Raw genomic sequence first — 55,160 nt, forward strand, 5'->3', positions numbered from 1 at the left:
CCGCCGGTGCGCATTCCTGCGCCGGCACCTCGACGATCGACTATGACGGCCAGTCCTTCAAGCTGGTGCCGAAGGGAAGCTGCGTCACCATGAAGACGCCAAAGGGCATGGGCTCGCTGACGCCGGTCAAGAGCTGATAGCGCCTAGCGCCAGGGGAGCCGCCGACTCGTCGCGGCGGTTCCCGCCTTCCCTCGGTTTCTCGGAGAGCGCCATGAACAATCCCGCCAGCACGAGACTGCCACTGCGCGCCGGCGCCGGGCTCAAGCCGGAGCATGTCGAGACCATTCTCGCCAGCCGGCCCGAAATCGGCTTCTTCGAGGTCCATGCCGAGAATTACATGGGAGCCGGCGGCCCGCCGCATGCACAGCTTCGGGCCATCTGTGAAAACTACGCGCTGTCGCTGCACGGCGTCGGTCTGTCCATCGGCGCGGCCCGGCCCCTCGACAAGGACCATCTCGCCCGGCTGAAGGCGCTCGAACAGCGCTACAGCCCGGCGAGTTTTTCCGAGCATCTGGCCTGGTCGAGCCATGAGGAGGTCTTTCTCAACGATCTCCTGCCCGTGCCCTATACGCCCGAGACCTTGCAGCGGGTCTGCGCGCATGTCGACGAGGTGCAGGAAGCGCTAGGACGGCGCATGCTGCTTGAGAATCCCTCGACCTATCTCCTGTTCGAGGAGAGCACCATCGAGGAGACCGATTTTCTGCGCGAGATCGCCCGGCGGACCGGCTGCGGCCTCTTGCTCGACATCAACAATGTCTTCGTCTCCGCCACCAATCACGCGACCTCGCCGGAAGCCTATCTCGATCGCTTCCCGCTCGACCTGGTGGGCGAGATCCATCTCGCAGGCCATGCCGAGACGGTTGACGACGCGGGCGCGCCGCTGCTGATCGACGCCCATGACCGGCCGGTCGCCGATCCGGTCTGGGCGCTGTATGAACGCGTGATTGCGCTGACAGGGCGGCTGCCGACCCTGATCGAATGGGACAATGACGTGCCGGACTGGCCGGTGCTGGCCCGCGAGGCGGCGCTCGCCGAGGCGGCGATGTCGCGCGTCATCAGGGCGAGGGCCGCCTGATGCTCGCCGACACCCAATCCTCGTTTCGCCTGGCCGTGCTCGATCCCGCAGCCGCGCTGCCCGCGGGGCTTGCCGCCCATAACGGGGTGTCGCCGCACCGGCGCTTCGCGGTCTATCGCGACAATGTCGCGTTCGGCCTCGCCGCGGCGCTGGAGAGCCGCTTTCCCGCTTCGATCGCCATCGTGGGTGCCGATTTCTTCCGCGCCCTGGCCATCGGCTTTGCGCGCCAGCATCCGCCGCGCTCACCGCTCCTTCTCGATTATGGCGATGACCTGCCGGCCTTCACCGAAACCTTCGAGCCGGCGCGGGCGGTTCCCTATCTTCCCGATGTGATGCGCCTGGAAATCGCCCGCGCCCAGGCCTATCACGCCGCCGATGCCGAGCCGGCCCCGCCATCGGCGCTCACCGCCCTCGATCCCGCGCGGTTGCACGAGGTGCGGATCGAGACCCATCCGGCCATGCGGCTCCTTCGTTCGCCCTTTCCGGTGGCGACGATCTGGCAGATGAATGCCGGCGGCGAGGCGCGGGAGATCACGGATTGGTCCGGCGAAGACGTGCTGGTGACCCGTCCCCACCTCGATGTGGAGGTACAGATCCTGCCGCCGGGCGGCCACGCCTTCCTGGCCACCCTGTTGGCCGGACATCCCCTGGAGGCGGCTGCGGAGGCCGCCTTCGCCGAAACCCCTGATTTCAACCTAGCCGCCGCCATTGCGGGGCTGGTTGCGGCCGGCATCGCCTGCCGCTTCCAGATCTGAACAGCCGGAGAGTGTTGCCATGACCCGCACGACATTCGCATCCCCCGATCCGGCCTCGGCAGGGCTGGTGGATCGCCTCATCGGTCTCTTCGCCCTCATCCCGCATTGGCTTATCGCCTTGATCGCCCGCATCGCCTTGTTCCGGGTGTTCTGGTGGTCGGCCCGCACCAAGGTGGCCGACGGCACGCTGTTCTCCCTGTCGGACAGCGCCGTCTATCTCTTCCAAGAGGAATACAAGCTGCCGCTGCTGCCGCCGGAGCTCGCCGCCCATCTGGCCCTGCTGGGCGAAAGCGTGTTCTCCATCCTGGTCCTCGTCGGGCTGGCGACGCGGCTCGGCGGGCTCGGCCTGTTCGGCATGGCGCTGGTGATCCAGCTCTTCGTCTATCCAGACCATTACAACGAGCATCTGCCCTGGATGGTCTGTGCCCTCTATCTTGCCAAGTTCGGCGGCGGCTTCTTCTCGCTCGATGCCCTGATCGCCCGCTGGACCGGCCGGAAGGTCTCGTTCGCCTGAGGCGATATCGCGTGGCCTACGCGCCGATGTCGCCTTGCCTGATCTTGGCGTAATGCCGGCGGGCCTTGGCGCGATTGCCGCAGGTGGCCATGTCGCACCAGCGACGGGTGCCATTCTTGCTCTCGTCGAGGAAGAGGAACCGGCATTCGGGATTGGCGCAACGCCGGATGCGGTGTCGGTCGGCGGCGGGAATGAGATCGCCGGCCGACCACAGGACCGATCCGAGAAGATAGGCGAGAGAGGGCTCGAACGGGCCGATCTCCCAGGCATAGCCCCCATGTGAGCGTACCAGCCGGCCGCGCGCCGGCGCCAGAGCGATCTTCTCCGCCACCAGGTTGAAATCCTGTTCGGCCACCGCCTGCTTCTCCGCTACCGCACAGAAGCTGCGATAGAGCACCTCCCGCAGCCCGATGGCTTCGTCGAAGAGCCGGTCCGCCGCCACGGGATGCTTCGTCGACCAGCGTGTCGCCTGTTCGGCCAATCGGGGCATCTCGCCGCCCTGCCGCGCCGTCCAGGCCAGCAGGTCCGCCATGCCGTTCAGGCGCTCGATGGGCCTCTCCCGGCCTCGCCAGGAGCGGGTATTGGCATAGTCGATGCAGAGATCGGCGCGCACCGGCGAAATCAGCATGGTCGCTTCCCTCCCCGCTCGTACCCGCCCGGCGCTGGCCGCCGCAGCGGGTCGCAGGAATGCGTTCTAACCCCCAAGGGGGTTGACGGTCAAGGCAAGGAGGCCGACACTGTAACCGTCATGACGGTTATAAACCGGCAACCAAAGCCAATGCGAGGAGAGCGCCATGCTGACCGAAGCTCGCAAAGCCCAGCCGATTGAACAGCCGCGATCCACGCGCCATCGCAGGGCGCACGCCACGATTCCCCTGTGGGCGATGCTCGCGGCCCTCTCGGCGGTGGCGGCCATGAGCCAGGCGTTCCGTACCGTCGCCACCCTGTTCGCCGGCGCGCTGCAGCGGGAGTTCGGCGCTTCCACCGAAGAGATCGGCCTGTTCGCCGGCGCCTTCCACCTGTCCTTTGCGATGGCGCAGATTCCGATCGGCGTCGCGCTCGATCTCTTCGGCCCGCGCCGTACGGTGAGCGCGGCCTTCCTGCTGGCCTGTGCCGGCTCCTTCCTGTCCGTCTTCGCGCCCAGCCTGCCTGTGCTCGTCGCCAGTCAGGTGCTGATCGGCATCGGCTGCGCGCCGGCCTTCCTCGGCGCCATCGTCTTCATCACGAGCCGCTATCCGGCCGGGCAATTCGCGCGGCTTTCCGGCCTGGTGCTGAGCTTCAGCGGCATCGGCATGCTGATCACCGGCACGCCGCTCGCCTTCGTCGTCGAAACCTGGTCCTGGCGGGCCGGCTTCCTGGTGCTGGCCATTTTGTCGGCAATCGTCCTCGCTGCGAATGTCCTGCTGGTTTCGGACCAAGAAACCAAACCGGAGCGCAGGCAGCCGGGGCTGCTCGCTGCCTTCGCCGAGATCGGGCCCCTGCTCGCACAGAGGCATACGATCGGCATCCTGCTGCTCGGCATCGTCGGCTATGCCGCCTTCCTGACCCTGCGCGGCCTGTGGGCCGTGCCGATGCTGATGGAGCGCCACGGTTACGGGCTGGTGGCCAGCGGCCACGTCATGCTGGCTGCGTCGGTCGCGGCTCTGCTCGGCCCGCCGGCCTTCGGGCTCTTGAAGACCGGCAATCGCGGGCGGCGGCTGTGGATCATCGCCGGCGCAGCCGCCTATGTCCTGGCCTTTGCTATCCTGGCCCTGTCCGGGTCGGGCGTCGTCGACGTCGCGCTGGTGGTCCTGCTCGGTTTCCTGACCGGCTATTTCATCCTGCAATATGCCGATATCCGCGCCGCCTATGCCGAGGAGGTCGCCGGCCGCGCCTTCGCGCTCTTCAACACGGCCGTGTTCCTCGGCGTAGCCCTGATGCAATGGTTGACCGGGCTGGCAGGAGTGCTGGCAGCGGCCCGGGGCGGCGATCCGCTGCTGCCTGCCTTCCTGGTGATATCGGCCCTGCTGGCGGCGGGCCTTGCGGGTTTCGTGCTGCTGCCTTGGCCGCGCGGCCGAGGCTGGGAACGCTAAAGCGTTTTGCGATGAGACGGAATTCTCTCGAATCGCAAAGACGCGTCGAACCAAAGAGCCGGAGCAAAACAGCGTTTTCGTCTAAACGCGCTTTGCTCTAGCCGCCGTCGAGCCTGCCGATTCCTGTTTGCCCTTGCGCATCAGGGCGGGAGCGCTCTACTTCAAGGCATGAATTTCGCCAGCGACAATTGGGCTGGAGCCAGCCCCAGAATCATCGAGGCGCTCGCACGTGGCGCCGATGGCATTGCCCCCGCCTATGGGCAGGACGATCTCACCCGCGAGTTGAAGGCGCGCCTGGCCGATCTGTTCGGCCGCGAGGTCGGGCTGCTCTTCGCCGCCACCGGCAGCGCCGCCAATTCCCTGGCCCTGAGCGCCCTCAGCCCGCCCTATGGCGCCATCTATGCCTATGAAGAGGCGCATATCGTCGGCGACGAGGCCGGCGCGCCCGAGTTCTTCACCCAGGGTGCGCGCCTGGTGCCGATCGCCGGCGCCGGCGGCAAGCTGACGCCGGCCGGGCTCACGGCCACGCTGGCGCGGGGCTCGGGCTCCGGTTCCGCCATACCCCGGCCCGCTGTGCTGTCGATCACCCAGGCGACGGAAAGCGGCACGGTCTATCGCCGGGACGAAATCTCCGCCCTGACCGACATCGCCAGGGCACGCGGTCTCAAGGTGCATATGGACGGCGCACGCTTCGCCAATGCCTTCGCCTTCCTCGAAAAGGCCGATGGCAACAGCGCCGCCGACATCACCTGGAAAGCGGGTGTCGATGCCCTCGCCTTCGGCCTCACCAAGAACGGCGCCCTGATGGCCGAAGCTGTCCTGCTGTTCGAACCAGAGAAGGCCGTCGAGATCGAATGGCTGCGAAAGCGCAGCGGCCATGTCGTCTCCAAGGCCTGGCCGATCGCCGCCCAGTTCCTGGCCATGCTGGAGAAGGATCACTGGCTCGATCTCGCCCGCCACGCCAATGCCATGGCGAGCGCCCTGTCGCAAGGCCTCGTCGCGGCGGGCCACCGGCTCGGCTACGAGACACAGGCCAACGAAGTCTTCGCCATCCTGCCCAAAACCGTGATCGCCAGGTTGAGACAGGCCGGCGCCCGCCTCTACGAATGGCCCGTCCACGGCCTCCCGGCCGACAGGCGGCCCGCCGCCGATGCCGACCTCGTGCGCCTGGTCACCTCCTTCGCGACAAAGGAGGAGGAGGTCGAAAGGTTCCTGGCGCTGGCGGGGTAGAAAAGCGGTGAGGTCGAGGAAGGAGATCCAATGCCTTCAATCCTCTGGAAGCGCCTGGACCTTGAAGGGCATGACGCTTGTCGAATTGTCGAATGCGACGATGGCTGGGACATCGCGGGAAACGCGGTTTTCGATCATCAAGGGGACGCTGCGAATCTGGCCTATCGCCTGAATTGCGATCGATCGTGGTTGAGCCGGAAAGCAACCATCGGTGGCTGGATAGGGTCGCGGGATATTCACATCCTGATCGACCGGGCAGAGGATGGGCACTGGTATGTCAATGGCGAAAAGAACGTGGATTTTCGCGGGCTGGTGGACATAGACCTTGGCTTCACCCCGGCCAGCAATACCAATGCGATCCGTCGAATGAATTTGGAAAAGGGCCGGCAGTCAGAATCAGTAGCAGTGTGGCTGGATACGGAAGACTGGAGCGTGAAGGCATTGCCGCAGGTCTACCGGCGGCTGGATGCCAATACCTATGACTACAGCTCCCCGCTGCACGAATATCATGCCGAGTTGAGCGTGAGCGAGTTCGGCCTTGTCGTCGAATATCCCGCGCTATGGCGCATGATCAATTGCCGCTCCGACTTGGAAGAAAAGGGGCGTGGAACAGGCCGTTAAGAGCGAACTCGCGCCGCTCTCCCGCCCGATCTCGCTGATCTCGTTCAGCGTGCACAAACTGTGCGCGCGGCCTCCCCGAAGCCGGGGAGGGGTAGTCGCGCTTCATTCGATGCAGTCGCGATAGGCCGCCGCCCTCACTTGTCCTTCAACACCAGCGAACTCGTCAGGTCGCCGAGAGGCTTCTGCTTGCGCGCTGCCATCGCCGTGTCGCGCACGGTGATGCCGTGCAGGGTCGGCAGTTCGAAGCGGCGCGTGATGAAACGCAGGATCGAGGTGGTGTCCATCGGGGTGTGGTCGACGAAGCCGCGGCGGGCATAGGGCGAGACGATGATCGCCGGGATACGCGAGCCCGGGCCCCAGCGATCGCCCTTGGGCGGCGCGACGTGGTCCCACAGGCCGCCATTCTCGTCATAGGTGACGACGACGAGCATATGCGGCCATTGCGGACTCTTCTCGAGATGGGCGATCACATCGGCGATATGGGCATCGCCGGCCTGGATGTCGGCATAGCCCGAATGCTCGTTGAGGTCGCCCTGCGGCTTGTAGAAGGACACCTGCGGCAGCTTGCCGGCGTCGATCGCCTTGATGAATTCCACGCCCGCCAGGCCGCCGTCACGCAGGTGCTCGGCCCGGGCCGCCGTGCCCGGTGCGAAGCTGGCATAATAGTTCAGGGGCTGGTGGTGATACTGGAAGTTCGGGATCGGCGTCTTGTTGCCGTGGTCGAGCACGTCCTGCCAGGCGCCGCCATACCAGGCCCAGCTTACATGCTTGAGGCTGAGGAGATCGCCGATGGTCGGTTCGATCTGTGGCGGCAGCGTCGTCGGCTTGCCGGGATCGGCAAACGCCTTGTCCCCATCTTTCGCCGGCTCGTTGCCGCTCGGCTGATAGGGCGGCTGCATGGTGTTCACGGCATAGAAATCGGGCGTGAGATTGCCGTCGCCGGCAAATTTCGGGATGCCGTCCATCGCCGATTTCGGCGAATTGGCGGCGGCCTTGAGCGTCACCCCGTCGGGTTCGACCACGGCGATCGAGGGCTTGGCGGGAGCGGTATCGGCATTGGGGTAATAGGGCGCGCAGGCGCACACCAGCCATTGATGGTTGAAGAAGGAGCCACCGAAGGCGCCCATGAAGAAATTGTCGGCCAGCACATATTTCTGGGCAATCTTCCACATGGCGGTTTTCGAGCCGTCCCACAAGCTGACCGAAAGGGCCCCCGAATCGGCATAGGCGACGAACTTGTCGTTGCGCCCGCCATTGATCTGCATCTGGTTCTGGTAATAGCGATGCCAGAGGTCGCGGGTGATGGTGCCGTAGCCGAGGTTGAAGCCCTTGGGGTCGTCCGCGTGGAAGGGGCGGTTGGGCAGGTGTTCGGTCTCGGCCTGGGTTACCGGCGGGGTCACGCCCTTGGCGGTCAGGCCTTCCCAGATCGGCGGCAATTCGCGGAAGGGCTTGCCGTCGCGATCGCGCTGGATGCGCGCGCTTGCCGGTGCCTTCGCCACGCCATTGGCACCCGGGAAGCTGCCATAGAGATTGTCGAAACTGCGGTTCTCGGCATAGATCACCACCACGGTATCGATCAGCTTCAGATCTGCGGACGCTTCGGGTGCTGGCTTGGCTTTCTGGCCGCCGGTGCTTTCGGCGGCAAATGCCGATCCGAGGGCGCCGATGGAAAGGCTCAACGCATACACGACCGCCGCCGATTTCATGCGCATCTGGGTCTCCTGCCTCGATTTGCTTGTTGCTATCGTCCCCCGCAGCCTCTCATCTTAGCCGGGCTGGCGGCGGACACCACCCCCCCCCCATCGCAATGAAGGAATGCAGCCATAAGCTTTCTTTGCAACAGACGTGTGAGGCGATTGGGCGGCGTTCTGGGGCTCGCCTTGCCAGTGCTGGCGATGAGTTCCGTCCAAGCCGGGCAGGAGATGTCTCGCGCCCAGGCGCGCCAGCAGGCGCAGGCGCTGAGCGTACTCGGCCGTACCCTGTTTTTCGATCCTTCCCTGTCGGGGTCGGGCAAGCTTGCCTGCTCCTCCTGCCACGATCCCGCCCATGCCTTCGGGCCGGCGAACGACCATGCGGTGCAGCTCGGCGGCGGCGACATGCACCAGCCGGGCGTGCGCGCCGTGCCGTCGCTGAAATATCTGCAGGTGGTGCCGCCCTTCACCGAGCATTTCTACGATTCCGAGGATGAGGCCGACGAGAGCGTCGACAATGGCCCCACGGGAGGCCTGACCTGGGACGGGCGCGTCGATCGCGGTGCGGATCAGGCCAAAATCCCGCTGCTCTCCGATTTCGAGATGGGCAATCGGGATGGCGCGGAGGTGGCCCGCCGCGTGCTCGCCGCCGGGCACGGCAAGGCCATCGCCGCCATTGCCGGGCCGAAGGCGGCCGGCGACCCGGACCTCGTCTACAAGACGGCCCTGAAGGCGCTGGAAGTGTTCCAGCAGGACTACCGGACCTTCTATCCCTATTCGAGCAAATATGACGCGGTGCTGGCCGGCAAGGCCGAACTCTCTCCCCAGGAAGCGCGGGGGCTCGACCTGTTCAACGCGGCGGACAAGGGTAATTGCGCCTCCTGCCACATCAGCCAGCGCGGCAATGACGGTACGCCGCCGCAATTCACCGATTACGGCCAGATCGCGCTCGCGGTGCCGCGCAACCCCGACATTCCCGCCAACAAGGATCCCAGCTATCGCGATCTGGGACTGTGCGGCCCGTTGCGCACCGACTTCCTGAAGCGCGAGGATTATTGCGGCCTGTTCCGCACCCCCACCCTGCGCAACGTCGCCTTGCGCAAGACCTTCTTCCACAACGGCGCCGTGCATTCCCTGCGCGATGCCGTGCGTTTCTATGTCGAGCGCGAGACCCGGCCTGAGCGCTGGTACCCGCGCAAGGCCGATGGCAGCATCGACAAATATGACGATCTGCCCGAGGCGGCGAAGGCGAACATCAACACGGATCCGCCCTTCGATCGCAAGGCCGGCGACGAACCGGCCCTGACGCCGGCCGAGATCGATGACGTCGTGGCCTTCCTCGGCACGCTCACCGACGGTTATGAGCCGGCAAAATGACGGCCTTCACATGAAACTGCAGCCGCCGTGGGACTTTGGCTAGCCCCCGGCGGGTTTTGCCTGCAGCCCCAGCAGACTCGCGACCGCCTCGGCGCCCTTGCCGGAGGCGGAAACCTTGCCATCGTCCCCGACCTCCAACGCGGCGCCGTTGGAGAAGCTGAGGGACCAGCCGTCATCGTTGCCGTTGCGGCGCCGATCGGTGAGTTCGATACCGGCCGCGGAAACCAATGCAATGGCCTTGTCGACGTCCATGGTCGTCACCTCGCGTGGGATGTCCCCCCGGTCAGTTGGATCGCGAAACCGGGACGAGTCAAGGAGAAAGGGCCGGCTGCCGGGGCAGGGGCGTGCTATCCTACCGTTACGGCATTCAAGCGTCGAAAGCTGCGCGATTTTCCGCCGGAGCCTATCGCCAGACGCCGATATTCGTGTCATGGCTGCGGCCATTGCCCTCATCGGGCATGATGCCCTTCTGCTGTGAGGAATCGATGCTGAAGACCAGCCTTAGTCTCGCTTTTGCCCTTCTGGTGAGTGCCGCGCAGGCCCAGACTCAGGCCCAGGACGCCGCGCCCGCCAAATCGCCGCTGCCCGGCGGGGCCTCTTCCATCCAGGAGAGCTATGAGGACTGGCGCGTGCTCTGCAATGTCGTCAACAACGCCAAGCAATGCGCGGTCCAGCAGGTGCAGAGCGATACCAAGACCGGCCAGCGCGTGTTGGCTGTCGAGCTGAACCCCACGGCTGATGGCGGCACCAGCGGTAATCTTGTGATGCCGTTCGGCCTGCAATTCGATGCTGGCGTGTCCCTCGCCCTGGATGCCGGGACCAGCGGCAAGCCGCTGAACTACAAGACCTGCATCCCCGCCGGCTGCCTGGTGCCGCTGGCGCTCGATGCCAACACCGTCACGGCGCTGAAGGCCGGCAAGCAGCTCAAGCTCACGGCCAAATCGGTCGACGACAGCGTGAAGCCGCTCGTCTTTACCGTCTCGCTCAAGGGCTTCGGCCCTGCCCTCGATCGGGCCGTCGCCATCTTGAAGTAACGCCGAGCGGCACTAGAGCAAAGCGCGTTCAAGCGTGAACGCTTATTTGCTCTAACTCATTGTTCTGACGCGTCTTTGCGATTCTAGGTGACCCCGTCTAATCGCAAAACGCTATAGCTCGCTCTTCCCGGGAGCGCGGACGTCCTCGTCCGCCCTCCCAGGGCGATCAGATCCAGCCCTGCAATTCGCGCGTGACCACATGTTCCAGCACGCGCTGGCCCTCGGGGCTGTCGTTGAGGCAGGGCAGATAGGCGAAATGCTCGCCGCCATTGTGCTGGAAGATCTCCTTGTTCTCCTCGCCGAGCTCTTCCAGCGTTTCCAGGCAGTCGGCCACGAAGCCAGGCGCCACGATGGCAAGGCGTTTCACGCCGGATTTGGCGAGCCCCTCCACGGTCTCGTCCGTATAGGGCTTGAGCCACTCCTCCTTGCCGAAACGGGACTGGAAGGTGATCTTGAAGCGATCCTCGCTGAAACCGAGCGCCTCGCGCAGCAGCCGCCCCGTCTTCATGGCAAAGCAGTAATAGGGATCGCCCTGGATCAGGTAGTTCTTGGGCACGCCGTGGAAGGAGGCGAGCAGCACTTCCGGCTCGAAATCGAGCCTGGCAAGGGATTGGCGCACCGAACTGGCGAGGGCCTCGATATAGACGGGATCGTCATGCCATTGCGGCGCGATGCGCACGGCCGGCTGCCAGCGCAGGGTCATCAGGTGCTCGAAGGCCTTGTCGCAGACCGTGGCGGTGGTCGCCGCCGCATATTGGGGATAGAGCGGCACGATCAGGATGCGGTCGCAGCCTTTGGCGCGCAGGGCGTCGATGCGCGAGGCGATGGAGGGCTTGCCGTAGCGCATGGCGAAATCCACCACGAGGCGCGGCTCGGCGGCGAAGGTCTGCGCCAGCTTTTCGGTCTGGCGCCGCGTGATGACGAGGAGCGGCGAGGCGTTCTCCGCCTTGTCCCAGATCGAGGCATATTTGGCGCCGCTCTTGCCTGGCCGGGTCGTCAGGATGATGCCGTTGAGCAGCGGCCACCACAGCAGGCGCGAGACCTCGATGACCCGCCGGTCGGACAGGAATTCCTTGAGATAGCGCCGCATCGGCCAGTAGGTCGGCGCGTCCGGTGTGCCGAGGTTGACCAGGAGAACGCCGATCTTCCCGCTGGCCGCCACGGGATGGTCCGACGGAACGGGAAGGGCGCTTGCGAGGTGAGAAGTCATGCCGGGTCCTTTCCAGGCCTTTCAACAGGCTGGGCGCCCGGCTTGCAACAGATTTGTGGGCCGTGACGGGGCGGCGCGACGCAATGGCGCTTTACGATCGCGGGATCGCCTGAATCACAAAGGCGTGTACAAACAAGGCACTGAAGGAAAATGGCATGGCCGCCGCAACCGGCATTGCTTCGGGAAGTGCTTTCCTACGAGCAATTCACTTGCAGGAACCGGCCACGCCCGCTTATCCTCCTTCCCATGAGCACCGACGCCATCGAAATCCGTTTGGCTCGCCCGGACGACGCCCACGCCATCGCCGATGTGCATGACGCCGCTTGGCGTTATGCCTATCGCGGCGTGATTCCCGGCCGGGAGCTCGAACGCCTGGTGGAGCGACGCGGTGCCAAATGGTGGCGCTACGCCATCGACCGCAAGACCCGCATCGTGGTGATGTCCTTTGGCGGCGTGATCGCGGGCTATGCCACCTATGGCCGCAACCGGGCCGTCGGTCTGCCCTATCAGGGCGAGATCTTCGAGCTCTATCTGCGTCCCGAATATCAGGGCATCGGCCTGGGCAAACGGCTGTTCAACGCGGTGCGCCGCGATCTCAACGGCCACGACGTCAGGGGCATGGTGGTGTGGGCACTGGCAGACAATGTGCGGGCCTGTGATTTCTACCGGCGCCTCGGCGGCGAATCCGTGGACAGCATGGTGGAGCGCTTCGGCGAAGTGAAGCTGCAGAAGATCGCCTTCGCCTGGGGCCCCTGAGCGAAACACCGCTTGTCCGCCTCGCTCGTTGGCCCGCCCCTGGCTCCTTCGATTCCCGCCATTCGAACTCCACGGCCACCGTTCGGCGACCCGCGGGTTGCCACCATTGGGGGACGGGCAGGCATGCCACGGCGTGACGCAAGCCGGCTTCGGGGCCGTCGCGCCCATTACCTATTTGTAATCCCGGATATGGCCACGTCGGCCGGTAGAAGACTCGATGTCTAGTTCGATGCATATCGGGCAGACGGAAGGTCTCTTCCCGTCATTCCCGAGAGGGAGAATGTTGTTCCTGCAGTAAACAATTCCTTCTCGTAGTTTTTAATAATTCCAATTCTAATCTAAAGAGTTTGACGGGAACTTCTCGGTGAGCCTAGAGATCGGGTGTTCAATCAATCCCTTGGCTGAAGCCAACCGATAGAGGTTCTGATGAAAGTTTTCCTGCCGCATCGCCGTGCAGCGCTTGCCGGGGCCGTGGCCCTCGCCGCCGCCCTGTTCGCTGCTCCCCTGGCCGTCCAGGCCGAGGATGCGGGCATCACGGTCTATAATGCGCAGCATGAAAGCCTGACCAAGGCCTGGGCCGAGGCTTTCACCAAGGAAACCGGCATCAAGATAACGCTGCGCAATGGCGGCGATACCGAGCTCGGCAACCAGCTGGTGCAGGAGGGCGACAAGTCGCCCGCCGACGTCTTCCTCACCGAGAATTCGCCGGCCATGGTGCTGGTCGACAACGCCAAGCTGTTCGCACCGCTCTCGGCAGAGACGCTGGCAGAAGTGCCCGAGGCCTTCAAGCCCTCGCATGGCCGCTGGATCGGCATTGCCGCCCGCACCACCGTGTTCGCCTACAACACGACCAAGCTGACCGAGGACAAGCTGCCGAAGTCCCTGCTCGATCTGGCCGATCCGGCCTGGAAGGGTCGCTGGGGCGCCGCGCCGGCGGGTGCCGATTTCCAGGCCATCGTCAGCGCCCTGCTGGCCCTGAAGGGCGAGGAAGCCACCGCCGCCTGGCTGAAAGGCATGAAGGCCAATGTCAAGCCGTTCAAGAAGAACGGCATCGCCATGAAGGGCGTGAATGACGGCGAGGTCGATGGCGCGATCATCTACCAGTATTACTGGTTCGGCGATCAGGCCAAGACCGGCGAGAACTCCAAGAACGTTGCACTGCATTATTTCCGCAATCAGGACCCGGGCGCTTTCGTCAGCATCTCGGGCGGCGGCGTGCTCGCTTCCAGCAAGCACAAGAAGGAAGCCGAGGCCTTCGTGAAGTGGATTGCCGGCAAGGGCGGTCAGGAGATTCTCAAGACCGGCAACTCCTTCGAATATGCCGTCGGCAAGGATGCCGCCTCCAATCCCAAGCTGGTGCCGCTGGCCGATCTCAACGCCCCCAAGCTCGATCCGGCGCAGCTCAACTCCAAGAAGGTCTCCGACCTGATGACGGCGGCCGGCCTGCTTTGAGCGACGGAACACCGCGCCGCACCGATATGGCGCGGCTGTCGCAAACTTGACATCATCGCGCCTCCGGCTCCGCGCCGGAGGCCTTCACTTTTCAGGACACCTCGTGTCATCGTCGTCACCCCAGCCCGAAATCGGCAGTATGCGCCTTGCCTCGCCCGGCTTCACCGGGCGCGATGCGGTTGGCGTGGCCGCGGTGCTGGTGTCCCTCGTCGCCCTGCTGCCGCTCGGCTTCGTGATCTTCATCACCATCCAGACCGGCTGGCAGACCGTCTATGAACTGGTGGTGCGTCCGCGCGTCGGCGAATTGCTGGTCAATACCGTCCTGCTCGAAGCCGTCACCATTCCCATCGCCATCCTATTGGCGGTGGCGCTGGCCTGGCTGACCGAACGCAGCGACCTGCCAGGCGCCCGGATCTGGTCATGGCTCGCGGTGGCGCCGCTCGGCGTACCGGCCTTCGTGCATTCCTATGCCTGGATCAGCCTCGTTCCCGGCATGCGCGGCCTGTGGAGTGGTGTCCTCGTTTCGATCATGGCCTATCTGCCCTTCCTCTATCTGCCGGTGGCGGCGCAGATGCGGCGGCTGGACCCGGCGCTCGAAGATGTGGCGGCGAGCCTGGGCCAATCGCCCCTGCGTGTGTTTTTCCGGGTGGTGCTGCCGCAATTGCGGCTGGCGATCTGCGGCGGCTCGCTGCTGGTCGGCCTGCATCTCCTCGCCGAATACGGCCTCTACGCCATGATCGAGTTCGACACCTTCTCGACCGCCATCGTCGATCAGTTCCAGTCGGCTTATAACGGCCCCGCCGCCAACATGCTGGCCGGTGTGCTGGTGCTCGCCTGCCTCGTGCTGTTGGGGCTCGAAAACCGGGTGCGCGGCCAGGAGCGCTATGCCCGCGTCGGGTCCGGCGCTGCCCGCCCGGCCGCCCGCGTGCGGCTCGGCCGCGGCACGCTGGTCTGGCTGGCGCTGCCGCTCGGCCTCGCCCTGCTGTCGCTCGGGGTGCCGTTGCTGACGCTCTCGCGCTGGCTCTATCTCGGCGGCGCGGCGGCCTGGTCTTCGGGCGATATCGGCACGGCCCTTGTCCAGACGCTCGGGCTCGCTCTGATCGGCGGGGCTGCGACCACGCTGGCCGCCCTGCCGATGGCCTGGCTGTCGGTGCGTGCTCCCGGCCGGCTGCAGAAGGTGCTGGAAGCCTGCCACTATTATGTCGGCTCGCTTCCCGGCGTGGTGGTGGCGCTGGCTCTGGTGACGATCACCGTGCGCGTCGCCCTGCCGCTTTATCAGACCATGACGACCCTGCTGCTGGCCTATGGCCTGATGTTCCTGCCGCGGGCGGTGGTCGGGCTGCGGGCCAGCCTGGCGCAGGCTCCCGTCGAGCTCGAGCGGGCCGCAATGGCGCTGGGGCGGCCGCCATTCAAGGCGATCTGGCAGGTCACCATGCGTCTGTCGGCACCGGGCGTCGCCGCCGGCATGGCGTTGGTCGCCCTCGGCATCACCACCGAACTGACCGCGACGCTGATGCTGGCGCCCAACGGCACGGTCACCCTGTCGACCCGGTTCTGGTCGCTGACCAATGACATAGACTATGTCGCCGCGGCGCCCTTCGCGCTCCTGATGGTGCTGCTGTCGCTGCCCCTCACCCTCCTGCTTCACTACCAGTCCAGGCGATCGATCGGCCAATGAGTTTCCTGAGTATAGACAAGGCCGGCAAGCGCTATGGCGCCATGGTGGCGCTCGATGGCGTCAGCCTGGAGGTCGCGTCCGGCAGCCGCACCGCCATCGTCGGTCCCTCCGGCTCCGGCAAGACCACGCTGCTCAGGCTGATCGCTGGTTTCGAGGGGCCGGATACAGGCCGCATCGCCTTGAACGGTACCATCCTGGCGGATGGCCCCGCCATCGTGCCGGCGCACCGGCGCGGCATCGGTTTCGTCACCCAGGACGGCGCACTCTTTCCCCACCTCACCATCGCCGACAATATCGGCTTCGGCCTGGAGCGGGGGACGACGAACCGGGAAGACCGCATCCGCGCGCTGATGCGCACCGTCGATCTCGATCCGCGCCTGCTCGAGCGCCGGCCGCACCAGCTCTCCGGCGGGCAGCAGCAGCGCGTGGCCCTGGCGCGGGCCCTGGCGCGCCAGCCCAAGCTGATGCTGCTGGACGAACCTTTCTCGGCTCTCGACACCGGCCTGCGCGAGGCGACCCGCAAGGCGGTGGCGGCCCTGCTGCAGGCGGCCGGCGTCACCACCATCCTGGTCACGCACGACCAGACCGAGGCGCTGTCCTTCGCCGATCAGGTCGCCGTGCTGCGCGAGGGCCGGCTGGTGCAGGCCGGCGCGCCGCACGATCTCTACCGCCGGCCGCGGGACCGCGAGACGGCGCTCTTCCTCGGCGAGGCCATCCTGCTGAAGGGACAGGCTGGGGTCGGCTGGGTCGATTGCGTGCTTGGGCGTCTTGCGGCCGGGACGCATGGCCAGCGCGGCGACATCGAACTGATGCTGCGCCCCGAGCAGGTCAAGTTCACGCCCAGCGCGGATGAGACCGCGCAGGGCTGCTTTGCCAGCGTGGTGGACGTCGAGTTCGGCGGTGCCCTGCGGGCGGTGACGGTGGAGTTGGCCGATGGCAATCGGCTCCGGATCAGCGGCACGGGCCTCGATCTGCCGCCGACCGGCACGCGCGTGCGCCTGAGCGTGGCCGGGCCGGCGCATGTCTTCGAAGCATAGAAGGATGCCGCCGCGCCAGCTTCCCTTGTGACCCTGCCGTGACGGGGCGGCCATTTACTGTGTTTCCCGAGAAACCAGCATCATATTCTTGTGATCTTCGGGTTGAAACCCATGCGCGTTCCGCCTAAGGCTGCTGTCTGATCGGGGTCTGGAGGCATCCTGCGCCAGAGCCGGCCTTACAGGATGTGATCTACGATGCGTATCGAAGCGATCTCGACCGGACGCAATCCGCCGCACGAGGTGAATGTCATCGTCGAAGTTCCCGTCGGTGGTGAGCCCATCAAATATGAGATGGACAAGGATTCCGGCGCGCTCGTGGTCGATCGCTTCCTCTACACGCCGATGCGCTATCCCGGCAATTACGGCTTCGTGCCGCACACCCTGTCGGATGACGGCGACCCCATCGACGTGCTGATCGCCAACCAGCGCGGCATCATTCCCGGCGCCGTGATCGCGGTGCGCCCGGTCGGCGTGCTGAAGATGCGCGACGAATCCGGCGGCGACGAGAAGATCATCGCCGTGCCCGTGCCGCGGCTGACCCGGCGCTATGAGAAGGTGAACAACTACACCGACCTGCCCGAGATCACCCTCAAGCAGATCGAGCACTTCTTCGAGCACTATAAGGACCTCGAGAAGAACAAGTGGGTCAAGGTCGAAGGCTGGGGCGACGCCAAGGAAGCCGAGACGATGATCCTCGAGGCGATCGAGCGCTACAAGGCCAACAGCAAGGGCTGAGGGTGGAGGCTCCCTCACGCCGCCGTCCCTTCCTCCTGCGCCATCACGGCCAGATAGGCCGCCTGCAATTCGGCGAGGACCGAGCGCGCGGGCGCGGGCGTGCCCAAATGCAGGGCACGCAATTCCTCCATGAAGGCCTCCCATAGGGGCGGGCCGCCTTCCTCCAGCAATTGCGCGCGGATCGACAAGGGGCGCGAAACCGGCGTGTACCGGCGGCCCCAGGCACCCATATGCGCCAGCAGAGGCACCAGCTGGATGGACGGCTCCGTCAGGCTGTAGATCGCCTTCTGCTTGTGGCTGGGATCGTCGCGCCGGCTGAGCAGGCCGGTCTGGACCAGCCGCTTGAGCCGGTCGGCCAGGATGTTGGAGGCGATCTTCTCCTCCGACTGGGTCAGGAGCTCGCGATAGTGCCGGCGATTGCCGAACATCACGTCGCGGATGACGATCAGGCTCCAGCGATCGCCCAGCATTTCCAGCGTCAGATTGATCGGACAACCCGACCGATGACCTGCATTCATCATCTCGCTCCTTGACCGCTTGCAAAATAGGATCAGTTGAGTTAGAAAGCAACTGATTGCTTATTGCAACTGGTATGCATGGGAGGAATGACGATGACCAAACTGGTGCTGGCGATGTTCACGAGTCTGGATGGTTATATCGAGGGCCCGAACGGCTTCGTGCCGCCGGCCTGGTCGGGTGACCTGGAAACCCACTGGTCCGGCTATGCCCTGGAGCGGGCCGGGCATCTCGTCTATGGCCGCGTCAACTTCCTGTTCAACAAGGACTTCTGGAGCCCGGCCGAAACCGATCCCTCCAGCCCCGCCGCCGGCATTGCCCATGCCGTGGTGATGAACCGCCTGCCCAAGACCGTGGTATCCTCCACGCTGTCGGGCGATCCTGGCTGGAACGCCACCCTGGCGGGGGCGGATCTCGCCGCCGCGATCGGCACGTTGAAGTCGAGCCTTCAGGGCAAGGACATCTACTGCTTCGGCGGCGCCGGCATCGCCAACAGTCTCGTCAGCCGCGATCTCGTCGATGAATATCGCCTGATGGTGACGCCGACGATCTTCGGTGACGGCAAGCGCCTGTTCGAGCCCGGCCTGCCCAAGCTCGGGCTGGACCTGATCGAGAACCGCCCGCTCGATACCGGCGCGGTGATCCTGCATTACCGGCGGACGCGCTGACGTTCCATGCCATCGAAGGAGACGGCAATGTCCCTGGTCCTGCACGCGCATCCCTTTTCCTCCAACTGCCAGAAGGTGCTGATCGCACTCTATGAGAACGACCTGCCGTTCGAGTTTCGCATGCTGGCCGATGCCGCCAGCATGGCAGCCCTCGAAAAGCTCTGGCCCCTGAAGAAGTTTCCCGTGCTGGAGGATGACGGGCATGTGGTGCTGGAGACCAGCATCATCATCGAATATCTGCAGCGCCATCACCCGGGGCCGGTGCGGCTGCTGCCGGATGATCCCGACGCGGCACTCGAAGTCCGGCTGATGGACCGCCTCTTCGACAACTATGTTTCGACCCCCCAGAGCAGGGTGGTCTACGACGCGCTGCGACCGCCGGAACATCGCGATCCCTATGGCGTGGAGGAGGCCAAGCGCCTGCTTCAAACCGCCTATGGCTGGCTCGAAAGCCGGCTGCAGGGCCGGAACTGGGCGGCTGGAGAGGCCTTCTCGATGGCGGATTGCGCAGCGGCGCCCTTCCTGTTCTACGCCGACTGGACGCATCCCATCAGCCAGGCTTTCCCGACCGTGCGGGCTTATCGCTCGCGTGTACTCGCCCGTCCTTCGGTCAGGCGCGCCGTCGACGAAGCTCGCCCCTATCGCAAGCTCTTTCCGCTCGGCGCGCCCGACAGGGACTGAACCGCCTACCCCGCGATCGTGGTCAGATCGACATTGGCGCCGCAGGCCAGCACACCGACGCGCTCGCCCTGTTCGGGCCGATAGACGCCGCCGACCAGGGCCGCCAGGGCGGTGGCGCCGCCGGGCTCGAGGGCGAGGCGAGCATCGGCCCAGGCGCGCCTCTGCGCTTCCACGATGTCGCTGTCGGGAACGGTTATGGCTTCGGCGACATGGCGGCTGGCCACGGCATAGACCCGGGGTCCGCAATTGCGGGCGCCGAGCGAATCCGCCGCCACGCTTTCCACGCCGACATCCACGGGGCCTCCGGCCTCCAGGGCCGCCTTGAGGCATTGCGAGCCTTCCGGCTCCACCGAGACGACCTTGACCCTGCCGGCGAACCAGGCCGCGATGCCGGCGATCAGGCCGCCGCCGCCGGTGGCGACGAGCACGGTGTCGAGCGCTCCGCCGGCCTGCTCTTCCCATTCCAGCCCGAGCGTGCCCTGGCCGGCGATGGTCTCCCAGGCGTCGAAGGCGTGTACCGAGAGCGCGCCGGTCTCAGCGATATAGCGCTCGCAGGCCGCCAGGGCATCGGCATAGCGCTCGCCGCCGATGTCGAGATCGGCCCCGCGGGCGCGGATCGCCGCGATCTTGGCGGGGCTGGAGATCACCGGTACGAAGATGCGGGCCTTATGGCCCAGCGCGCGGGCGGCATGGGCGACGGCGATGCCGTGATTGCCGCCCGAGGCTGCGGCCACCCCGGCTGCCGGCACCTCGCGCGACAGCAGGTTGTTGAAGGCGCCGCGCGGCTTGAAGGAGCCGGCATGCTGCAGGAATTCCAGCTTGAGCTGCACGCCGTGGTCGAGGCCGAAGGTTCCGGCCTGGGTGTCGAGCAGCGGCGTACGGCGAATATGGGCGGCGACGCGCCGATAGGCGGCGCGAATATCATTCTGATCAATCATTTGAAGCTCGTTGGAAAGGAAACGGAAGGTCGGCTCACAGGCCGTCAATGCTTCCTTCCTAACCGCAAGCCGTGCCGCTTCCAAGATCGGGTTGTACTGGAGTGTCGACTTCCTGGTCGACATTCATGAAACGTCGCGTGTGTAGGAGAGAGATGTCGACCAGGAGGTCGACACTCCCACAGTCCTCACGGCTTGTGCATGGCGGCGCCGAGAATGGCGCCCGGGCGGCCTGCGGTATCGGCTTGCACCAGCACGGCGAAACTGTCGGCGCCAGGGGCATTGGTGACGTCCGGCTTCAGGGCCAGCGTGGCGGCATTGCCGTCGTAATCGGCGACCTTGCGGAAGCAGCGCACGACATTGGAATAGGTCACCGTCTTGCCGGTATTCTCGCCGCGCTCGATCTTGACTTCCGCGCTCGTCTCGATGGGGACCACCCAGACCTCGCCCTTGTGAGCGCTCTTGCCCAGCGAGATGCTGTAGGCGCCCTTCGTGCCGGAAATGGCGACGGGAACACTGAGGACATTGGGATGGGTGGCGGCCATTTCGATGGCTCGGTGGACCTCCTGCCCATTGGAGCCGACGGCGTGCTGCACGCCATCCACCACGATCTGCGGCGTATAGACGGCCCTGTCGCCACGGACCTCGGCATAAGCGCGCTGGCGGCGGGTGAAGGTGTTGTCGGCCAGGGTGTCCTTCCAGCCGACATAGTCCCAGTAGTCGACCGGAAGGGACAGCGCGATCACGCTGGGATCACGGGCGAGCTCGCCCATCATCTTGTCCGCTGGCGGGCAGGAGGAGCAGCCCTGGCTGGTGAACAGCTCCACCACGGCACGCGGCTGCGCCATCGCCGGGCCGCTCGCGGCCAGCAACAACAGAGCTGCAACCAGGTTTCGCCGCATCGGTCTCGTCCAGGCCTAAAGCGCCTCGCGATCCTGCCGAACTACCGGCAATCGCAAGGACGGGTTGAAACAGGGAGTCAGAGAAGCGTGCATTCTCGCTGAACCGCGCTTGCTCCGATCGGAAACACCGGCAAGCCATAGCCCATCGAAGATGAACGGGCGAGTAACACAGTGGTGAGAGAACGGCCCCTCCGCGATTCGTGAAGGGGCGTGATATCGAGCGATTGCAGTCGCCCCAAATGCTATTCACCCGAGGAGCGCGCCAGGCCGGGCCCAGATGGGCGATCGGCGTTTTCTCGGGATGTCTCGCGGCCCTTTCTGGCAAATCTCGAGATGCAATGGCATGGTTGCCGCATGCGGGTGTACAAATTCATTTGCGATCTCACGCAACGGGTCACCGATCACGACGATTACGCGCTGGCGAGCCATATGGCGCTGTCTCTGCTCACGGCGATGTTTCCCTTCCTGATCTTCGTGGCTTCCCTGGCGGGCGTGCTCGGTACGGCCGACCTGCAGGCCGAAATCGTGCGCCTGCTGTTCGAAACCTGGCCGCACGAGGTTTCCGAACCGATCGCCCGCGAGGTCAACAGGGTGCTGGGCACGGCCCGGCCGGGCCTGCTCACCGTCAGCGCCATCGTGGCCGTGGTGCTGGCCAGCAATGGCGTCGAGGCCATCCGCGTCGGCATCAACCGGGCCTATGGGCTGGTCGAGATGCGGTCCTTCTGGTGGTGCCGGCTGCAGAGCCTGTTCTTTGTGCTGGTGGCCTCGCTCGCTCTGGTCACGCTCGCTTTGCTGGTGGTGCTGTGGCCGGTGATATGGGAGGCGACGATCAGCTTCGTGCCGGTGCTGGCGCCGTTGCTGCCGCTGATCGAAGTCGCCCGTTACGGCGTCACCATGCTCGTGCTGGGCGGCGCCATCATCCTGGTGCACCTGTTCCTGGTGGCGAGCCGCCCCTCGTTCGGCGTGATCTGGCCCGGCGTACTGATCACCTTGGGGCTCTGGCTCGCCGGCGGCTACGCCTTCAGCATCTATATCAGCGACTTCGCTGCCTACTCCAAACTCTATGCGGGCCTGGGCAGCGTCTTCGCGGCGCTGTTCTTCCTCTGGCTGGTGGCGCTGGCCTTCCTGCTCGGGGCGGAGATCAACGCCATCCTGGCCGAGCGGCGCCACAAGCGCATTCAAGCCGCGTCGTAATGCATGATGTAGAGCTTGCGGGTGGTCTCGTGGATGGTCCACTCGCCCTTCCAGCCCTTGGGCAGCACCAGGGCCTCGCCGGCCCGCACCTCACGGGTCTGGCCGCCGGCGTCATGCAGCGACACCCGTCCCGACACGATATGGCAGGTTTCCGAATTGCGCTCGCGGGAGGCGGTGAAGCGGCCCGGCGTGCACTCCCACACGCCGACTTCCATCAGCCCGTCCTCGGACTTCCACAAGGTTCTTGCCGCCTCGACCTGGCCTTCGCTGAGCGTGGTGGGCTTGGGGCCGAAGGGGCCGAGATCGAGGGAGGAGAGATCGGCGAACGTCTTGCTGTCGATCATGGTCATTCCAATTCAGGCACGTTGAAATAGCTTGAGCCGAGGCTTCTCAGCGCCCGGTGATCCTGTTGGCAAAGGTGGCGAGGCGCGAGGTTTGCGGGAGGCCTGCCGCCTCGCGCCGGTCGGCCATGTGATAGAGCCGGTACATCGAATGGATGCCGAGCCAGCGGAAGGGCTCGGGTTCCCATTCCCGCACGGAGCGGTTGACCCAGGGCAGGCGGGTCAGCGGCGTGTCACGCTCCAGGATCAGGTCGGCGAGGGTACGGCCGGATAGATTGGACGTGGAGACGCCGAGGCCCACATAGCCGCCGGCCCAGCCGATGCCGCTCTTGCGGTCGAGGCCGACCGTGGTGCACCAGTCGCGCGGCACGCCGAGCACGCCGCACCAGGCATGGTCCATCTTCAGCCCCTTGGTCTGGGGCAGATGGCGCATCAGGATGGCATAGAGCTGCGCGATGGTCTCGGCCTGGGTCTGTCCGCGCACGTCGGTGGCCGAGCCATAGCGATAGGGCACGCCGCGCCCGCCCATGGCGATGCGGCCTTCGCGCGTGCGCTGGGCGTAGCAATAGCCATGGGTGGCGTCGCCCAGCAGTTCGTAGCCGTTCCAGCCGATCCGGCTCCACTGCTCCTCGCTGAGGGGCTCGGTCATCAGGATGGCGCTGTTCATCGGGATCCACAGGCGCTCGAAGCCGGGAATGCCGGCGGTGAAGCCCTCCGTTGCCCTGATGATGATCGGCGCGCGCACGGTGCCGCGCCTGGTGGTCACCGCCCCTTTCTCGATACGGGTCACTTCGGTCTGCTCGTAGATCGAAACACCCAAGCGCTCGACCACGGCGGCGAGGCCCCGCACCAGCTTGGCCGGCTGCACGCGGGCGGTGTCGTGATGCACCAAGGCGCCCTCGACATTGTGGATCTCGATGCGCTTGCGCATCTCCTCGCGGCCGATCAGGCTGACGCGCGCATCCGGCACGCTCCAGCTTTTCTCATAGGCGTAGGACTCGCGGATGCGGCCAAGCTGGGCCTGGTTGACGGCCACCGTCAGCGCGTCGTTGCGGCGGACATCGGCGTCGATGCCCTCGCGCTCGGTGACGGCGATCACCTCGTTCACCGAGCCATGCATCGCCGCTTCCATGTCGACCACCGCGCCGCGCGAGGAGGTCTTCAGATATTTCTCTCGCGACCAGCCAAAGCCGCCGGAGAGCCAGCCGCCATTGCGCCCGGAAGCGCCGAAACCGGCGAATTCCTTCTCGACCACGATGATGTTGAGGCCGGGATTGGCTTTCTTCAGATAATAGGACGTCCACAGCCCGGTGAAACCGCCGCCGACGATGCAGACATCGGCGCTGCGGTCGCCCGGCAGCGCCGGGCGATAGCCGGGCACGCCGCCGATGTCGGCGTACCAGAACGAGATGTTGCCGTTGACTTTGACGTCCATGATGGGGGGACTCGCGTAAAAGAGATGCAATATGCGGTGTGAAGGTGGCGCTTACCCTCCCCATCAAGGGGAGGGTAGAGGTGGACGCCGTTCGTTTAGGTCAGGGTCAGGTCGGCACGCTCGTCGTCGGCCAATAGCTTGGCATCGCCGGTTGCCCAGCAGAGGTCGACGGCCTCGCCGATGGCGAAGGGCCGGCTTTCCAGCGGGGCCCGCACGATGGCGACCGAGCCGTCGGCCAGCACCACCTGGTATTTAGAGCTGGAGCCGAGATAGATCGCCTCGCTGACCTGGCCGGACAGGCTGTTGTGGCCGTCGCGCGCGCCCGTGGCGGCCGGTGCGAGCGAGAGCTTCTCGGGCCGCAGGAGCATCACCGGCTGCCGGCCATCGGCGAGCCTGTCCCGCGAGACGACCTTCTGCCCGGCGATGGTGAGGCAGGTCTCGCTGCCAGAGGTCTCCACCGCCCCGCGCAGGGTGGTGGATTCGCCGATGAACTTGCCGACGAACAAAGTGGCCGGCTCGTCATAGAGCTCGCGCCCGGTGCCGACCTGCTCGATGCGGCCATGGTTGAACACGGCGATGCGGTCGGACAGCACCAGGGCTTCTTCCTGGTCGTGGGTGACATAAACGAAGGTGGTGCCGAGCTCGCGATGGATACGCTTGATCTCGAGCTGCAGCCATTCGCGCAGCTTCTTGTCGAGCGCGCCGAGCGGCTCGTCCATCAGCAGAAGCGGCGGGTCGAACACGATGGCGCGGGCCAGCGCCACGCGTTGCTGCTGCCCGCCCGAAAGCTCGCTGGGATAGCGGTGCGCGAAATCGGCCATCTTGACCATGTCGAGGGCACGCCGGACACGGGCCTCGCGTTCGCCCTTGGGAATGCCGCGCAAGGCGAGGGGATAGGCAACGTTCTTGCCGACCGTCATATGCGGGAACAGGGCATAATGCTGGAAGACCACGCCGATATTGCGCTTATGCGCCGGCAGGCCGCCAATGTCCTCGCCGCCGACGGCGAGCGCGCCGCTGGAGAGCTCGGTGAAGCCGGCCACCACATTGAGCGTGGTGGTCTTGCCCGAGCCGCTGGGGCCGAGCAGCGTCATGAACTCGCCGGGCTCGATATGAAGGCTGACATCGTCGAGCGCGGTGAAGCTGCCATAGCGCTTGCTGGCATTGCGGATGTCGATGGCGGCGCCGGCAGCGCCCTGGGCGGATGAGGCGGGGGTGGAGATGGCGGCTGCGTTGGACATCTCAGCTCCTCTTCGAGCGCGCGCCGAGGAGGAGGCCGGCGGCGATCAGCAATGTCGTGGCAAGGAAGACGATGGTTCCCACCGCGGCGACCGTGGGATCGGCGTCGCGGGTGATGGAGGTGAAGATCTGCACCGGCAGCGTCTTCAGGTAGGGATTGGTGATGAACAGCGCGACGATGATCTCGTCGAAGGACGTCACGAAGGCAAAGAGCAGGCCCGAGAGGATGCCGGGCGCGATCAGCGGCAGCGTGATGGTGCGGAAGGTGGTGAAACGGTTGGCACCGAGGCTAGCGGCAGCCTTTTCGAGCCTGACGTCGAACATCTCCAGGCTGGCCGAGACGGCGATCAGCACGAAGGGGATGGCCAGCATGGTATGGGCGATGACGAAGCCGAGATCCGTGCCGACCAGCTTATAGGTGAGGTAGACCGAATAGATCCCCACCGCCAGCACCACGCCCGGCACCACCATCGGCGTGATCAGCAGGGCGCGCAGGATGCCGCCGCCGGCATGCTTCATGCGGCTGAGGCCGAGGGCGGCGAGCGTGCCGATCAGCGTGGCGACGAGGGCGACGATGGTGGCGATGCGCAGCGAATTGAAGAAGCTGGACGACCAGTCCGGATTGGTGAGGAAGTTCTCGTACCATTGCCAGGAAAAGCCGGAGGGCGGGAAGGCCAGCGACTTGTTCTGGTTGAACGACATCGGGATGATCACCAATGTCGGCAGCACCAGCCAGATCGCGACCAGCAGGCAGAACAAAGCGAGGAAGAGACGCAGCGGTTTCATCGTCAGCTCCTCGAGGCCTGCTTGTGGCGCTGGCGCATCAAGGGCGCGGCGATGGCGAGCAGCACGAAGGTGGCCACCAGCAGGATGACCCCCATGGCGCCGCCACGGCCCCAGGCCAGCAGGCTCAGCACCTGGTTCTGTACCAGGGTGGAGAGCATGGTGCTGCGCGGCCCGCCCAGCAGTGCCGGGGTGATGTAGAAGCCGAGCGAGAGGATGAAGACGATGATGGCGCCGGCGAAGACGCCGGGCAGCGACAGGGGCAGGTAGATCTGCCAGAAGGCCCTGACAGGGCTGGCACCGAGGCTGCGGGCCGCCTGGATCAGGCGCAGGTCGATGCTGCGCATCACCGAATAGAGCGGCAGGATCATGAAGGGCAGCAGCACTTGCGCCATGCCGATGACCACGCCGAGGGGGGTGCGGATCAGCTTGATGCCGTCGAAGCCGAGCGCCTGGAGCGCGCTGTTGATCACGCCGGAATCCTGCAGGAGCACGACCCAGGCGAGCGTGCGCACCACGCCGCTGACCCAGAAGGGCACCAGCACGCACAGAATGAGCACCAGCCGCCATTTCGGCCCGACCGCCGTCATCAGATAGGCATAGGGATAGGCCGCGATCACGCAGACCAGCGTGACCCAGGCGGCGATGGAGAAGGTGCGGGCCAGCACGGTGAGGTTGGCCGGGGTGGAGAAGAACCAGACATAGTTCTGCAGGCCCCAGCCCGGCTCTGCGAAGCTGCGCACCACCACGGTGGCCAGCGGATAGCCCATGGCGAGAATCAGCAGCAGCACGGCCGGCACCGTCAGCAGCGACGGATAGGCCGAAAGCGGCCTCAACCTGCGCTGCCGGCCAATGGCCATGGAGGATTGCATGGTGTCGGTCACGCGCGGCTCCTGAGTTCAAACGGTTCGGCCGGGACGAGCAAGGCACGACTAATCTTCTCCCCTTGCGGGCATCGTCCACTCCAAGTGGAGTGGACGATGCCGGCAAGGGGAGAAGGGAGGCTCGCCTCTTTCTGCTCCGTCTCAATTCCCCGCCAGCAGGGCGCCCCATTTCTCGTTCAGGGCCTCGAAGTTCTCGGTCCAGAAGGCCGTGTTGAAGCCGTAGCCCTGCTTGACGCGTTCGGGGGTGTTGGTGAGGAAGGCCGCCACCTGCGCGTCGGCCTCGGGCTTGGCCTCGCTGTTGACCGGGGAGTAGGAGGTCTTCTGGGTCAGGGCCTCCTGCGCGCTCTTGCCGAGATAGGCATTGATCAGCGCATGGGCGGCGGCGGGATCCTTGACGCCGACCGGGATGGCGAGCTGGTCCTTGACCACCAGCCAGTCCTGCCAGACGGGGGTGTATTTGGCGCCGTTCTTGACGGCGGTCATGGCGCGGCCGGTCCACATCAGCAGCATGTCGATCTCGCCGGACTCGGCGAGCTGCTGGGATTCGGCGCCGGTCTTCCAGAACACGGTATCGGGGCCGAGGGCCTTGATGCGGGCGATGGCCTTGTCGATATCCGCCGGCGTCATCTTGTCCACCGGATTGCCGTCGGCCAGGAGCGCCTGTTCGAGCAGGCCGACCGGCGGGTCGCCGCTGCCGTCGATGCCGCGCGTGCCGGGGAAATTCTTGGTATCGAAGAAGTCCTTCCAGTTCTTGGGCGGATGGTCCTTGAACTTGTCGGTCTTGTACATCAGCACGATACCGTAATTCATGGCCGGCACGCTGCAGGGGCCGACCTGGCCGGGCGGGATGTGCGAGACGTCGATCTTGGTGAAGTCGAGCTTCTGGAAATATTTGCCGCAATAGGCGAAGGGGGCGAGGTCGCCGGTGTCGACGACGTCCCAGGTGACGTTGCCCGATTCGATCTGGGCCTGGAGCTTGGCGAGCTCCGTCGGACCGTCGTTCAGGAGCTTGACGCCGGACTTTTCGGCGAATTCCTTCAGCGCCGCGTTCTGCCCGTCCTGGTAGATGCCGCCATAGGAGACGAAGGTCAGGGTCTTGTCCTTCAGCGACCCCTCGGCGATGGTGCCGGCCGGCGGCGCGCTCTGGGCCAGGGCCGGGAAGGCCGCGAGCAGGGTAAAGGCAGCGCCGGCCAGGCCGGCACAAAACGCTTTTGCGCAAGATCGTTGGGCAAATGCCGTTGCAGTTGTCATCCCATTATCCCTCTGAAGACTCGCCTGTCTGTTCTGGCGATCCGGATGCGAGCGATTTCCGGATCACATATTGATCGAGGTCGGCGGCGCCGCTGGTCGGCGGGGAGATGATCCACACCACCTCGGCCGGCGTGTCGCCAATGTTCGCCGTCTTGTGCGGCGTCGAGGACGAATATTCGATGCTGTCACCCTCCTCGAGGATGAAGCTCTCCTGGCCGAGCGTCAGCTGCAGGCGCCCGCGCAGCACCAGGAACATTTCGTGGGAATTGCCGTGGGTATAGGGCTGGTCGCCGGTGGAACCGCCGATGTCGAACTCGCCGGAATAGACTTCGAGGTCGCGAAGCGGGCGCCGGGACAGCAAGGTCTTGTGGCAGCCGCCGCTGGCGGGCAGGGCCGGGCGCTCGGAACGGGAGACGACCTTGTGCGGCGAAGCCTCGCCCTCGTCGAAGAGGTCGGCGACATTGATGCCGAGCGCGTTGGCGATCCCCATCAGCGTGGAGGTGTTGGCGCCGGAAAGCCCGCGCTCGAGCTGGGAGAGGAAGCTGGCGGTGGTGCCGGTGAGGTCGCCGAGTTCGCGCAGGGTCAGGCGGCGCGCGGTGCGGAAGGCCTTAACGCGCTGGCCCAGGATGCTGGAGCGCCGCGCTTCCAGATTGGGCGCAGCGCCGCTGTCGGCATTGTGATCGTCCGCACGCTTCATCACGGCCTCGGCAGGTTCACTTAACAAGTCATAAAGTGAATTGCCGTACTTAACAAGCCTTAAAGTGAACGCGCGAAGACGCGTTACGGTAGGCCGGTCTGAAGAGACCGACCGAAGATCATGGAGCTCGACTTTTGTCATTGCCGGGCCTGTCCCGGCAATCCAGGGCCGCAGTCTCAACGAACAGAGGAAGCTGGATGCCCGGGACAGGCCCGGGCATGACAAAATTGAGCTTTTCCGGCCTCGTTGCGATTGCTGAGTCAGTCTCTCCAGGTCGGCCCGGAACCGTTACGCTTCTCACCGAACCTGCCGGTCCCGCTCCCTCAATTCCCCGCAGCCGGCTGGCCGAGCTTGATCACCTCGGCCTTGCCCGGCTCGGTGACGATGTGGTCGAGCGCCGGCGGCTTGTCGCTGTGCAGGAGATCGCTGGTGGGCGCGCCCGTCTTGATGAAGGCCTCGATGTCGGCGGCGACAGCGTCCGGCGCGCCCCATTGCACGTTATGGCCGATATCGCTGACCTGCGCCCCGGAGGCCGGCAGCGGGAGCACGCCGTAACGCTTCCAGAAAGCGGGAATGCCTTTGTCCCTGGCCGCTTCGCCGAGGGACTGCTTCAGCCAGGTCTGGTCGGCCTCCAGGAAGATGCTGTCCTGCGTCGCCCAGATCACCAGCACGGGCACCGAAAAGCCCTTCAGCCGCTCGGTGTTGTCGGTGGCCAGCAGGGCCTTGCTGGCGCCGATCCAGGTGCCGAGTCGGACATTGGCCGTCTCCGGCACATAGGGTTTGAGGAAGGCGGGATCGGCCGCCGGATCCACCACCCAGTTCTTGGCGATCCAGTCCTCGGCCTTGGGATCGGCCTTGAGCGGGGTGAGCATGTAGAAGCCGGCGGGATATTTCCAGCCCTTGGCCTCCAGGGCCTTCTTCCAGGAGCCTTCCACCGGCTCCTTCAGCACGTAGTCGCGCAGGGCGACATTGTCGACGCCCTTGGTGGAACTCGCCACCAGCACGGCACGCTCCACCAGTTCGGGGTGGGTGAGGGCGACTTCCTGCACGACGAAGCTGCCGAGCGAATGGCCGGCCAGCGTCGCCTTGGCGATCTTCTTGGCCTTCATGAAGGCGACGATGTCGCCGGCGAAATCGCTGGTCCGGAAGCATTTCTCCGGCGCGGGCGAACAGGTCGCTCGGGGCGGCATCGAGGTCTGGCCATGGCCGCGCAGGTCCATGGCGAGGATATGCAGGCCGGGATCGCGCCTGTGCAGCGCCGCCATGGTGGTGGACCAGGAGCGGATATTGTCGGTGAGGCCGTGGATGAGCAGCACCGCCGGCCCGTCCTTCGGCCCGGTCTCGACATAGGCCATGGTGATGCCGCCGGGCAGCTTCACCTTGCAGCGCCCGGCCGCCAGATCCTCGCAGCCCTTGGCGCTGGCGGGGGCGGCGCCCATTGCGAGGCCGAGCGCGAGCGGCAGGGCGAGCATGGCCGCCTTGGCAAGACGGATGAAAGGCTTCGGCATGCGGTTCCTCCTCCGGCAGGGCTTTTGGGCGGAACTATAGCGCCGGAAGATTGCGCGGCAATGGCCCGGGGGGCGACATCGGCCGTGGCACAACATCCCGGGAGCGCGGACGTCCTCGTCCGCTGTTCTTTTGGCCAGTTCGGTGTTTCCGGCCGCCGAGATCGCGACAGGCAGGCATGTCACCGTGATGTGCGCGCTCCCAGGAAGGACCCGCTGCTTTACGTGGAAACCGCCGGCACGCCCGTGGCCGGAATCGCCCCGCCGGTGACCACGCCGCCTTCCGGCGAGAGCAGGAAGGCGATCAACCGCGCGATCGCCTCCGGCGCCACCCAGGAGCTGGTATCGGCCTTGGGCATGGCGGCGCGGTTCTGCGGCGTGTCGATCACGCCGGGCAGCACGCAATTGGCCGTGATGCCATCCTTGCGATATTCCTCGGCAATGGCCTCGGTGAGCCGCAGCAGCGCCGCCTTGGAGGCGGCATAGGCGGCCATCCCGGCCGACGCCTTCTGCCCGGCCAGCGCCGCCACATGCACGATGCGGCCCTGGCGCGCGGCCTGCATCGCCGGCAGCACCGCGGCGCTGATGGCGAGCGCCGTGCGGGCATTGCCGGTGAGCATGGCATCCCATTGCGAAAGCGCCTTGGCGACCGGCGCCATCGCGAAGCCGCCCACGGTATTGGCGAGCCCGCCGACCGCCCCGAACCGCTCCACCGCCTCGGCCACCGCCGCCTCGCAGGCCTCCTGCGAGGTCATGTCCGTGCCGGCGATCGGCAGCACCTCAAGGCCCGACGGCAGCGAGGCGACCAGGGCTTCGAGTTTCTCCGCCGAGCGCTCCATCAGCACGAGCGGAGTGCTGCCCTTGGCAAGCTCGCGCACCACTGCGGCCCCAAGATTGCCGGCCGCGCCGGTGACGATGATGGCGGGGGACGAGGACATGATAGAGCTCCCTGGTGTGGCTGGACCGGGAGAGTGTCACGGGTGGGCGGAGGATGGAAGGGCGAGGATCGCAGCGCGTGGCTGATCGCGGCGGCACGTCCTTCAGCATGAAGTGAGATTGGTGCCCCTAGCCGGAATCGAACCAGCACTCCTTGCGGAATCCGATTTTGAGTCGGACGCGTCTACCAGTTCCGCCATAGGGGCAACGCGGGCGGCACTATAGCGAGGGATGGAGCGGCGTCAATCCGCGATTGCGCGGTGGAAGTTGTTTCCGGGTGCGCGGGCGTCCTGCCCGTTCTCGGGAGCGCTACGCGTGCTGGCAGGGAAGAACGGGCGGGACGCCCGTGCACCCAGAATCACCCGCTCGTCAGGCCGTGGATGTTGCCGTCGGGGTCGCGGAACCAGGCGAGTTCGAGGTCGCCGGTGCGGTGGATGTCGCCGTCGAGCGTGGTGCCGGGGATCTCGTAATGCTCGAAGGCGACGCCCTTGGCTTTGAGGGCCTCGACCAGGCGGGGCATGTCGTCGCCCACCACCCAGGTCACGGCGGTGGCGTGGTTGGTGCCGGCATTGGCGGAGACATAGACGAGCACGATCGAGGGGCCGGCCTTGTAGGCGATGGCGCTGCCCTCGTGCTCGAAGGCGACCTCCAGCCCGACCAGGTCCTCGTAGAAGCGCCGGGCCGTGGCGAGATCGCGCACGGGCAGGGTGGCGACGGCGAGCTTTGCTCCCAGCATGGCGGTGCCTCCGGATCGCGCCTCTTGCAGTCCCGCCGCACCGGCCCGCGCCGGGGGGCGCCGCCATGCGATGCAGGATGCGTCCATGAGGATAAGCCCGGCCGTGCGTGTTGGCACGCGCTTTCGAGGCCCGTGGCGGGCGCAAAGCGCGTTCAGCCGCGAACGTCTTGTGCTCCCTCGGCTGGATTCGGCACCTCTTACGGTTGGGTGCGGGTGATGCAATCGCCGAATGCCTCGCAAGGTGAACACGATGTCATCTTGCCGAATCAGCTGCATTTCCGCCGCATTGGCTCCTATCCTCGATGGTTTGCCGCCGCTGCCCGCCAGCGGCGCCTGCAGGCCGTGCCTACAAGTCCCGGCCGCCCCAGGCCCAATCCCTGCCGATGGCAAGGGAAACCCACGGAGATCCCATGCGCCCCGTCCGTTCCCCTCTCGCCTCGGCCGCCCTCGCCGCCTTCGCGGCCCTGGCCTTGCTCGCGCCGCAGCAGGTTTTGGCGCAGGAGGCAGCCAAGCCGGCCCAAGCCCCTGCCGGCGCGACGCCCCCCTGGCGCATCGGCTTGTCCCTGCTGGGCGAGCCCAAGCACAAGGAGGCTTTCGACCATTTCGACTATGTCAATCCCGATGCGCCCAAGGGCGGCCGGGTGCGGCTGGCGATCAGCGGCACCTTCGACAATTTCAACATCGCGCTGATGGCGATCAACGGCGTCTCGGTGAAGGGCAACATCGAGGCCGGCGTCACCAATGTCTATCAGAACCTGATGACATCGGCGCAGGACGAGGCTTCCACCGAATATGGCGAGATCGCCGATGCCGTGCGCTTTCCCGACGACATCTCCTCGGTGACCTTCCGCATCAATCCCAAGGCGCGCTGGAACGACGGCACCAAGCTGACGCCGGAGGACGTGGTGTGGTCCTTCGAGGTGCAGAAGGCCAACAACCTGCAGACCGCGCAATATTATCACGACGTCACCAAGGCCGAGGTCAGCGCGCCTGACCAGGTGACGTTCTCCTTCTCCACCAAGGGCAATCGCGAGCTGCCGCAGATCCTCGGCCAGCTCTATGTCATGCCCAAGCATTGGTGGCTGGCCAACGGACCGGACGGCAAGCCGCGCAACGTCGCCAATACCACGCTCGAGCCGCCGCTCGGCTCCGGCCCCTACCGCCTCAAGAGCTTCGAGGCCGGGCGCGGGGCCGTCTATGAGCGCGTGAAGGACTGGTGGGGCGCCGACCTGCCCACCGCCAAGGGCCACTATAATTTCGATGAGATCCGTTACGACTACTACACCAATGCCCAGCAGCTGCCGGAACTGTTCAAGAGCGATTCCTACGATTTCCGGCTGGAGAACGTCATCGCCAACTGGATGACGCTCTACAACATCCCGGCGGTGACGGAAGGACGCATCGTCAAGCAGGATTTCCCGTCCAACACCATCGGGCGCATGCAGGCCTTCGCCTTCAATATCAGGCGGCCGAAATTCCAGGATGTCAGGGTTCGCAAGGCTTTCAACCTGGTCTTCGATTTCGAGACGCTGAACCGAACGATCTTCTTCAACAAGTACAAGCGCATCGGCTCCTATTTCGCCGGGCTCGACGAACTCTCGTCCAGCGGGTTGCCGCAGGGCCAGGAGCGCGACATCCTCGAAACGATCAAGGACAAGCTGCCGCCGGAGGTGTTCACCACGCCCTATGCCAATCCCGTCAATGGCAGCGACGAGGCCCAGCGCGCCAACATCCGCGCGGCCATCGGCCTCCTGAAGGAAGCCGGCTGGGAGTTCAAGGACCGCAAGCTCACCAATATCGGGAACGGTGAGGTGATGAAGGTGGAGATCCTTCTCTCCAGCGACACCTTCACCAAGATCACCCTGCCCTATGTCGAGAATCTCAAGCGCCTCGGCATCGAGGCCTCGGTGCGCGTGGTCGACGAGACGCAGTTCAACCAGCGCGAGAACAATCGCGATTTCGACATGATTCTGTTCGGCGTGGGCCAGACCCAGTCGCCCGGCAATGAACAACGCGATTATTGGGGCTCTGCCGCCGCCGACAAGCCGACCTCGCGCAACATCATCGGCATCAAGGATCCGGCGGTGGATGCGCTGGCCGACCGTATCGTCTACGCCAAGGACCGGGCCGAGCTGGTCGCCACCACCAAGGCGCTGGACCGGGTGCTGCTTGCCGGCAATTATGTGGTGCCGATGTTCTATTCCGATGTCTGGCACACTTTGCGCTGGAACCGCTTCGGCCAGCCGGCCGTGCTGCCGAGCCAGAGCCCGACGGGCGGCTTTCCGACCGTCTGGTGGTATGACTCGGCCCTGGCCGCCAAGACGGGGGCGGCGAAGTAGACATCGTCATCCCGTGCGCGGCGCAGCGCGAAGCGGTGCGACGCAGACACGGGAGCGGGCTCCGGATAGGGGGCTCTTTTCGTCTTGCGATCCCGGATCAGCGCCGCATCGCTTCGTGCTGCAGCGCGTCCGGGATGACCCGTGTATCAAGGACCCCGCCGATGGCCGAGCTCGACCGCCGTATGCTCCTCAAGACCGGCTTTCTCGGCGCCGCCTGCGCCCTCCTGCCAGCGGGAGCGCGGGGGCAGGAGGTCGAGAGCCACGGCCTGTCTACCTTCGGCGATCTCAAATACGGGCCGGGCTTCCAAAAATTCGACTATGTGCGCGCGGATGCACCCAAGGGCGGCGCCTTCTCGCAATTGGTCTACCAGACCGGCTACAACCAATCCTTCAACTCTTTCGACAGCCTGCACATCTACGTCCTCAAGGGCACGGGCGCGGTGGGGATGGACGCCACCTTCGCCACGCTGATGGCGCGGGCCCTGGACGAGCCGGATGCGGTGTATGGCTATGCGGCCCAATCGGTGGCCGTCTCGGCCGACAGGCAGACCTATCGCTTCCGTCTGCGCCCCGGCCTCAGCTTCCATGACGGCTCGGCACTGACGGCGGAGGACTGCGCCTGGTCGTTCAACACGCTGAAGGAGAAGGGGCATCCCTTCATCACCGAACCGCTGCGCTTCTTCAAGGAGGCGGTGGCGGAAGCCCCCGACATCGTGCGCGTCACGCTGCTGCCCGGGCGCGGGCGCTCGCTGCCCCTGATCGTCGCCGGCCTGCCGATCTTCTCGAAGGCCTGGTGGTCGAGCCGCGATTTCACCAAATCCACCTTGGAAGCCCCGCTCGGCAGCGGGCCCTACAAGGTGGGCAAGGTCGATGTGGGCGAAGCGATCAGCTATGAGCGCGTGGCGAACTGGTGGGGCGAGAAATTGCCGACCCAGATCGGCACCAACAATTTCGACCGCCTGACCTGGCAATATTACCGCGATCCCTCGGTGTCCTTCATCGCCTTCGGCGCCGGCAATTACCGTTTCCGCGAGGAATCGAGCTCCGAGAACTGGGCCAAGGGCTATGACATTCCGCCCGTGCGCGAAGGCCGCATCAAGCGCGAAATGGTGCCCGACCACACGCCCTCGGGCGCCCAGGGCTGGTATTTCAACACGCGCCGCGCCAAGTTTTCCGATCCCCGCGTGCGCCAGGCCCTCGGTTTCGTCTTCGATTTCGAATGGGTGAACCGGAACGTGATGTACTCGTCCTACCAGCGCACGGCCTCGATCTTCGAGAATTCGCCGCTGAAGGCCGAGGGCAAGCCCGGGCCGGATGAACTCGCCTTGCTGGAACCGCATCGCGGCAAGGTACCCGACGCCGTCTTCGGCGAAGCCCTGCTACCGCCGGTCTCGGATGGGAGCGGCTTCGACCGCGCCAATCTGCGCACGGCGCTGGGGCTCCTCAAGGAGGCTGGCTGGAGCCTCGACAACCGCGTCCTCAAGAACGCCAAGGGCGAGGTCTTCACCATCGAGTTCCTGGAGGAGAGCGACTTCCTCTACAAGATCACGGCTCCCTTCATCCAGAATCTCGGCCGGCTCGGCATCGCGGCGAGTTTTCGCGCCGTCGATTCCTCGCAATATCAGCGCCGCACCGACGCGTTCGACTATGACGTCATCTCCCGCCGTGCCACTTACGGCCTGACCCCGGGCGAAGACATGCGCGGGCCCTTCTCCAGCCGGACGGCCGCCGTGCCTGGCTCGACCAATATTTCCGGCATCGCCGATCCGGTGCTCGACGCACTGATTGACGCCATCGTCGCCGCCGACAGCCGGGCCGCGCTCGTCGCGGCGTGCCGCGCCTTCGACCGCGTGCTGCGCTCGGGTTATTACTGGGTGCCGATGTACAACCGCCCGAACCACTGGCTGGCCTATTGGGACGAGTTCGAACATGGCGATCCCGGTGTGATCTACGACCGCGGCATCCCCGATCTATGGTGGCCGAAGAGGAAGGGGTAGATCCTGGGATCGCCCGCCGGAAGCCGTCAGTCCCAGGAAACGCAAAACGCCGGCCCGTTGCCAGGCCGGCGTCGAAATCCGTCAGAAGCGCCGGACTTACTTCTTGTAGTCGACGCGCTCGGCGATGCGGGCAGACTTGCCGCGGCGATCGCGCAGGTAATAGAGCTTGGCGCGGCGGACCTTGCCGCGGCGGACCAGCTTGATGGAATCGATCATCGGCGAGTAGAGCGGGAACACGCGCTCGACACCTTCGCCGTAGGAAATCTTGCGGACGGTGAAGCTCTCCTGCAGGCCGCCGCCGTCGCGGGCGATGCAGACGCCTTCATAGGCCTGAACGCGGGTGCGCTCGCCTTCCTTCACCTTGACGTTCACGATGACCGTGTCGCCGGGCTGAAATTCAGGAATGTCCTTGCCGGCCGAAAGGCGGGCAATTTCTTCCTGCTCGATAGTCTGAATCAGGTTCATGATCGATCTCCGCGCGTACCCGAAGGACGCATCTTGCTCTTGCTTGAAGTGGAGGCGTGCCAATACGCCATTACGCAAGGCGAGTCCACCGAATTCGGTAGGGATGGTCATCGCGGACGCGATGCAGCGCGAAGCGATGCGTCGCAGATCCGGGACAGCGATCAGGACAAGGCGCCTTTTCCTCTCCCACTCCCGGATCTGCATCGCGTCACTGCATGCTGCGACGCGCCCGGGATGACTACTTTCTCTTCTTCTGCGGCGGCTGGCGCGCCTGATAGGCCGCCCACAGGTCCGGCCGGCGCTCACGCGTCAGGGCCTCGGCCTCGCTGCGGCGCCAGGCTGCGATGTTCTTGTGATGGCCCGAGCGCAGGATGTCGGGAATTGCGCGATCCTCGAAGAGGAGGGGCCTGGTATAATGCGGATATTCGAGCAGGCCGTTCTCGAAGCTCTCCTCGTCGCCGGAGGTGGCGCCGCCCATCACGCCCGGCAGCAGTCTGACGCAGGCATCGATCAGCACCATGGCTCCGAGTTCGCCGCCGGAGAGCACATAGTCCCCGATCGAGACCTCGGTGAGGCCCCGCGCCTCGATTACCCGCTGGTCGACGCCCTCGAAGCGACCGCACACGATCACCGCGCCCTCTCCGGCCGCCAGCGCGCGCACATGCGCCTGCTGCAGGGGCAGGCCGCGCGGCGACATCAGGAGGCGCGGGCGGCCGTCATCGCCGAGGGCATCGATGGCATCGGCCAGGACGTCGGCGCGAATCACCATGCCCGGGCCACCGCCGGCCGGCGTGTCGTCGACCGAACGATGACGCCCCTGGCCGAAATCGCGGATATTGCGTGTCTCCAGCGCCCAGCTGCCGTTCGCCAGGGCTTCACCCGACAGCGAGACGCCGAGCGGCCCCGGGAACATTTCCGGATAGAGGGTGAGGATGGAGGCGCGCCACATGTGTTAGGTGCTCCACCCCTCGTCCCCCTGCCGGGACCCAGCCAACACGAGGGAGTTGGCGATACCCAAGGGGTTCGAATGGGAGGGGGCGAACGAAATCGGAATGGTGCAGAAGGTGCCAGCTAGGCCAGATGAATTCCCTTCTCCCCTTGCGGGAGAAGGTGGCGGCAGCCGGATGAGGGGAGATGCACAAGGGCAAGAAATAGCCCTCATCCCAACAGCCCCTTGAGCCTGTCGTCCGTGAAGTCCTTGATTGAGAACACGGTGTTCGGGCCGTCGAGGGCCGCGTCGCCGAGCATGGTCTTCACACCCACGGCGCGCATGCCGGCGTTGCGGGCGGCCTCGATGCCCAGCGGCGCGTCCTCGAACACCACGCATTGGCCGGGCGCCAGGCCCATGGCGTCGGCGGCGGCGAGGAAGAGGTCGGGATGGGGCTTGCCGCGATAGCCCATGGAGGGCGAGACCACGGTGACGAAATGGCGGCGCAAATCGAGGCCGTCGAGCACCAGGGCGGCGTTCTCCGGCGTGGCGGCGGTGGCGACCGACATCTTCTGCCCGCGGACTTCGCAGGCCGCGATCAATGCCATCAGGCCCGGCATCGGCACCATCTGGCTGCGATAGATCTCGCGGTAGATCGCTTCCTTCTCCAGGCCCAGCGTGTCGAGTTCGTGCTCGCTCGCATCGGGCTTGACCAGCCCGACAACTTCGCGATTGGCGCGGCCGGCGGTATCGCGGAAGAAGCGCTCGCGGTCGAAGGCCAGGCCATGGCGCTGATGCCAGGTTTCCCAGGCGTCGTTGTGCACATGCATGTTGTCGACCAACGTACCGTCCATGTCGAAGATCAGGCCGGCGACCGGCATCCCGGCGAGACTCCTGAAATCACCATCCAGGCTGCCGCTCGAAATGTGGTCAGCGCTCATCGTCGCCTGTCTCCTCGTTCTCATCAGCCGCGCCAGTCTCTTCGGGCAGCACGACGACAATATGTCCGGCCTTGACGTCGATCACGGGAATGACGGCCTTGGTGAAGGGCAGCAGCAGGGGCTTGGCGCTGCCGGATGCTTCCTTGGCGCCCTCCGGTGCCTTCTTGGCGTCATCCGGCGTCACTTCGATGATGTCGCCGGCGCCGAAATCGAACAGGCCGGTGACCGTGCCGATCCTGTTGCCGTCCTCATCGCGCGCGACGAGGCCGATGAGATCGGCGTGGAAGAATTCGTCCTCGTCCTCGGGCATGCCCAGCGCGTCGCGCGCGACGAAAAGCTGAAGATTGACGAGTTGTTCGGCGCCCGTGCGGTCGCTGACACCTTCGACCCGGGCGATCAGCACGTCCTTGGCCCGGCGCAGGCTGGCGAGCTTGATCTGACGGCCGGATTTGGTGAGGAGGGGGCCGTAATTGGCAATGGCCAGCGGTTCCTCGGTATAGGATTTCAGCCGGATCTCGCCCTTGAGTCCATGGGCCGCGCCGAAAACGCCGAGGACAACGAGGTTTTGCGGGGCAGGGGGCATGGGGAGCCTTTGGCGAAGAGCGCGGGAACCCCTCTCCCCAGCGGGGAGAGGGGAGCAGGATCGCCTTACTCGGCCGCTTCGCTGGCCGCGGCCTCGGCCTTCTTGGCCTTCTCGGCGGCGCGGTCCTGCGCCTTCTTGCCGGGAACGGCCTTGACCGGGTTGTTGCGGGTCTCGCGGGTCAGCAGGCCGGCTTCGGCGAAGTGACGCAGCACGCGGTCGGTCGGCTGGGCGCCCTTGGCGATCCAGGTCTTGGCGGCTTCCAGATCAACGGTCCAGCGCGACTTGCCCGAATCCTTGGCGATCATCGGGTCATAGGTGCCGAGCTTCTCGATGAAGCGGCCATCGCGCGGAGAGCGCGAATCGGCAACGACGACCGCGTAGAACGGGCGCTTCTTGGCGCCGCGACGGGCGAGACGGATCTTGAGGGACATGGGTAACTCCGTTTGTCAGTTTGTTCGTCTGTGAGGTGAAAGGGTTTCGGGCGGCTATTTCTTCTTGCCGCCGAAGGGGAAGCCCGGCGGCAGGCCGCCCGGCAATTTCGGTCCGCCAAGGCCGGGAAAGCCTGGCAATTTAGGGCCGCCCGGGCCGAAATTCGGCATCTGCGGCGGCAGTTTCGGCATTTCGGAGGGCATTCCCGGCGGCATCTGGCCCTTGGCGATGGCGTCCAGGGCGCCGGGCGGCAATTGCGGCATGCCGCCGCCCAGGCCGAACATCGAGGCCATCTTGCCGAGCGCGCCCTTCTTGGCCCCGCCCATCTTCTTCATCATGTCCGCCATCTGCATATGCATCTTCAGCAGGCGGTTGATCTGTTCGGGCGTGGTGCCGGAGCCGGCGGCGATGCGGCGCTTGCGCGAGGCCTTGAGGATCTCGGGCTTGCGGCGCTCTTCGGGGGTCATCGAATCGATGATGGCGCGCTGGCGCTTGAACACCTTCTCGTCGAGATTGGCGCCGGCGAGCTGGTCCTTGATCTTGCCCATGCCGGGCAGCAGGCCGAGCACGCCGGACATGCCGCCGATCTTCTCCATCTGGATCAGCTGGTCGCGCAGATCCTCCAGATCGAAGGCGCCCTTCTGCATCTTGGCGGCGATCTTGGCGGCCTTCTCGGCGTCGATCGTCTCGGCGGCCTTCTCGACCAGCGAGACGATGTCGCCCATGCCGAGGATGCGGTTGGCGATGCGGGCGGGATGGAAATCGTCGAGCGCGTCGACCTTTTCGCCGGTGCCGACCAGCTTGATCGGCTTGCCGGTGACGGCGCGCATCGACAGGGCGGCGCCGCCGCGGCCATCGCCGTCGAGGCGGGTGAGCACGATGCCGGTGATGCCGAGGCGCCCGTCGAAGGCGCGCGCGGTGTTGACGGCGTCCTGGCCGGTGAGCGCGTCGGCGACCAGCAGCACTTCATGCGGCTCGGTGACGGCCTTGACCTCGGCCGCCTCGGCCATCAGCGCCTCGTCGACCGTGGTGCGGCCGGCGGTGTCGAGCATGACGACGTCGTAGCCGCCGAAGCGGGCGGCATCCATGGCCCGCTTGGCGATCTGCACGGCGGACTGGCCCGCGACGATCGGCAGCACGGAGACGCCCACCTGCTTGCCGAGCACGGCGAGCTGTTCCATGGCAGCGGGACGGCGGGTATCGAGCGAGGCGAGCAGCACCTTCTTGCCGAACCTGTCGGTCAGCCGCTTGGCGATCTTGGCGGTGGTGGTGGTCTTACCGGAGCCCTGCAGGCCCACCATCAGGATCGGCACCGGCGGCACCGCCTGCAGGTCGATGGCCTGGCCTTCGCCGCCGAGCGTCTCGATCAGGACGTCGTTGACGATCTTGACGACCATCTGCCCCGGCGTCACCGATTTCAGCACCTCGGCGCCGACGGCGCGGGTGCGGACCTTGTCGGTGAAGGAGCGCACGACGTCGAGCGCGACGTCCGCCTCGATCAGCGCACGGCGGATCTCGCGCATGGCTTCGCCGACATCCGCCTCGGTGAGGGCGCCACGCCGGGTGAGCTTGTCGAGCACATCGGACAGACGTGCGGAGAGACCATCGAACATTCGTCTTTTCCTGTTTGGCCATGGCGTTTTGCGATTTGACGCCATCGTCAAGTATCGCAAAACACGTCGATATCTGCATCTTGGATGCAGATATCGGAGCCATCGTCCCGCAAGGCAAGGCGCACAACGCAAAACACGCCCGTGGGCGCATCGCGCTGACGGGCGTTGGCCTCCATCCTCTCGGGATGGTCGGCGGAAGGGCGTCTTACCCATGTAAGAACGGGGCGGGATGTAGGGGATATGGGCACGAGAGTCAAGGAAAGGGCCGCTAGTTCACCCTCATCCGGCTGCCGCCACCTTCTCCCGCAAGGGGAGAAGGGGACCTACTAAGCTAGTTCTGCGCTTTGACAGAGGCAAAGCTATCACGTTCAAATCCCTTCTCCCCTTGCGGGAGAAGGTGGCGGCAGCCGGATGAGGGGTGAAGCACCGCGCTCGCTCGTCGACACCTCTTCCCAAACCGCCGCCGATTTGCGCTAAGGGAGAAGACCACCATCCAAACCCGAGGCCCGCCTTGCCCCTGCTTGATGAGATCGTCGCCGAAATCGCCGAGGAGATGGGCTCCTATAGCGAGCGTGGCGAGGTGGCGAGCTATATTCCCGAACTTGCCCGCGTCGACCCCAGGCATTTCGGCATCGCCGTCATCGATGCCGACGGCAATGCCCATGTCGGCGGCGATGCCGACATGCCCTTCTCGATCCAGAGCATCTCCAAGGTCTTCACCTTGACCCTCGCCCTCGGCAAGGCTGGTGACCGGCTGTGGCGCCGGGTGGGACGCGAGCCCTCCGGCAGCGCCTTCAACTCCATCGTGCTCCTGGAGAACGAGAAGGGCATTCCGCGAAACCCCTTCATCAATGCCGGCGCCATCGCCGTCACCGATTTGATTCTGTCCGGCCACCAGCCGCGCGAGGCGCTCGGCGAGATCCTGCATTTCATGCGCTTCCTCGCCGACGATCCCTCGATCGCCATCGACGAGGCGGTGGCCGCCTCCGAGCAGCGCACCGGCTTCCGCAACGCGGCTCTGGCCAACTACATGAAATCCTTCGGCGTGCTCGACAACCCGGTCGACTACACGCTTGGCGTCTATTTCCATCACTGCGCCATCGCCATGTCCTGCCGGCAACTGGCGATGGCGGGGCGTTTTCTCGCCTCGCAGGGCCGCAATCCCTCGACCGGCCATCGCGTGGTGCAACCCGAGCGCGCCCGGCGCATCAACGCGATCATGCTGACCTGCGGCCATTATGACGGCTCCGGCGAATTCGCCTACCGTGTCGGCCTGCCCGGCAAGAGCGGCGTGGGCGGCGGCATCCTGGCGGTGGCACCGGGCAAGGCGTCCATCGCGGTGTGGGCGCCCGGCCTCGACGCCAACGGCAATTCCCATCTCGGCCGCATCGCCCTCGAGGCTCTCACCCGCCGCATGGGCTGGTCGATCTTCGGGGCGTGAGGCGAAGAACCCGTGGCCATCGGGCCTCGAGCCAAGTAAAAACAGCCCCATCGCCCAGACAGGCCCGGAGGAACTCATGTCGCTTTCATACTACCAGGCAACCGTGCCGGTTTTCGTGCACACCTTGGAGGCGCTTTCGGCCATCCTCGACAAGGCAGCCGCTTTTGCCGAGGCCAAGAAGGTCGAACCGACCGTGATGTGCGGGCTCAGACTCACCGCCGACATGCTGCCGCTCTCGCGCCAGGTCAGCACGGCCTGCGATTTCGCCAAGCTGTGCGTGGCGCGGCTTTCCGGGGTCGAGGCGCCGAAATTCAACGACGACGAGAAGGATTTCGCCGAATTGCGCTCGCGCATCGCAAGGACGCTGGAATTCATCCGCTCCGTTCCCCAGGCTGCTGTCGAGGCCGGCGGCGGGCGCGTGATCAGCCTGAAGATCGCCGGCGCGCAGCGCGAGTTGAAGCCCGACGACTATCTCAACTTCTATGCCCTGCCGAATTTCTTCTTCCACGCCACCACCGCCTACGCGATCCTGCGCGCCAACGGCGTGGAACTCAGCAAGAAGGACTATCTCGGCCCGCTGTTCGACTGAAGCGTCCCTGGGACCGCCGGCTTTCAGCCGGCTCTTCCCATCCGCAAGAGCAGCGGTTCCAGGAACCGGCTGAAGGCGGTCCCAGGAGCGCCTCGACAAAGCGCTGCAATCGATCCTAAAAGCGCTGATGCGCTTTCGCTTCGTCCACGCCGCCGATCTGCATCTCGACAGCCCCATGCATGGACTGACGGCCCGCCAGCCCGAGCTGGCGGCGCTGTTCGGGCGGGCGACACGCGAAGCCTTCGAAGCACTGATCGACGAGGTGCTGGCCCGGCAGGTAGCCTTCCTGGTGATCTCGGGCGACGTCTATGACGGCGACTGGCGCGATTATCACACCGGCCTGTTCTTCGCCGCCCAGCTGGCCCGGCTGTCGCGCGCCGGCATTCCCGCCTTCCTGATCCAGGGCAATCACGACGCCGAAAGCCAGATCTCGCGCAAGGTGACGCTGCCCTCGCTGGTGCATTCCTTCGGCACCCGCAAGGCCGAGACCATGGAACTGCCCGAGCTGAAGGTCGCCCTGCATGGCCGGAGCTTCGCGGAGCGTTCCTTGAGCGATAATATCGTGCGCGATTTTCCTCCGGCGCGCGCAGGCTGGTTCAATCTCGGCCTGCTTCACACCTCGCTCGACGGCCGGGCCGGCCATGCCTCCTACGCGCCCTGCACCCTCGCCGATCTCAAAGCGCGCAACTACGACTACTGGGCGCTCGGCCATATCCATGCGGCCGAAATCGTCGCCACGGATCCCCCTGTCGTCTTTCCCGGCAATATCCAGGGCCGCCATGTGCGCGAGAGCGGGCCGAAAGGCGCCATGCTGGTGGAGGTCGAGGACGGGGCCGTCGCCTCGCTCACGCCTTTGGTGCTCGACAAGGCCCGCTGGGGCCATCGCCGTATCGCAATCGGCGAGGCGGCGACGCTGGCCGAGGTGCTGGCCCTGGTCGAGCCGGCTTTGCGGGAGGAAATCGACGCGGCGGGCGAGCGTCCGCTCGCCCTGCGCCTGACGCTGACGGGCGAGACGCCTGTTCATGACGGGCTTGCCGCCGACGCCCAGCATTTGCGGGCCGAGATCCAGGCGGCGGCCGACAGGGTGAGCGAACGGCTCTATATCGAGCGCGTCGAACTTGCCACCACCGCGCCGCGGAGCGCGCTGGACGAGACCGTCGGCTTTGCCGACCCCCAGGGCCTGCTGGCCGGGCTGGAGGCGGAACCGGAATTCAGCGAGGCGCTTGCCGGTATCGTCGAGGACATTCTCGCCAAATTGCCGGACGAGGTCCGCCAGGCCGTGCGCGGCGAGGAGATCGGCGCCGCGTTGGTGGACGAGGCGCGCGCCGTCGCCCTGGCGCGGCTGCGCCGCGGCGGCAAGGCCGGCGCCGGAGAGGCGGCATGAAACTCACCCGCCTCGATCTCGACCGCTACGGCCCTTTTACCGGGGCACGTCTCGATTTCCGCCCCGATGCCGATCTGCACATCGTCTACGGCCCGAACGAAGCGGGGAAAAGCTCGGCGCTGTCGGCGATCACCGACCTGCTCTATGGCTTCGAGCCGCGCAGCCCCGCCAATTTCAGGCATCGCTATGAGGATCTGAAGGTCGGTGCCGAGATGCAGCGCGCCGATGGCGGCTCCTTGCGGTTCTGGCGCCGCAAGCGGCTGAAGAATTCCCTTACCGATGCCGAAGACGCGCCGCTCGACGACGGACTGCTCGAGCCTCTATTGAGCGGCATTTCGCGCGAGGTCTTCCTGGCCGCCTTCGGGCTCGACCAGGCCGGCCTGCGCGAGGGCGCCCGCCAGATGCTGGCTGCCGAGGGCGAGGTGGGCGAAAGCCTGTTCGCCGCCGCCTCCGGCCTGAAGACCCTGGTTTCGGTCCGCGCCGGGTTGGAGAGCGAGGCGGACGGGCTATTCGGGGCGCGCAGGTCGAACAAGCGCGCCTTCTATGAGGCGCAGGAGCGTTACGACCAGGCCCGCCGGGCGCTGCGCGAGCAATCGCTGCGGGCCGATGACGTGCGCGCTCTCGAAACCGAGATCGAAGCTGGCGAGGCGCGGGCGCGCGCCCTGGCCGAACAGTTGCGCCAGGCCGGCATCCGGCGCGCCCGCATCGATCGCGTCCGCCGCGTGGCCCCCCTGCTCGCCCGGATCGGCAAGGCCGAGACGGCCCTGGCCGCCGTCGAGGCCCGGCCAGACCTGCCCGATGGTTTTGCCGCCGAGATCGAGACCGCACTGGCCCGGGCCGAGACGGGACGGGAGGCCATGGCCCGCCTGGCGCGGGAGGTGGAGGATGCCGAGCGGGCTCTGGCCGCGATCTCCGTCGACGACGATGTGCTGGCCGCGGGCGAGGCGATCACCGCCCTCAACGAAGAACGTGCCGCCCTGGCCAAGGCGATGCTGGACCTGCCGCGCCGGGAGGCGGAGGCGCGGGAAATCGCCGATGATCTCGATGAACTCGCCCGGCGGCTCGGCCAGAAGGACCGGGCCGCCCTTTCGGCACTGAGCCCGGACGATCTCGCCCTCGAACGCATCCGCGTGCTGGCCGAACGTCGACGCGAGATCGAGCGGGAGGCGGGCGAAAGCGCCCGTGCCGCCGAACGGGCCCGCGAAACCATCGAGGGACTGCAGCGCAAGATGGCCGCCGTCCGGGCCAGCGCCGATCCCAGCCCCCTGCGCCAGCGGCTGAAAGCCATGCAGCCGGCCTTGGCGGAAGCCGGCGCCATCGAGGAGCAGGAAGGCGAACTGGCGCGCCGCCGCGCGCTGCAGCAGGAGAGGCTGGCGCGGCTGTCGCCGGCCGTCAAGGACGAGCACAAGCTCTGGGCCTGGCGCGAGCCCTCCGAGGAGGAGATCGGCCGAGCCGAGCGGTCGCTGGCGGCACTGGAGAACACGGCCCGCGAACAGGAAGCCGAAGTCCGGCGCCTGCGGGAAGCCTTGGCGGAAGCCGACGCGCTCCTGGCTGAGGGCGGAGGCAGGGATGGGCTGATCGACGATGCCATGCTGGCACGCGAACGCGCGGAGCGCGATGCCCTGTTCGAGGCTGTCGTCAGCGAACCCTCCGCGGCGGCGGCGAGTGCCTATCGCAAGATCGTCGCTGCCGTGGACGATCTCGCCGACCGCAGGCTGGCACAGGCCGAGCATCTGGCGCGCCGCGAGGTGGCGCGCCGCACGCGCGACAGGGATGCTGCGGCTCTTGCGCGGGCCGAGGCCGGGATCGCGGCGCGCTTGCACGAAAGCGAGCAGGCCTGGCAGGCCTGGCAGGCCCTGTTCGCCCCGCTCGGCTGCACGGCGGAGGCGCCGGCGGCGATGCGCCGCTTTCTGGTGGAGCTCGCGCGGCTGCGTGAGGAGCGCCAGGCGCTGCGGGACCTGGAGCTCAAGATCGAGCGTGGCCAGCGGCGTCTGGCCGGGGAGCGGCCCGGCCTGGAGGCCCTTGCCGCCGAAATCGGCATTGCGGCCGCGTCGGCGCAAAGCCTGCCCAGCCTGGTGCGGCTGATCGAGGATGGCCTCGCCGCGCTCGAACTGGGGGCTCGCGAGGCCCGCTCGCTCGCCGACCAGCTCGAGGCGAGCCGGGCCGAGCTGGCCCGGGCGGAAAAATCCCGGGAAGCGGCCGAGACCGCCCGCGCCGCCACCCAGTCGGACTGGGCAGCCGCACTCGCCGTTCTCGGGCTGGCGCCGGGAGCGAGCCCCCAGGAAGCCGCCAAGGCGAGCGAGTTGTGGATCGCCGTGCAGGGCAAGCTGGCCCAGCTCGGGAGTCTGGAGCACCGGATCGCCAGCATTCTCGACGATCGCACCACCTTCGCGCAACGGGCCGCCAGCCTCGTCGACAGGCTTCCTTCCGAGGCGAGCGGCGAGCCGGCGGAGACCGCTCTCGACCTGATGGCGGCCCTGACGGCGGCCCGCGACGCCGCGATCCGCCGGCGCACCGCACGGGAAAGTCTCGATCGCTACCGCGATGCGCTGGCCAAGGCGGAGGCAGCCGAGCGCGGCCATGACGAAGCCGTTGCCGGTCTGGCCGCCAAGGCCGGCTGCGAAACGGCGGACCTGGCCGCACTTGCCGCCGATCTCACGCTGCGCGCCGGCCTCGAGCGTGAACTCGCCGCAGCGAGGGCGGAACTGAGCGGGCAGGGCGACGGTCTTGAAGAGGCGGCGCTGCGGACCGAAGCCGCCGAGATCGGCATCGACGAGGCCGCGGGCGAGAGCGAGGCCGTGCAGGCCGAGCTCAACGGCCTGATCGAAGCGGACAAGCAGGCGGCCCTGGCCCTCGGGGAATTGCGCCGGCGCCGCGAGGCGATCGAGCGGGAGGCCGGCGCGGCCGGGGCCGCCCAGGCACTGGAGGACGCCCGCAGCGATCTTGCCCGCATTACGCGCGACTATCTGGTGCTGAAGACCGCTTCCCTGCTGCTCGAGGCGGGGCTGGAGCGCCAGCTCCGCTCCGAGCAGGGGCCGTTGATCGCGCGGGCCGGCGGCCTGTTCGCCACCATTACCGCCGGCGGCTTTTCCGGCATCGCCACCCTCTATGACGAGGCCGACAGGCTGCGCCTCGCCGCACGCCGGCCCGATGGCGGCACCACCGACATTGGCGGCCTGAGCGAAGGCACAAGGGACCAGCTTTACCTGTCGCTTCGCCTTGCCCATCTCGAAGCCATGGCGGCGCGGCGCGAGGTACCGCCCTTCGTCGGCGACGATCTGGTGATGACCTTCGACGAGGAGCGCGTCGCCGCCGCTCTGCAGGTGCTGGCGCTCAAGGGGTCGGGGCTGCAGAAGATCCTGTTCACCCATCATCGGCATGTGATGGAGATCGCCCGCGAACGCCTGGGACCGGCCGTCGACATCGTCACGCTGGACCCGCAAAACCCTCCGGAAAGCTGACGGAAGCGTTCATTGTCCATTCAGCTTGTACCCCCTAAAGTGCATCCCATGAGTTCAAGGGCACAAAGCAGCTACCGATGGTGGCGCTTCTGGAGCGCCCCACGTGAGGAATTGATCATGTTGAAGAAAATTCTCGCATCGGCCCTGGTTGTTGCCACCGTTGCCGGTGCCTCGATGGCGACGACCGGTACCGCGGAAGCTCGTTATGGCCGTGGCGGCGCCTTTGCCGGCGGTGCGGCAGCCGGCCTTGTCGGCGGCCTGCTCCTGGGCGGCGCGCTGACCAACCGCGATCGCTATTATGACGACGGCTATTACGAAGAGCCCGCTCCGGTCTATGTGCAGCCCCGCTGCTGGTTCGAGCGCCAGCGCGTGCCGAACCAGTACGATTACGGCTATCACATCGAGCGCGTGCGCGTCTGCCGCTGATCGAATTTCACGGTAGCGTCCCGGCACCGGCCCCGACAGGCGGCTGGCAGCAGGGCCCCCGGAACCCCGCCGCAAGGCGGGGTTTTCATTTTCAAAAACCGGTTTGCTCCGGCGGGAATCTGCTCTAGAGCAGAGCCCGTTCAGACCGAGACGCGCTTTGCTCCAACTCCTGGTTGACGTGCCTTTGCGTTCCCCGGCGATTTCGCCGGAGCGCAAAAGACTCTAAAGCGTCTTGCGATTTGGTGGAATCGCCAAGAATCGCAAAGACGCGTCGGATCAACGAGCTAGAGAAAAAAGCGTTCACGCCTGAACGCTTATGCTCTAGGGGAGACCGGCGCAGACGAAGCGCTCTGGCCGCGCGGAGAAAAAGATGGCACCGGTGGATTTCGAAGCCTTCGTGGACGAGCTCGCCAATGTTTCGGGCACCACGATCCTGCCTTTCTTCCGGTCGGCCCTGGCCGCGGAAGACAAGTCCGGCGGCGGCAATTTCGATCCCGTCACCGAGGCCGACCGGGGCGCCGAAGCGGTGATTCGCCAGAAGATCCGGGCGATGTTTCCGAGCCACGGTGTGATGGGCGAGGAATATGGCTCCGAACGTCTCGATGCCGAATTCGTCTGGGTGCTCGATCCGATCGACGGCACCAAATCCTTCATCTCCGGCATGGTCGGCTGGGGCACGCTGATCGGCCTCCTGCGCAACGGCCAGCCCTGCTATGGCATGATGCACCAACCCTTCACGCGCGAGCGTTTCTCGGGCGATGGCGGTTCGGCGAAATATCGCGGCCCCGGCGGCGAGCGCACCATGCGCACCCGCTCCTGTGCGGGCCTGGCGGACGCCGTGCTCTATACCACCAGCCCCCGCCTGATGGTCGAGGCCGACCGGGCGCTGTTCTCGGCCGTGGAAGAGAAGGTGAAGCTCTCGCGTTACGGCGGCGACTGCTATGCCTATGCCATGCTGGCGATGGGCCTGGTCGATCTGGTGATCGAAGCCAATCTCCAGCCCTACGACATCACGGCTCTGATCCCGATCGTGGAAGGCGCCGGCGGCGTCATCACCACCTGGGACGGCGGCCCCGCCCAGGCGGGCGGCCGTGTCGTCGCGGCGGGCGATGCGCGCGTGCATGCGGCGGCCCTCTCCCTGCTGCAGGCCGGCTGAGGAGGAGGGTCGATCTCCAGATCGACCACCTTGGAAACGTTGAGTGCGACAGAGAGCGAAGACGGTCGATCTGGAGATCGACCTCCGTGTCTTCGCATCTCATCCGCAAAGCTGTGCCGCCGGGCCTAAGCCTGCGTGCCGGGGATGAAGGCGTCGAAGGCGGCCCAGAAGGCTTCGCGGATGGCGTCGCGTTCCTGGGTGATCTCGTGACGCGAGCCGGGCAGGGTCAATGTCCGCGTGGCATAGAGCTTGGCCGCGAAATGCCGGGCCGCCGGGGAGGAGACGACATGATCGTCGCCCGCCAGCAGGATCAGGGTCGGGATCCGCCAATCAGCCCCGAAGCGCGGATCGGCCAGCCGGTCCATCACCCGAAAGGCCGCGCGGACCCAGCCGATCGTCGGCCCGCCGATGGCCAGTTCTGGCGCGTCGCGGGCGATGCGCGCGGCGCGCTCATAGCGGGCCTTGTCAGAGGTCACCGGATTGCCGTCGAAAGGCTTGAGCCCGACCGGGCGCGGCGACCAGCCCGGCACGATCAGCCGTCCCAGCCCAAGCCCGCCGAGGACACGGGCGAGCCAGCGGGCGCCGGGAGGCTTGCGGTCGATCTCGATCATCGGCGCGGTAACCACGAGGCGGTCGAACCAGATCGAGCCGGGCGGCAGATTGGCGAACAGGATGGCGCCGCCCATCGAATGGGCTAGCGCGTAAAAGGGGCCCGGGCATTCGGGCAAGGCGATCTTGCGCATGAAAGCGTCGAGATCGGGTCCGAAATCAGCGAAATCGTCGATATGGCCGAGGCGCCCGTCCCGCAGAAGGCGGTCGGATCCGCCTTGCCCCCGCCAGTCCAGCGTCGCCACCGCAAAGCCCCGGGCCCGCAAGTCGCGGATCACCTCGAAATATTTCTCGATGAATTCGGAGCGCCCCTGGAACAGGCAGATGGTTCCCTTGGGATATGGCGACAGCGAAGGCCAGCGTGCCGTGCGCAGCGTGATGCCGTCCCGGGTGGTGAGCGCCTCGACGATGGCGCCGGCCGGGCAGGGATTGTCGGGGCTGTCGTGGAGGCGGGGGCCTGTATGCTGGAGCATGACGTGCTCCTTAGCATCTTTTGCGACGGCAGCGTCAAATAACGAGCCCGCCCGCGCCGGGGGCGCAGGCGGGCTGCCGGACCGCTCCGGAGCACGCCGAGCTATCGAGGATAAAATTATTGCGTTGACTGGCCAGCGATTAAATTTTGCAAGCAAACGAAAATAAAAGGCTGCTCATTTTCTATGTAAGCCGCACTACGATCCTCGATCATTGGAGCAGGAAGTTTCTCGTACCATTGTTCAGCGCGACCGTTGCTATCCTTTCTTTTCTTTTTCTCAAAGATATCACGATATCGTCGCGGTGAAATTCCAATAAACGGTTGAAACAATACCTTGTTTTTCCTGGTTGGATCAAAGGTTATCGAGTCGTTATGAAGAGACTCTGCATAGCTTTTGGGATACGGTTCTAGAAACACAACACGTTTCACGCCAGAAGATACGATGTGCTTTGCACAAATATGACAAGGAAACGTTGTGCAAAATAATGTTGCTTCGCTAGTCGAGCGACCCAAACGAGCTGCATCCGTAATGGCATTCATTTCGGCGTGTATTATTCTACCGTATTCAATAATATCCATAACTTGACTGTCTTTTATGAGGGATCTCGATATAATATTCTGAAAGCGTTCCGCTACAGATGGTAAATCTTGAATAGATTTCTCTAAAAGATTTTCTTCAGACAAGCGTGCAACGAAATCGTATATAATTTCATTCTTACGTTGGTTGTTTGGGTCAAGATTCTGTTCAAAATCTCTGTGCTTCTTTCCGGGATCATCGCACCAATAAGTTCCACCGCCAGCCTTGGGTACTTCATTGCAGCCCATCGATATCACATCCCCGGAGCCACTAAATATTGCTGCTCCAACCTGACGTGACAAATCTATTGACCGTAGAGATGCCGCAGCTGCAATATATAGACCATATTCATCCTTGTTTGGGGAACAGCCGTTATGGCCGAATAAAGCTTGAATGAAGCGGTAGATCGTCCCGTTACCACGATCTTCAGTTAAGCTATCTACGAATAAATCCCCAAGATGAAAAACATCAGATATTCTTTGTCCGTTGTCTTTATCTTTCTCGTTATAATCAATATCAATAAGCTCTATGGCTTCTTTCTCGCATACGGAATCGGATTTTGGTGAGTTATCATATCTTCGAATTTTTTGTATAAGATGGCGTCGGCGCTCAATTTCATTGCCGTAGATAGAAACCTGAATGAATTTTCTACCATATAAGCCCCGCATGACATCTATTTCTTCGGGGCGTTTAAATTGCCGGATTATATATGCGGTTCCCAGTGCAGGCGAATTGGCGTCCCCTCTTTGTTTTTCCCTATGAGCGCGAATTTGCATTATTGCTAGGCCGGCCATTGCGGCATTGTTCTTTGCCATCTTGCGAAATTCGTTTGCGTAAGAAATTAGAGTTTTGTACTTGTTATAGTAGGTGCTTTTATCAATTTTTTGCTTAACGTCAGCAAATTCCATGTAATCTGTAAGGTGTATTAAGTGTACTGAATAATTTACTTCTTTTAAGTTCTTTGTCAAGAATTCAACGGTGCTATCGATATCTGCCCCTATTGGCCCAACAAGTCCAATAATCAACTCTGGATTCGGCACTTTTTTAGGTATTGAGAACGAGGAGGTACCTAGGGGTGGACTTTCCAAGTTTTTCACCATGAAGAAGAATCTTGGGCTGGCCTAGATGATTCTGGGTGTGTTACACTGCGAATCAGCGTCGGGAGGAGAGGCTATGATGGAAGCTTTGACGCAAACTCAAGCTACTAAGATAGAAAAAAAAGAAAAAATAATCAATACAATCGCGCTTGAAGTAGAAGCTGTATCGAAAGCGTTGTTAAGTCGCCCCGTATATAGGAGAGGTCCGTTTCTCATTACGGATGAGGACCTAAGGACGATTGGCGGCATTATCGCCGGTAAGCAAAGGCGTTGATATTGATGTAGCATTAAACGAGCCCGCCCGCGCCGGAAGCGCAGGCGGGCTGCCGGACTGCTCCGGAGCACGCCGAGTTATCGAGTTTCGGCTCGAGCCTACCAGCGTGGACCACTCCAGGGACGCGGCGGGACCCAGCTGTCATTGTCCCATTGCCGGGGCGGGCGGGCCCAACCCAGTTGCCGTAATCCCGTAATTTCCGTGGTATGGCCGTCGATGACGATCAGCACGCGCCCGCCTTCCGAACCCTCCGCCTCGGCGATATAGCTGTCGCCGCGTACTCGCTTGATGACGACATTGCGATATCCCCGTCCGGCCAGGCTGGAAACGATGGCCCGCGGTGGCAGCAGGCGCGGATTCCCCGCCTCGTCCGGGCCCTGGCCGACTTCCTCGGGTGCAAGCGGAAGGCTTCGATCATTTCCCAGCATCGGCGCTTGCTGCGGCGTCTGGGCGTAATTATTCAGCGAGTTTTGCGCGAAGGCGGCATTCACATCGGTCTGAAGGCCCAGGGTCAGGAAGGCCAGACCGGCAATAACCCCGAAAAGGGTTCGGCAGGGCATGAAGCTTCTCCAGACCGGATCCTAGAACGTTTTGCGACCCGTCCCCACGCCCCGCAACGAGGGATCGAAACAAAAGTTGGCGCAGACGGGCATTCAGTCATGAGGCGTTTGTTGCGGGGGACCATAACTGGATTTGTGTGAACAATCCTGCAAGCCGCTGTTCACGTGGCGTTCATCTTGCGCGGGAGAATGCGGCTGTCGTCGTGCTGGCCCGGACCTGCCGCCGGTCCGGCTGCGGCCCGCGCCAATTCCGCTCAGTCGAGAGAGGCGCCGAGGTCGCGCAGATAGGCCGCCGAGACATGGGGCTGTACCGTGGCGGTGCGCACGATATCCTCGAAACGGCGCGTCAGCATGCGGATATGCTCGCTGGCATTGAGGACCAGATAGGTCGGCCCGAGATAAACGGCGGCACGCGAATTGCCGTAGATGGTGAAGGGTGCCGAATAGGTCTGCCTGAGATCGTAGAGGTTGAGCCGAAGCGTCGGATAGAGCTCATCCACCAGGGCGGCCATGGTGTTGAACTGGGCTCGGCGGCCGGCGGTATCGAAACCCTCCCATTGGGCCTGGCCCCGCGCGAAGAGCTCCAGTGCCTGAACGGAGACACAGGCTTCCATCTCGCCGCCATCGCGGATCGAGGCGATGATCAGCCTTCTGCGTTCGGCCAGGGCCGGGCTGGTGTCCAGGCCGAGCGCCGCCGCATATTCGAATTGCATGACCTCGTCCGTCTTCAGGAAGTCGGGAAAGCTCATCGGCACGGTGCGCAGCTTGCGCCCGGCCGCCTCGGCATGCCAGCGCAGGAAACGTTCGTTGAAAGGGGCGTGGGCCTGGGTTTCGATGGTCAGCACCGCTTCCACCAGTTCGGCGCCGATCTGTTCGCGCTGGCTGAGGCCGAGCAGCCAGTCGATCGAGATGCGGCACCCCTTGGCGATGGCGGCCAGAGTCTCGGCCCGGGGCAGGCGGTCGTTCTCCGCCGACAGCAATTGCGACAGGGTGGAACGGTCGATGCCGACATGGCGGGCAAAGCCGGCCTGGTTGAGGCCCGTCTGAGCGATGACCCGTTCGAGCCGGTCGCGAAAGCTCTGTGCCGCGCTGGGATGTGCCATTTTTCACCCGGACTGTTTATAATAGTCAACACATAATGAAATTATCTACAAGAGAGATTATTAGACGACAAATGTCAATGTTATGCGACAACACAATCCTTGTGTGATTTAGGCTTTCGCCGCATCATCACTGTAATTATGGAGTGATTTGAATGCGTAAGGCCGAGATTTGGGCGCAGCGGAGACGGAAGGCAGTCGAATGGCCGACTGTCGCTCTTGCGTCTATAATCTATAGTCTTTGGGGGTTATTGACCTATTTCCATGCGGTGATTCCGCTCTGGATCTGGATCCCGCTCGGCGCCTGGACGGTCGCCTGGCACGCTTCGCTCCAGCACGAAGTCATTCATGGCCACCCGACGGCGAATCGCACTCTCAACCGCTGGATCGGCTGCTGGCCGCTGCTTTTGTGGCTGCCCTATGAGTCCTATCGCATCAGCCACCTGCTGCATCACCGGGACGAGAGGCTGACCGACCCGCTCGACGATCCCGAATCACACTACTGGACACAGGAGCAGTGGGACCGGCTCGGCAGCTTCCATGCCTGGACCATCCGCGCCAATTCCACCTTTCTCGGCCGGATGACCATCGGTCCGGCGCGGGCCATGTCGACCTTCCTGGCGCGGGAAGCCCGCGCAGTGTGGCGCAACGAACCGATGCATCGGCGCATCTGGACCAGCCACGCCCTGCAGCTGCTGGCGGTCCTGGCCTGGCTGGTGCTGGTCTGCGGCCTCAATCCGCTCGTCTATTTCGTGGCTATCGTCTATCCCGGCACGGCG

54 protein-coding genes and 1 tRNA gene (2 of these 55 cut by a window edge) are annotated in these 55,160 nt (G+C 65.1%); 27 read left to right on the forward strand and 28 right to left on the reverse strand.

What is annotated here, in order from left to right; genetic code table 11:
* The 4 genes from C5L14_RS05390 to C5L14_RS05405 form a co-directional block, all read left to right on the forward strand.
* On the forward strand, positions 1-137 hold the end of the coding sequence (locus C5L14_RS05390; RefSeq protein ID WP_105861013.1) for a BufA1 family periplasmic bufferin-type metallophore. The gene continues 145 nt to the left of window position 1, outside the view; only the last 137 of its 282 coding nucleotides appear in the window; the start codon falls outside the window, past its left edge; its stop codon occupies positions 135-137.
* A 74-nt stretch (positions 138-211) separates the two neighbouring features.
* A complete protein-coding gene (locus C5L14_RS05395; protein ID WP_105861014.1) occupies positions 212-1,075 on the forward strand; it encodes a DUF692 domain-containing protein in 864 nt (287 codons plus the stop codon).
* Positions 1,075-1,830, forward strand: a complete 756-nt coding sequence (locus C5L14_RS05400) for a DNA-binding domain-containing protein (RefSeq protein ID WP_105861015.1) — start codon at positions 1,075-1,077, stop codon at positions 1,828-1,830. Before C5L14_RS05395 ends, C5L14_RS05400 begins: the two co-directional genes overlap by 1 nt.
* Before the next feature lie 19 nt (positions 1,831-1,849).
* Positions 1,850-2,344, forward strand: a complete 495-nt coding sequence (locus C5L14_RS05405) for a DoxX family protein (protein ID WP_105861016.1) — start codon at positions 1,850-1,852, stop codon at positions 2,342-2,344.
* A gap of 16 nt (positions 2,345-2,360) precedes the next feature.
* Here C5L14_RS05405 and C5L14_RS05410 read toward each other — a convergent pair whose 3' ends face one another.
* Positions 2,361-2,972, reverse strand: a complete 612-nt coding sequence (locus C5L14_RS05410; RefSeq protein WP_105861017.1) for a CGNR zinc finger domain-containing protein — start codon at positions 2,970-2,972, stop codon at positions 2,361-2,363.
* 166 nt (positions 2,973-3,138) lie between these two features.
* On the opposite strand from C5L14_RS05410, the gene C5L14_RS05415 reads away from it, so the two are divergent.
* From C5L14_RS05415 to C5L14_RS05425, 3 genes are all read left to right on the forward strand, one after another.
* A complete protein-coding gene (locus C5L14_RS05415) occupies positions 3,139-4,416 on the forward strand; it encodes an MFS transporter (RefSeq protein ID WP_210203207.1) in 1,278 nt (425 codons plus the stop codon).
* Between the two features lie 168 nt (positions 4,417-4,584).
* Positions 4,585-5,646, forward strand: coding sequence for a threonine aldolase family protein (locus C5L14_RS05420; RefSeq protein WP_105861018.1), 1,062 nt, complete (start codon positions 4,585-4,587; stop codon positions 5,644-5,646).
* A 30-nt stretch (positions 5,647-5,676) separates the two neighbouring features.
* Positions 5,677-6,267 carry a putative glycolipid-binding domain-containing protein gene (locus C5L14_RS05425; RefSeq protein WP_105861019.1) on the forward strand — a complete coding sequence of 197 codons (591 nt, stop codon included), beginning with the start codon at positions 5,677-5,679 and terminating at the stop codon, positions 6,265-6,267.
* Between the two features lie 134 nt (positions 6,268-6,401).
* Here the strand turns inward: C5L14_RS05425 and C5L14_RS05430 are convergent, their stop codons facing one another.
* Positions 6,402-7,979: an acid phosphatase gene (locus tag C5L14_RS05430; RefSeq protein WP_428832601.1), complete on the reverse strand. Its 1,578-nt coding sequence runs from the start codon at positions 7,977-7,979 to the stop codon at positions 6,402-6,404.
* Positions 7,980-8,162: 183 nt separating this feature from the next.
* On the opposite strand from C5L14_RS05430, the gene C5L14_RS05435 reads away from it, so the two are divergent.
* The gene (locus C5L14_RS05435; protein ID WP_105861331.1) at positions 8,163-9,335 is read left to right on the forward strand and encodes a cytochrome-c peroxidase; all 1,173 of its coding nucleotides are present in this window, start codon (positions 8,163-8,165) and stop codon (positions 9,333-9,335) included.
* Between the two features lie 39 nt (positions 9,336-9,374).
* Here the strand turns inward: C5L14_RS05435 and C5L14_RS05440 are convergent, their stop codons facing one another.
* Positions 9,375-9,587 carry a hypothetical protein gene (locus tag C5L14_RS05440; RefSeq protein ID WP_105861332.1) on the reverse strand — a complete coding sequence of 71 codons (213 nt, stop codon included), beginning with the start codon at positions 9,585-9,587 and terminating at the stop codon, positions 9,375-9,377.
* A 233-nt stretch (positions 9,588-9,820) separates the two neighbouring features.
* On the opposite strand from C5L14_RS05440, the gene C5L14_RS05445 reads away from it, so the two are divergent.
* Complete coding sequence (locus C5L14_RS05445) at positions 9,821-10,369, forward strand: invasion associated locus B family protein (RefSeq protein WP_181161032.1); 549 nt, start codon at positions 9,821-9,823, stop codon at positions 10,367-10,369.
* 166 nt (positions 10,370-10,535) lie between these two features.
* On the opposite strand, the gene hemH is transcribed toward C5L14_RS05445, so the two are convergent.
* Positions 10,536-11,579 (reverse strand): ferrochelatase, encoded by a 1,044-nt coding sequence (hemH, locus tag C5L14_RS05450; protein ID WP_105861021.1) that lies wholly within the window; start codon positions 11,577-11,579, stop codon positions 10,536-10,538.
* Between the two features lie 246 nt (positions 11,580-11,825).
* Between hemH and C5L14_RS05455 the strand changes: the two genes are divergently transcribed.
* The 5 genes from C5L14_RS05455 (at position 11,826) to ppa (ending at position 17,237) form a co-directional block, all read left to right on the forward strand.
* Positions 11,826-12,335 (forward strand): GNAT family N-acetyltransferase, encoded by a 510-nt coding sequence (locus C5L14_RS05455; protein ID WP_105861022.1) that lies wholly within the window; start codon positions 11,826-11,828, stop codon positions 12,333-12,335.
* Positions 12,336-12,761: 426 nt separating this feature from the next.
* Positions 12,762-13,787, forward strand: a complete 1,026-nt coding sequence (locus C5L14_RS05460; RefSeq protein WP_105861023.1) for an iron ABC transporter substrate-binding protein — start codon at positions 12,762-12,764, stop codon at positions 13,785-13,787.
* A gap of 139 nt (positions 13,788-13,926) precedes the next feature.
* Complete coding sequence (locus C5L14_RS05465; RefSeq protein ID WP_105861024.1) at positions 13,927-15,465, forward strand: ABC transporter permease; 1,539 nt, start codon at positions 13,927-13,929, stop codon at positions 15,463-15,465.
* Positions 15,462-16,502 (forward strand): ABC transporter ATP-binding protein, encoded by a 1,041-nt coding sequence (locus C5L14_RS05470; RefSeq protein ID WP_105861025.1) that lies wholly within the window; start codon positions 15,462-15,464, stop codon positions 16,500-16,502. The genes C5L14_RS05465 and C5L14_RS05470 overlap by 4 nt, the downstream gene beginning before the upstream one ends.
* Before the next feature lie 195 nt (positions 16,503-16,697).
* Positions 16,698-17,237 (forward strand): inorganic diphosphatase, encoded by a 540-nt coding sequence (gene ppa, locus C5L14_RS05475; protein ID WP_105861026.1) that lies wholly within the window; start codon positions 16,698-16,700, stop codon positions 17,235-17,237.
* Positions 17,238-17,251: 14 nt separating this feature from the next.
* Here ppa and C5L14_RS05480 read toward each other — a convergent pair whose 3' ends face one another.
* A complete protein-coding gene (locus tag C5L14_RS05480; protein WP_105861027.1) occupies positions 17,252-17,755 on the reverse strand; it encodes a winged helix-turn-helix transcriptional regulator in 504 nt (167 codons plus the stop codon).
* 93 nt (positions 17,756-17,848) lie between these two features.
* On the opposite strand from C5L14_RS05480, the gene C5L14_RS05485 reads away from it, so the two are divergent.
* Both C5L14_RS05485 and C5L14_RS05490 read left to right on the forward strand, forming a co-directional pair.
* Positions 17,849-18,421, forward strand: coding sequence for a dihydrofolate reductase family protein (locus C5L14_RS05485; RefSeq protein ID WP_181161033.1), 573 nt, complete (start codon positions 17,849-17,851; stop codon positions 18,419-18,421).
* Positions 18,422-18,448: 27 nt separating this feature from the next.
* Positions 18,449-19,102: a glutathione S-transferase family protein gene (locus C5L14_RS05490; RefSeq protein WP_105861029.1), complete on the forward strand. Its 654-nt coding sequence runs from the start codon at positions 18,449-18,451 to the stop codon at positions 19,100-19,102.
* Positions 19,103-19,107: 5 nt separating this feature from the next.
* Here C5L14_RS05490 and C5L14_RS05495 read toward each other — a convergent pair whose 3' ends face one another.
* Positions 19,108-20,040: a threonine/serine dehydratase gene (locus tag C5L14_RS05495; RefSeq protein ID WP_105861333.1), complete on the reverse strand. Its 933-nt coding sequence runs from the start codon at positions 20,038-20,040 to the stop codon at positions 19,108-19,110.
* 185 nt (positions 20,041-20,225) lie between these two features.
* Positions 20,226-20,939 (reverse strand): DUF1223 domain-containing protein, encoded by a 714-nt coding sequence (locus tag C5L14_RS05500; RefSeq protein ID WP_105861030.1) that lies wholly within the window; start codon positions 20,937-20,939, stop codon positions 20,226-20,228.
* A gap of 354 nt (positions 20,940-21,293) precedes the next feature.
* Here C5L14_RS05500 and C5L14_RS05505 point away from each other — a divergent pair, with 354 nt between their 5' ends.
* The gene (locus C5L14_RS05505; protein WP_181161034.1) at positions 21,294-22,133 is read left to right on the forward strand and encodes a YihY/virulence factor BrkB family protein; all 840 of its coding nucleotides are present in this window, start codon (positions 21,294-21,296) and stop codon (positions 22,131-22,133) included.
* On the opposite strand, the gene C5L14_RS05510 is transcribed toward C5L14_RS05505, so the two are convergent.
* The 11 genes from C5L14_RS05510 to C5L14_RS05565 form a co-directional block, all read right to left on the reverse strand.
* A complete protein-coding gene (locus C5L14_RS05510; RefSeq protein WP_105861032.1) occupies positions 22,118-22,477 on the reverse strand; it encodes a cupin domain-containing protein in 360 nt (119 codons plus the stop codon). The two genes, C5L14_RS05505 and C5L14_RS05510, sit on opposite strands and share 16 nt — an antisense overlap.
* A 46-nt stretch (positions 22,478-22,523) precedes the next feature.
* A complete protein-coding gene (locus tag C5L14_RS05515; protein ID WP_105861033.1) occupies positions 22,524-23,909 on the reverse strand; it encodes an NAD(P)/FAD-dependent oxidoreductase in 1,386 nt (461 codons plus the stop codon).
* Between the two features lie 95 nt (positions 23,910-24,004).
* Entirely contained in the window at positions 24,005-25,150 is a 1,146-nt protein-coding gene (locus tag C5L14_RS05520; protein WP_105861034.1) for an ABC transporter ATP-binding protein, read from the reverse strand.
* A 1-nt stretch (position 25,151) separates the two neighbouring features.
* Positions 25,152-25,940, reverse strand: coding sequence for an ABC transporter permease (locus C5L14_RS05525; protein WP_105861334.1), 789 nt, complete (start codon positions 25,938-25,940; stop codon positions 25,152-25,154).
* Complete coding sequence (locus C5L14_RS05530) at positions 25,937-26,791, reverse strand: ABC transporter permease (RefSeq protein WP_181161061.1); 855 nt, start codon at positions 26,789-26,791, stop codon at positions 25,937-25,939. The genes C5L14_RS05525 and C5L14_RS05530 overlap by 4 nt, the downstream gene beginning before the upstream one ends.
* Before the next feature lie 165 nt (positions 26,792-26,956).
* Positions 26,957-28,066, reverse strand: a complete 1,110-nt coding sequence (locus C5L14_RS05535) for an extracellular solute-binding protein (RefSeq protein ID WP_105861035.1) — start codon at positions 28,064-28,066, stop codon at positions 26,957-26,959.
* A gap of 4 nt (positions 28,067-28,070) precedes the next feature.
* Entirely contained in the window at positions 28,071-28,763 is a 693-nt protein-coding gene (locus tag C5L14_RS05540) for a helix-turn-helix domain-containing protein (protein WP_105861036.1), read from the reverse strand.
* Positions 28,764-29,086: 323 nt separating this feature from the next.
* A complete protein-coding gene (locus C5L14_RS05550; RefSeq protein WP_105861038.1) occupies positions 29,087-30,271 on the reverse strand; it encodes an alpha/beta fold hydrolase in 1,185 nt (394 codons plus the stop codon).
* 218 nt (positions 30,272-30,489) lie between these two features.
* Positions 30,490-31,206 carry an SDR family NAD(P)-dependent oxidoreductase gene (locus tag C5L14_RS05555; protein WP_105861039.1) on the reverse strand — a complete coding sequence of 239 codons (717 nt, stop codon included), beginning with the start codon at positions 31,204-31,206 and terminating at the stop codon, positions 30,490-30,492.
* Positions 31,207-31,325: 119 nt separating this feature from the next.
* A tRNA-Leu gene (locus C5L14_RS05560) sits at positions 31,326-31,410 on the reverse strand.
* Between the two features lie 152 nt (positions 31,411-31,562).
* Complete coding sequence (locus C5L14_RS05565) at positions 31,563-31,940, reverse strand: VOC family protein (RefSeq protein ID WP_105861040.1); 378 nt, start codon at positions 31,938-31,940, stop codon at positions 31,563-31,565.
* 410 nt (positions 31,941-32,350) lie between these two features.
* Between C5L14_RS05565 and C5L14_RS05570 the strand changes: the two genes are divergently transcribed.
* Positions 32,351-34,279: an extracellular solute-binding protein gene (locus C5L14_RS05570; RefSeq protein ID WP_105861041.1), complete on the forward strand. Its 1,929-nt coding sequence runs from the start codon at positions 32,351-32,353 to the stop codon at positions 34,277-34,279.
* A gap of 161 nt (positions 34,280-34,440) precedes the next feature.
* A complete protein-coding gene (locus C5L14_RS05575) occupies positions 34,441-36,276 on the forward strand; it encodes an extracellular solute-binding protein (RefSeq protein WP_105861042.1) in 1,836 nt (611 codons plus the stop codon).
* 96 nt (positions 36,277-36,372) lie between these two features.
* Here the strand turns inward: C5L14_RS05575 and rplS are convergent, their stop codons facing one another.
* From rplS to ffh, 6 genes are all read right to left on the reverse strand, one after another.
* Entirely contained in the window at positions 36,373-36,741 is a 369-nt protein-coding gene (gene rplS, locus C5L14_RS05580; RefSeq protein ID WP_068291206.1) for a 50S ribosomal protein L19, read from the reverse strand.
* Positions 36,742-36,979: 238 nt separating this feature from the next.
* Positions 36,980-37,690 carry a tRNA (guanosine(37)-N1)-methyltransferase TrmD gene (gene trmD / locus C5L14_RS05585; RefSeq protein ID WP_105861043.1) on the reverse strand — a complete coding sequence of 237 codons (711 nt, stop codon included), beginning with the start codon at positions 37,688-37,690 and terminating at the stop codon, positions 36,980-36,982.
* A gap of 209 nt (positions 37,691-37,899) precedes the next feature.
* Positions 37,900-38,610: an HAD family hydrolase gene (locus C5L14_RS05590; RefSeq protein ID WP_181161035.1), complete on the reverse strand. Its 711-nt coding sequence runs from the start codon at positions 38,608-38,610 to the stop codon at positions 37,900-37,902.
* Positions 38,600-39,193, reverse strand: coding sequence for a ribosome maturation factor RimM (rimM, locus tag C5L14_RS05595; protein WP_105861045.1), 594 nt, complete (start codon positions 39,191-39,193; stop codon positions 38,600-38,602). Before rimM ends, C5L14_RS05590 begins: the two co-directional genes overlap by 11 nt.
* 65 nt (positions 39,194-39,258) lie before the next feature.
* On the reverse strand, positions 39,259-39,624 hold the full coding sequence (gene rpsP, locus C5L14_RS05600) for a 30S ribosomal protein S16 (RefSeq protein WP_105861046.1): 366 nt from the start codon (positions 39,622-39,624) through the stop codon (positions 39,259-39,261).
* A 54-nt stretch (positions 39,625-39,678) separates the two neighbouring features.
* Complete coding sequence (gene ffh / locus C5L14_RS05605; RefSeq protein ID WP_105861047.1) at positions 39,679-41,235, reverse strand: signal recognition particle protein; 1,557 nt, start codon at positions 41,233-41,235, stop codon at positions 39,679-39,681.
* A gap of 511 nt (positions 41,236-41,746) precedes the next feature.
* On the opposite strand from ffh, the gene C5L14_RS05610 reads away from it, so the two are divergent.
* The 6 genes from C5L14_RS05610 (at position 41,747) to hisN (ending at position 49,692) form a co-directional block, all read left to right on the forward strand.
* Positions 41,747-42,676, forward strand: coding sequence for a glutaminase (locus C5L14_RS05610; RefSeq protein ID WP_105861048.1), 930 nt, complete (start codon positions 41,747-41,749; stop codon positions 42,674-42,676).
* Between the two features lie 76 nt (positions 42,677-42,752).
* Positions 42,753-43,265: a DUF1993 domain-containing protein gene (locus C5L14_RS05615; protein ID WP_105861049.1), complete on the forward strand. Its 513-nt coding sequence runs from the start codon at positions 42,753-42,755 to the stop codon at positions 43,263-43,265.
* A gap of 127 nt (positions 43,266-43,392) precedes the next feature.
* Positions 43,393-44,649, forward strand: coding sequence for a metallophosphoesterase family protein (locus C5L14_RS05620; protein WP_105861050.1), 1,257 nt, complete (start codon positions 43,393-43,395; stop codon positions 44,647-44,649).
* Positions 44,646-48,110 (forward strand): ATP-binding protein, encoded by a 3,465-nt coding sequence (locus C5L14_RS05625; RefSeq protein WP_105861051.1) that lies wholly within the window; start codon positions 44,646-44,648, stop codon positions 48,108-48,110. Before C5L14_RS05620 ends, C5L14_RS05625 begins: the two co-directional genes overlap by 4 nt.
* A 117-nt stretch (positions 48,111-48,227) precedes the next feature.
* Complete coding sequence (locus C5L14_RS05630; protein WP_105861052.1) at positions 48,228-48,536, forward strand: hypothetical protein; 309 nt, start codon at positions 48,228-48,230, stop codon at positions 48,534-48,536.
* A gap of 370 nt (positions 48,537-48,906) precedes the next feature.
* Positions 48,907-49,692 carry a histidinol-phosphatase gene (gene hisN / locus C5L14_RS05635; RefSeq protein ID WP_105861053.1) on the forward strand — a complete coding sequence of 262 codons (786 nt, stop codon included), beginning with the start codon at positions 48,907-48,909 and terminating at the stop codon, positions 49,690-49,692.
* A 125-nt stretch (positions 49,693-49,817) separates the two neighbouring features.
* Here hisN and C5L14_RS05640 read toward each other — a convergent pair whose 3' ends face one another.
* Positions 49,818-50,774 carry an alpha/beta fold hydrolase gene (locus C5L14_RS05640; RefSeq protein WP_105861054.1) on the reverse strand — a complete coding sequence of 319 codons (957 nt, stop codon included), beginning with the start codon at positions 50,772-50,774 and terminating at the stop codon, positions 49,818-49,820.
* Between the two features lie 116 nt (positions 50,775-50,890).
* A complete protein-coding gene (locus C5L14_RS05645) occupies positions 50,891-52,450 on the reverse strand; it encodes an anti-phage dCTP deaminase (RefSeq protein ID WP_105861055.1) in 1,560 nt (519 codons plus the stop codon).
* Between the two features lie 73 nt (positions 52,451-52,523).
* On the opposite strand from C5L14_RS05645, the gene C5L14_RS29925 reads away from it, so the two are divergent.
* Positions 52,524-52,721 (forward strand): hypothetical protein, encoded by a 198-nt coding sequence (locus C5L14_RS29925; RefSeq protein ID WP_146126841.1) that lies wholly within the window; start codon positions 52,524-52,526, stop codon positions 52,719-52,721.
* A 98-nt stretch (positions 52,722-52,819) separates the two neighbouring features.
* On the opposite strand, the gene C5L14_RS05650 is transcribed toward C5L14_RS29925, so the two are convergent.
* Together C5L14_RS05650 and C5L14_RS05655 are read right to left on the reverse strand one after the other, a co-directional pair.
* On the reverse strand, positions 52,820-53,281 hold the full coding sequence (locus C5L14_RS05650; protein WP_105861056.1) for a hypothetical protein: 462 nt from the start codon (positions 53,279-53,281) through the stop codon (positions 52,820-52,822).
* Between the two features lie 254 nt (positions 53,282-53,535).
* Positions 53,536-54,384: a helix-turn-helix domain-containing protein gene (locus C5L14_RS05655; protein WP_105861057.1), complete on the reverse strand. Its 849-nt coding sequence runs from the start codon at positions 54,382-54,384 to the stop codon at positions 53,536-53,538.
* A 248-nt stretch (positions 54,385-54,632) separates the two neighbouring features.
* Between C5L14_RS05655 and C5L14_RS05660 the strand changes: the two genes are divergently transcribed.
* A protein-coding gene (locus C5L14_RS05660) for a fatty acid desaturase (RefSeq protein WP_245196827.1) crosses the window boundary here: on the forward strand, positions 54,633-55,160 show its 5' portion. It continues 315 nt past the right edge of the window; 528 of the gene's 843 nt are visible here — the first part of the coding sequence; it begins with the start codon at positions 54,633-54,635; the stop codon falls past the right edge of the window.

It is taken from the genome of Labrys okinawensis, assembly GCF_002982075.1.
GTDB lineage: Bacteria > Pseudomonadota > Alphaproteobacteria > Rhizobiales > Labraceae > Labrys > Labrys okinawensis_A.

Coding starts and splice junctions, on each gene's coding strand:
- C5L14_RS05460 (WP_105861023.1), top strand. CDS start 12,762: ATGAAAGTTTTCCTGCCGCATCGCCGTGCAGCGCTTGCCGGGGCCGTG.
- C5L14_RS05565 (WP_105861040.1), bottom strand. CDS start 31,940: ATGCTGGGAGCAAAGCTCGCCGTCGCCACCCTGCCCGTGCGCGATCTC.
- C5L14_RS05630 (WP_105861052.1), top strand. CDS start 48,228: ATGTTGAAGAAAATTCTCGCATCGGCCCTGGTTGTTGCCACCGTTGCC.
- C5L14_RS05495 (WP_105861333.1), bottom strand. CDS start 20,040: ATGATTGATCAGAATGATATTCGCGCCGCCTATCGGCGCGTCGCCGCC.
- C5L14_RS05490 (WP_105861029.1), top strand. CDS start 18,449: ATGTCCCTGGTCCTGCACGCGCATCCCTTTTCCTCCAACTGCCAGAAG.
- C5L14_RS05625 (WP_105861051.1), top strand. CDS start 44,646: ATGAAACTCACCCGCCTCGATCTCGACCGCTACGGCCCTTTTACCGGG.
- C5L14_RS05620 (WP_105861050.1), top strand. CDS start 43,393: ATGCGCTTTCGCTTCGTCCACGCCGCCGATCTGCATCTCGACAGCCCC.
- C5L14_RS05435 (WP_105861331.1), top strand. CDS start 8,163: ATGAGTTCCGTCCAAGCCGGGCAGGAGATGTCTCGCGCCCAGGCGCGC.
- C5L14_RS05570 (WP_105861041.1), top strand. CDS start 32,351: ATGCGCCCCGTCCGTTCCCCTCTCGCCTCGGCCGCCCTCGCCGCCTTC.
- C5L14_RS05520 (WP_105861034.1), bottom strand. CDS start 25,150: ATGTCCAACGCAGCCGCCATCTCCACCCCCGCCTCATCCGCCCAGGGC.
- hisN (WP_105861053.1), top strand. CDS start 48,907: ATGGCACCGGTGGATTTCGAAGCCTTCGTGGACGAGCTCGCCAATGTT.
- C5L14_RS05540 (WP_105861036.1), bottom strand. CDS start 28,763: ATGAAGCGTGCGGACGATCACAATGCCGACAGCGGCGCTGCGCCCAAT.
- C5L14_RS05655 (WP_105861057.1), bottom strand. CDS start 54,384: ATGGCACATCCCAGCGCGGCACAGAGCTTTCGCGACCGGCTCGAACGG.
- C5L14_RS05640 (WP_105861054.1), bottom strand. CDS start 50,774: ATGCTCCAGCATACAGGCCCCCGCCTCCACGACAGCCCCGACAATCCC.
- C5L14_RS05445 (WP_181161032.1), top strand. CDS start 9,821: ATGCTGAAGACCAGCCTTAGTCTCGCTTTTGCCCTTCTGGTGAGTGCC.
- hemH (WP_105861021.1), bottom strand. CDS start 11,579: ATGACTTCTCACCTCGCAAGCGCCCTTCCCGTTCCGTCGGACCATCCC.
- C5L14_RS05405 (WP_105861016.1), top strand. CDS start 1,850: ATGACCCGCACGACATTCGCATCCCCCGATCCGGCCTCGGCAGGGCTG.
- C5L14_RS05470 (WP_105861025.1), top strand. CDS start 15,462: ATGAGTTTCCTGAGTATAGACAAGGCCGGCAAGCGCTATGGCGCCATG.
- C5L14_RS05650 (WP_105861056.1), bottom strand. CDS start 53,281: ATGCCCTGCCGAACCCTTTTCGGGGTTATTGCCGGTCTGGCCTTCCTG.
- C5L14_RS05415 (WP_210203207.1), top strand. CDS start 3,139: ATGCTGACCGAAGCTCGCAAAGCCCAGCCGATTGAACAGCCGCGATCC.
- C5L14_RS05465 (WP_105861024.1), top strand. CDS start 13,927: ATGCGCCTTGCCTCGCCCGGCTTCACCGGGCGCGATGCGGTTGGCGTG.
- C5L14_RS05510 (WP_105861032.1), bottom strand. CDS start 22,477: ATGATCGACAGCAAGACGTTCGCCGATCTCTCCTCCCTCGATCTCGGC.
- C5L14_RS05400 (WP_105861015.1), top strand. CDS start 1,075: ATGCTCGCCGACACCCAATCCTCGTTTCGCCTGGCCGTGCTCGATCCC.
- C5L14_RS05645 (WP_105861055.1), bottom strand. CDS start 52,450: ATGGTGAAAAACTTGGAAAGTCCACCCCTAGGTACCTCCTCGTTCTCA.
- C5L14_RS05480 (WP_105861027.1), bottom strand. CDS start 17,755: ATGAATGCAGGTCATCGGTCGGGTTGTCCGATCAATCTGACGCTGGAA.
- C5L14_RS05550 (WP_105861038.1), bottom strand. CDS start 30,271: ATGCCGAAGCCTTTCATCCGTCTTGCCAAGGCGGCCATGCTCGCCCTG.
- C5L14_RS05505 (WP_181161034.1), top strand. CDS start 21,294: ATGCGGGTGTACAAATTCATTTGCGATCTCACGCAACGGGTCACCGAT.
- C5L14_RS29925 (WP_146126841.1), top strand. CDS start 52,524: ATGATGGAAGCTTTGACGCAAACTCAAGCTACTAAGATAGAAAAAAAA.
- rplS (WP_068291206.1), bottom strand. CDS start 36,741: ATGAACCTGATTCAGACTATCGAGCAGGAAGAAATTGCCCGCCTTTCG.
- C5L14_RS05575 (WP_105861042.1), top strand. CDS start 34,441: ATGGCCGAGCTCGACCGCCGTATGCTCCTCAAGACCGGCTTTCTCGGC.
- C5L14_RS05425 (WP_105861019.1), top strand. CDS start 5,677: ATGCCTTCAATCCTCTGGAAGCGCCTGGACCTTGAAGGGCATGACGCT.
- C5L14_RS05410 (WP_105861017.1), bottom strand. CDS start 2,972: ATGCTGATTTCGCCGGTGCGCGCCGATCTCTGCATCGACTATGCCAAT.
- C5L14_RS05500 (WP_105861030.1), bottom strand. CDS start 20,939: ATGCGGCGAAACCTGGTTGCAGCTCTGTTGTTGCTGGCCGCGAGCGGC.
- trmD (WP_105861043.1), bottom strand. CDS start 37,690: ATGTGGCGCGCCTCCATCCTCACCCTCTATCCGGAAATGTTCCCGGGG.
- C5L14_RS05590 (WP_181161035.1), bottom strand. CDS start 38,610: ATGAGCGCTGACCACATTTCGAGCGGCAGCCTGGATGGTGATTTCAGG.
- ffh (WP_105861047.1), bottom strand. CDS start 41,235: ATGTTCGATGGTCTCTCCGCACGTCTGTCCGATGTGCTCGACAAGCTC.
- C5L14_RS05515 (WP_105861033.1), bottom strand. CDS start 23,909: ATGGACGTCAAAGTCAACGGCAACATCTCGTTCTGGTACGCCGACATC.
- ppa (WP_105861026.1), top strand. CDS start 16,698: ATGCGTATCGAAGCGATCTCGACCGGACGCAATCCGCCGCACGAGGTG.
- C5L14_RS05430 (WP_428832601.1), bottom strand. CDS start 7,979: ATGCGCATGAAATCGGCGGCGGTCGTGTATGCGTTGAGCCTTTCCATC.
- rpsP (WP_105861046.1), bottom strand. CDS start 39,624: ATGTCCCTCAAGATCCGTCTCGCCCGTCGCGGCGCCAAGAAGCGCCCG.
- C5L14_RS05555 (WP_105861039.1), bottom strand. CDS start 31,206: ATGTCCTCGTCCCCCGCCATCATCGTCACCGGCGCGGCCGGCAATCTT.
- C5L14_RS05440 (WP_105861332.1), bottom strand. CDS start 9,587: ATGGACGTCGACAAGGCCATTGCATTGGTTTCCGCGGCCGGTATCGAA.
- C5L14_RS05455 (WP_105861022.1), top strand. CDS start 11,826: ATGAGCACCGACGCCATCGAAATCCGTTTGGCTCGCCCGGACGACGCC.
- C5L14_RS05420 (WP_105861018.1), top strand. CDS start 4,585: ATGAATTTCGCCAGCGACAATTGGGCTGGAGCCAGCCCCAGAATCATC.
- C5L14_RS05535 (WP_105861035.1), bottom strand. CDS start 28,066: ATGACAACTGCAACGGCATTTGCCCAACGATCTTGCGCAAAAGCGTTT.
- rimM (WP_105861045.1), bottom strand. CDS start 39,193: ATGCCCCCTGCCCCGCAAAACCTCGTTGTCCTCGGCGTTTTCGGCGCG.
- C5L14_RS05485 (WP_181161033.1), top strand. CDS start 17,849: ATGACCAAACTGGTGCTGGCGATGTTCACGAGTCTGGATGGTTATATC.
- C5L14_RS05530 (WP_181161061.1), bottom strand. CDS start 26,791: ATGGCCATTGGCCGGCAGCGCAGGTTGAGGCCGCTTTCGGCCTATCCG.
- C5L14_RS05395 (WP_105861014.1), top strand. CDS start 212: ATGAACAATCCCGCCAGCACGAGACTGCCACTGCGCGCCGGCGCCGGG.
- C5L14_RS05615 (WP_105861049.1), top strand. CDS start 42,753: ATGTCGCTTTCATACTACCAGGCAACCGTGCCGGTTTTCGTGCACACC.